General features: G+C 56.1%; 45 protein-coding genes and 1 pseudogene (1 of these 46 running past the window's edge). 23 read left to right on the top strand and 23 right to left on the bottom strand.

Features of this window, described 5'->3' with window-relative positions:
• Window positions 1-302: 302 nt before the first annotated feature.
• From B9A24_RS16020 to B9A24_RS16010, 4 genes are all read left to right on the top strand, one after another.
• Window positions 303-596 carry a hypothetical protein gene (locus B9A24_RS16020; RefSeq protein ID WP_084447023.1) on the top strand — a complete coding sequence of 98 codons (294 nt, stop codon included), beginning with the start codon at window positions 303-305 and terminating at the stop codon, window positions 594-596.
• Between the two features lie 631 nt (window positions 597-1,227).
• Complete coding sequence (locus B9A24_RS22385) at window positions 1,228-1,752, top strand: class I SAM-dependent methyltransferase (protein WP_200813945.1); 525 nt, start codon at window positions 1,228-1,230, stop codon at window positions 1,750-1,752.
• A complete protein-coding gene (locus B9A24_RS22380) occupies window positions 1,710-1,973 on the top strand; it encodes a hypothetical protein (protein ID WP_234997380.1) in 264 nt (87 codons plus the stop codon). The genes B9A24_RS22385 and B9A24_RS22380 overlap by 43 nt, the downstream gene beginning before the upstream one ends.
• 174 nt (window positions 1,974-2,147) lie before the next feature.
• Window positions 2,148-2,864, top strand: coding sequence for a GAF domain-containing protein (locus tag B9A24_RS16010; protein ID WP_084447022.1), 717 nt, complete (start codon window positions 2,148-2,150; stop codon window positions 2,862-2,864).
• Window positions 2,865-2,941: 77 nt separating this feature from the next.
• Here the strand turns inward: B9A24_RS16010 and B9A24_RS16005 are convergent, their stop codons facing one another.
• From B9A24_RS16005 to B9A24_RS15960, 10 genes are all read right to left on the bottom strand, one after another.
• Complete coding sequence (locus B9A24_RS16005; RefSeq protein ID WP_159452077.1) at window positions 2,942-4,378, bottom strand: amidohydrolase family protein; 1,437 nt, start codon at window positions 4,376-4,378, stop codon at window positions 2,942-2,944.
• Window positions 4,379-4,505: 127 nt separating this feature from the next.
• A complete protein-coding gene (locus tag B9A24_RS16000) occupies window positions 4,506-5,672 on the bottom strand; it encodes a sensor histidine kinase (RefSeq protein WP_084447020.1) in 1,167 nt (388 codons plus the stop codon).
• Window positions 5,669-6,484, bottom strand: a complete 816-nt coding sequence (locus B9A24_RS15995; protein ID WP_084447019.1) for an alpha/beta fold hydrolase — start codon at window positions 6,482-6,484, stop codon at window positions 5,669-5,671. Before B9A24_RS15995 ends, B9A24_RS16000 begins: the two co-directional genes overlap by 4 nt.
• Window positions 6,485-6,590: 106 nt before the next feature.
• Window positions 6,591-8,114, bottom strand: coding sequence for an NCS1 family nucleobase:cation symporter-1 (locus B9A24_RS15990; protein WP_084447018.1), 1,524 nt, complete (start codon window positions 8,112-8,114; stop codon window positions 6,591-6,593).
• Between the two features lie 95 nt (window positions 8,115-8,209).
• Window positions 8,210-9,610 carry an NAD-dependent dihydropyrimidine dehydrogenase subunit PreA gene (gene preA / locus B9A24_RS15985; protein ID WP_084447017.1) on the bottom strand — a complete coding sequence of 467 codons (1,401 nt, stop codon included), beginning with the start codon at window positions 9,608-9,610 and terminating at the stop codon, window positions 8,210-8,212.
• A gap of 96 nt (window positions 9,611-9,706) precedes the next feature.
• The gene (locus B9A24_RS15980) at window positions 9,707-11,035 is read right to left on the bottom strand and encodes an FAD-dependent oxidoreductase (RefSeq protein ID WP_084447016.1); all 1,329 of its coding nucleotides are present in this window, start codon (window positions 11,033-11,035) and stop codon (window positions 9,707-9,709) included.
• A 79-nt stretch (window positions 11,036-11,114) separates the two neighbouring features.
• Window positions 11,115-11,972, bottom strand: a complete 858-nt coding sequence (locus tag B9A24_RS15975) for a nitrilase-related carbon-nitrogen hydrolase (protein WP_234997377.1) — start codon at window positions 11,970-11,972, stop codon at window positions 11,115-11,117.
• Between the two features lie 107 nt (window positions 11,973-12,079).
• Window positions 12,080-13,456 carry a dihydropyrimidinase gene (hydA, locus tag B9A24_RS15970; protein ID WP_084447015.1) on the bottom strand — a complete coding sequence of 459 codons (1,377 nt, stop codon included), beginning with the start codon at window positions 13,454-13,456 and terminating at the stop codon, window positions 12,080-12,082.
• A gap of 194 nt (window positions 13,457-13,650) precedes the next feature.
• Window positions 13,651-15,003 carry an aminotransferase class III-fold pyridoxal phosphate-dependent enzyme gene (locus B9A24_RS15965; protein ID WP_084447014.1) on the bottom strand — a complete coding sequence of 451 codons (1,353 nt, stop codon included), beginning with the start codon at window positions 15,001-15,003 and terminating at the stop codon, window positions 13,651-13,653.
• Window positions 15,004-15,174: 171 nt separating this feature from the next.
• Window positions 15,175-16,647 carry a CoA-acylating methylmalonate-semialdehyde dehydrogenase gene (locus B9A24_RS15960; RefSeq protein WP_234997375.1) on the bottom strand — a complete coding sequence of 491 codons (1,473 nt, stop codon included), beginning with the start codon at window positions 16,645-16,647 and terminating at the stop codon, window positions 15,175-15,177.
• A gap of 258 nt (window positions 16,648-16,905) precedes the next feature.
• On the opposite strand from B9A24_RS15960, the gene B9A24_RS15955 reads away from it, so the two are divergent.
• The 7 genes and pseudogenes from B9A24_RS15955 (at window position 16,906) to B9A24_RS15935 (ending at window position 24,249) form a co-directional block, all read left to right on the top strand.
• A complete protein-coding gene (locus B9A24_RS15955) occupies window positions 16,906-18,237 on the top strand; it encodes an NAD(P)/FAD-dependent oxidoreductase (RefSeq protein ID WP_084447013.1) in 1,332 nt (443 codons plus the stop codon).
• 152 nt (window positions 18,238-18,389) lie between these two features.
• Window positions 18,390-19,199 (top strand): annotated as a pseudogene (locus B9A24_RS23265) (beta-L-arabinofuranosidase domain-containing protein); the annotation flags it as partial.
• On the top strand, window positions 19,173-19,667 hold the full coding sequence (locus B9A24_RS23260; protein ID WP_394334642.1) for a glycoside hydrolase family 127 protein: 495 nt from the start codon (window positions 19,173-19,175) through the stop codon (window positions 19,665-19,667). The pseudogene B9A24_RS23265 and the gene B9A24_RS23260, both read left to right, overlap by 27 nt.
• Window positions 19,668-20,339: 672 nt before the next feature.
• On the top strand, window positions 20,340-22,337 hold the full coding sequence (locus tag B9A24_RS15945; protein WP_159452076.1) for an RICIN domain-containing protein: 1,998 nt from the start codon (window positions 20,340-20,342) through the stop codon (window positions 22,335-22,337).
• Window positions 22,338-22,650: 313 nt separating this feature from the next.
• The gene (locus B9A24_RS15940) at window positions 22,651-23,586 is read left to right on the top strand and encodes a ring-cleaving dioxygenase (protein ID WP_084447011.1); all 936 of its coding nucleotides are present in this window, start codon (window positions 22,651-22,653) and stop codon (window positions 23,584-23,586) included.
• Window positions 23,587-23,589: 3 nt separating this feature from the next.
• Complete coding sequence (locus tag B9A24_RS21715; protein WP_143434978.1) at window positions 23,590-23,784, top strand: alpha/beta hydrolase; 195 nt, start codon at window positions 23,590-23,592, stop codon at window positions 23,782-23,784.
• A gap of 12 nt (window positions 23,785-23,796) precedes the next feature.
• A complete protein-coding gene (locus tag B9A24_RS15935; RefSeq protein ID WP_234997372.1) occupies window positions 23,797-24,249 on the top strand; it encodes an alpha/beta hydrolase in 453 nt (150 codons plus the stop codon).
• 484 nt (window positions 24,250-24,733) lie between these two features.
• On the opposite strand, the gene B9A24_RS22760 is transcribed toward B9A24_RS15935, so the two are convergent.
• From B9A24_RS22760 to B9A24_RS15920, 3 genes are all read right to left on the bottom strand, one after another.
• The gene (locus B9A24_RS22760; protein ID WP_234997370.1) at window positions 24,734-25,207 is read right to left on the bottom strand and encodes a hypothetical protein; all 474 of its coding nucleotides are present in this window, start codon (window positions 25,205-25,207) and stop codon (window positions 24,734-24,736) included.
• The gene (locus tag B9A24_RS22755; protein ID WP_234997368.1) at window positions 25,132-25,809 is read right to left on the bottom strand and encodes a DNA polymerase beta superfamily protein; all 678 of its coding nucleotides are present in this window, start codon (window positions 25,807-25,809) and stop codon (window positions 25,132-25,134) included. Before B9A24_RS22755 ends, B9A24_RS22760 begins: the two co-directional genes overlap by 76 nt.
• Before the next feature lie 102 nt (window positions 25,810-25,911).
• Window positions 25,912-26,682, bottom strand: a complete 771-nt coding sequence (locus B9A24_RS15920; protein WP_084447009.1) for a nucleotidyltransferase domain-containing protein — start codon at window positions 26,680-26,682, stop codon at window positions 25,912-25,914.
• Window positions 26,683-26,827: 145 nt separating this feature from the next.
• Between B9A24_RS15920 and B9A24_RS15915 the strand changes: the two genes are divergently transcribed.
• Together B9A24_RS15915 and B9A24_RS15910 are read left to right on the top strand one after the other, a co-directional pair.
• Window positions 26,828-28,537 carry a M28 family metallopeptidase gene (locus tag B9A24_RS15915; protein ID WP_084447008.1) on the top strand — a complete coding sequence of 570 codons (1,710 nt, stop codon included), beginning with the start codon at window positions 26,828-26,830 and terminating at the stop codon, window positions 28,535-28,537.
• A gap of 131 nt (window positions 28,538-28,668) precedes the next feature.
• Window positions 28,669-29,601 carry a WD40/YVTN/BNR-like repeat-containing protein gene (locus B9A24_RS15910; protein WP_084447007.1) on the top strand — a complete coding sequence of 311 codons (933 nt, stop codon included), beginning with the start codon at window positions 28,669-28,671 and terminating at the stop codon, window positions 29,599-29,601.
• Between the two features lie 24 nt (window positions 29,602-29,625).
• On the opposite strand, the gene B9A24_RS15905 is transcribed toward B9A24_RS15910, so the two are convergent.
• A complete protein-coding gene (locus tag B9A24_RS15905) occupies window positions 29,626-32,331 on the bottom strand; it encodes a polynucleotide kinase-phosphatase (RefSeq protein ID WP_084447006.1) in 2,706 nt (901 codons plus the stop codon).
• A 78-nt stretch (window positions 32,332-32,409) separates the two neighbouring features.
• On the opposite strand from B9A24_RS15905, the gene B9A24_RS15900 reads away from it, so the two are divergent.
• The 3 genes from B9A24_RS15900 to B9A24_RS15890 are packed head-to-tail and all read left to right on the top strand — an operon-like array spanning window position 32,410 to window position 34,775.
• Window positions 32,410-33,759, top strand: a complete 1,350-nt coding sequence (locus B9A24_RS15900) for a putative sensor domain DACNV-containing protein (protein ID WP_084447005.1) — start codon at window positions 32,410-32,412, stop codon at window positions 33,757-33,759.
• 58 nt (window positions 33,760-33,817) lie between these two features.
• Window positions 33,818-34,189, top strand: a complete 372-nt coding sequence (locus B9A24_RS15895; RefSeq protein WP_234997366.1) for a hypothetical protein — start codon at window positions 33,818-33,820, stop codon at window positions 34,187-34,189.
• A 10-nt stretch (window positions 34,190-34,199) separates the two neighbouring features.
• On the top strand, window positions 34,200-34,775 hold the full coding sequence (locus tag B9A24_RS15890) for an IS630 family transposase (RefSeq protein ID WP_159452075.1): 576 nt from the start codon (window positions 34,200-34,202) through the stop codon (window positions 34,773-34,775).
• Between the two features lie 175 nt (window positions 34,776-34,950).
• Here B9A24_RS15890 and B9A24_RS23255 read toward each other — a convergent pair whose 3' ends face one another.
• Both B9A24_RS23255 and B9A24_RS22745 read right to left on the bottom strand, forming a co-directional pair.
• Window positions 34,951-36,033, bottom strand: coding sequence for a methyltransferase domain-containing protein (locus tag B9A24_RS23255; protein ID WP_394334641.1), 1,083 nt, complete (start codon window positions 36,031-36,033; stop codon window positions 34,951-34,953).
• Entirely contained in the window at window positions 35,924-36,469 is a 546-nt protein-coding gene (locus tag B9A24_RS22745; RefSeq protein ID WP_394334640.1) for a hypothetical protein, read from the bottom strand. Before B9A24_RS22745 ends, B9A24_RS23255 begins: the two co-directional genes overlap by 110 nt.
• Before the next feature lie 311 nt (window positions 36,470-36,780).
• Between B9A24_RS22745 and B9A24_RS15880 the strand changes: the two genes are divergently transcribed.
• Together B9A24_RS15880 and B9A24_RS15875 are read left to right on the top strand one after the other, a co-directional pair.
• Complete coding sequence (locus tag B9A24_RS15880) at window positions 36,781-38,259, top strand: PhoX family protein (protein WP_084447004.1); 1,479 nt, start codon at window positions 36,781-36,783, stop codon at window positions 38,257-38,259.
• Between the two features lie 98 nt (window positions 38,260-38,357).
• On the top strand, window positions 38,358-40,304 hold the full coding sequence (locus B9A24_RS15875) for a cytochrome-c peroxidase (RefSeq protein ID WP_084447003.1): 1,947 nt from the start codon (window positions 38,358-38,360) through the stop codon (window positions 40,302-40,304).
• 242 nt (window positions 40,305-40,546) lie between these two features.
• Here the strand turns inward: B9A24_RS15875 and B9A24_RS15870 are convergent, their stop codons facing one another.
• Window positions 40,547-41,953, bottom strand: a complete 1,407-nt coding sequence (locus B9A24_RS15870) for a GH1 family beta-glucosidase (protein ID WP_084447002.1) — start codon at window positions 41,951-41,953, stop codon at window positions 40,547-40,549.
• Between the two features lie 371 nt (window positions 41,954-42,324).
• Between B9A24_RS15870 and B9A24_RS15865 the strand changes: the two genes are divergently transcribed.
• Window positions 42,325-42,999: a hypothetical protein gene (locus B9A24_RS15865; protein ID WP_084447001.1), complete on the top strand. Its 675-nt coding sequence runs from the start codon at window positions 42,325-42,327 to the stop codon at window positions 42,997-42,999.
• Between the two features lie 30 nt (window positions 43,000-43,029).
• Here the strand turns inward: B9A24_RS15865 and B9A24_RS15860 are convergent, their stop codons facing one another.
• Window positions 43,030-44,028: a glycosyltransferase family protein gene (locus B9A24_RS15860; protein ID WP_084447000.1), complete on the bottom strand. Its 999-nt coding sequence runs from the start codon at window positions 44,026-44,028 to the stop codon at window positions 43,030-43,032.
• A gap of 241 nt (window positions 44,029-44,269) precedes the next feature.
• The gene (locus tag B9A24_RS15855) at window positions 44,270-45,373 is read right to left on the bottom strand and encodes a UDP-2,3-diacylglucosamine diphosphatase (RefSeq protein WP_234997364.1); all 1,104 of its coding nucleotides are present in this window, start codon (window positions 45,371-45,373) and stop codon (window positions 44,270-44,272) included.
• A gap of 182 nt (window positions 45,374-45,555) precedes the next feature.
• Here B9A24_RS15855 and B9A24_RS15850 point away from each other — a divergent pair, with 182 nt between their 5' ends.
• Window positions 45,556-46,140, top strand: a complete 585-nt coding sequence (locus B9A24_RS15850; RefSeq protein WP_084446999.1) for a hypothetical protein — start codon at window positions 45,556-45,558, stop codon at window positions 46,138-46,140.
• Here B9A24_RS15850 and B9A24_RS15845 read toward each other — a convergent pair.
• Complete coding sequence (locus B9A24_RS15845) at window positions 46,085-46,666, bottom strand: NUDIX domain-containing protein (protein WP_084446998.1); 582 nt, start codon at window positions 46,664-46,666, stop codon at window positions 46,085-46,087. The genes B9A24_RS15850 and B9A24_RS15845 overlap by 56 nt on opposite strands.
• A 217-nt stretch (window positions 46,667-46,883) precedes the next feature.
• On the opposite strand from B9A24_RS15845, the gene B9A24_RS15840 reads away from it, so the two are divergent.
• Window positions 46,884-48,296, top strand: coding sequence for a DEAD/DEAH box helicase (locus tag B9A24_RS15840; RefSeq protein ID WP_084446997.1), 1,413 nt, complete (start codon window positions 46,884-46,886; stop codon window positions 48,294-48,296).
• A 132-nt stretch (window positions 48,297-48,428) separates the two neighbouring features.
• Entirely contained in the window at window positions 48,429-48,932 is a 504-nt protein-coding gene (locus tag B9A24_RS15835; RefSeq protein WP_084446996.1) for a hypothetical protein, read from the top strand.
• A 138-nt stretch (window positions 48,933-49,070) separates the two neighbouring features.
• Here the strand turns inward: B9A24_RS15835 and B9A24_RS15830 are convergent, their stop codons facing one another.
• The 3 genes from B9A24_RS15830 to B9A24_RS15820 all read right to left on the bottom strand — a co-directional run bounded on the left by B9A24_RS15830 (window position 49,071) and on the right by B9A24_RS15820 (window position 52,843).
• Complete coding sequence (locus B9A24_RS15830) at window positions 49,071-49,250, bottom strand: hypothetical protein (RefSeq protein ID WP_084446995.1); 180 nt, start codon at window positions 49,248-49,250, stop codon at window positions 49,071-49,073.
• Between the two features lie 847 nt (window positions 49,251-50,097).
• Window positions 50,098-50,727: a helix-turn-helix domain-containing protein gene (locus tag B9A24_RS15825; RefSeq protein WP_084446994.1), complete on the bottom strand. Its 630-nt coding sequence runs from the start codon at window positions 50,725-50,727 to the stop codon at window positions 50,098-50,100.
• A gap of 358 nt (window positions 50,728-51,085) precedes the next feature.
• Entirely contained in the window at window positions 51,086-52,843 is a 1,758-nt protein-coding gene (locus B9A24_RS15820) for a L,D-transpeptidase family protein (protein WP_084446993.1), read from the bottom strand.
• Between the two features lie 281 nt (window positions 52,844-53,124).
• Between B9A24_RS15820 and B9A24_RS15815 the strand changes: the two genes are divergently transcribed.
• On the top strand, window positions 53,125-54,649 hold the 5' portion of the coding sequence (locus B9A24_RS15815; protein WP_084446992.1) for a M1 family metallopeptidase. Its footprint extends 290 nt past the window's final position; 1,525 of the gene's 1,815 nt are visible here — the first part of the coding sequence; its start codon is at window positions 53,125-53,127; its stop codon lies off the right edge, out of view.

Here is a 54,649-nt window from a genome sequence, read left to right as displayed (position 1 = left end):
GAATTGTTATGAATAATGTCTTGAAAAAGTATTTAATCTCAACCCATGATAAGCCAATCTTTTAAATGATATTTTTCCGTTTTATCGTTTATCAATTATCGATCTTCCACTAATATGTATTGACATGCTATTCTGCATACGCAACTATCCATATCACATACTGCCAGTAGTTGCGAATGAATATATAGCCACTTTTCTAAACTGTCATGTTGCTTCTGCCTACCGCTCATACAGCTTTTGAAATGGCCCTCTCAGGCTCAACGCTCTGGTTCCGCCAGAACAGAGCGCCGTATCTTTGCCGTATGAAGCCGCCACTATTCCATCCGGGCCAACAGGTTGTCTGCACCAATGATGACTTTACCCTGCTACTGGTGCAGAACCCCAATATTCAGACACCCAAGCGCGGCCCTATCTATACCGTGCGCGGCGTGTATGATACGCATCGTGGCTACGGTATTACGTTGGTTGAAATCAACAATGGCGACGTAGCGCCGGGCTTTCCGGAGGCCAACTTCCATGAGTCCCGCTTCGCGCCGGTGCCGCCGTTGGAAGAGATTGAACTTGCGGAGGTACTGGAAGAATACCAGACTGCGTAACTGCCATTATCCGCTTCCTTGCCCAGCTACTGCTCCTGCTCTCTCTGCTGGAAGCCTATTGTACTTTGCCCCCCAGACTGCCTGCTGTTTATACCCAGCACATAATAGTAAGGCAGGAGCTCAGAAACAGGCACATAGCTACCGCTATCTCCCTTTTGGCTTCTACAATTAGCTCCCCAGTACTCGGATCGTATTGGTTTTTCATACACCAAGGTAGTTATATTATTTGGGGAGCGCGAGAGCAAACACATTGCCAAATATTTCATAGAAAAGATATACTTCAGGTCCGGCAATTGGTTTGGTGCTGCTCCTGCTCAGCATAGCAATAGCCATAGTACAAAGTATTCTTTAGCAACTTCTAAGTTCGCTTTATCTAGCAGTAAACACCCTTTTAATACCCTGCGCCAGGGTAGCGATTGTGAGGCATAAGGGTCAGAAAGGGGCGGTGAAATCAGAATCCAAAAACCGCTATATTAGAGTGAGCAGTGCCTAAAGCCATCTGCACTTTCTCACCACCGATGCCTACGCATTATCCAGAAACAGCCTCCTGCATACCCACACCAGCCCGCGCCCCCAACATTGCCTCCTCTCCGCGAATAACACATCCACTTCACTTAACAAGGTTAACGCTATGGATACGCAACTGGAACAAATTCGAGAGCAACAAAAGGCAACGTGGAACAAGTTTTCACCGGGCTGGCGCAAATGGGACGACTTTACGATGGACTGGCTGAAGCCCATGGGCGATGAGATTATTCAGGCCCTGGGCATAAAGCCGACCGACACGGTACTGGACATTGCGGCCGGCACCGGGGAGCCTGGACTGACCATTGCCGCCCTGACCAGCAGCGGCAAGGTGGTTATTACCGATCTGGCGGCAGGTATGCTGGAAGTAGCCCGCGACAAGGCCCGAAAAAAAGGCATTACCAATTATGAAACGGTGGTGTGCGATGTCAGCGAGCTGCCGTTCGCCGATGCCACTTTTGATGCCGTGAGCTGCCGCTTCGGATTTATGTTTTTCCCAGATATGCTCCTGGCCGCTAAAGAAATGGCGCGGGTCCTGAAGCCGGGGGGCAAAATTGCCCCGCCGTATGGGGCGTACCAGATAAAAACGTGTGGGTTACCGCCATCATGGGCACCATCCAGAAAAACATAAGCTTGCCCGCGCCTGCGCCCGGCGCGCCGGGTATGTTCCGCTGCGGCAGTCCGGGTTTTCTGGCTGATCTATTCAAACAAGCTGGCTTTCAGAACGTTTCGGAAAAAGAAGTAACCGGTAAGCTAATCTGCGGCAGCAACGAGAACTACTGGAGCTTTATGAACGAAGTAGCCGCTCCCGTGGTGGCGGCCCTGAGCAAAGCAGATACGGCCACCACATAAAATATTAAACAGCAGTTTTTTGAGCTGGTAGACCAGAAATACCCCGATAAAAAAGCCGCTCTTAACTATGGAGCGGTAGTGGTATGTGGCGAAAAATAGAAGTTTGGACTTTCCCTGAGTCACCTTACCTTCGCTCGCTCGTCCTTCCCCTGCTCAACTAACGCTGGCTGTTTCATGTCTGAAGTTCCTTCTTGGCTACTCCCCGAGGACGAAGCCACCCGGCTGAGCAGTCTGCGCTCCTATGACCTGCTGCCGGCACTCCGCGAAACGGTTTTCGACGAGCTTGTGGCGCTTACCGCTCGCATTTTCAGCCTGCCCATTTCGCTGATTGCCCTTGTGGACGAAGAGCATGTTTTCTATAAAGCCAATTATGGAATGCCGGGCAACGAAAAGCAGCCCCGGCAGGAGGCGCTGTGTTCCACTGCCATTCTCCACGATAAAGCCGTGGTGTATCAGGATCTGGAGCAGGAACGAAATCCGCTTATTACGGTGCAGGCGGCGCAGGCCGCCCGCACCAACCAGCTGCGGTTTTACGCGGGAGCCCCGTTGCGCATGCCCAACCAGCAGCCCATCGGAACGTTGTGTATTATCGACCGGCAACCCAGAGTATTCAGTAAGGATGAGCAGCGCATGCTGGAGAAACTGGCAGCCGTAGTCAGCCATACCGTAGCCGTCAGGCAGGTGTGCCGTACCCAGCCGGACGGGGAAAGGCGCTGGAAGATGGTCCGCCTGCAATTGCAGGAAGAGGTGCAGGCGCTGCGGGCCCTGGTGCGCTACCTGCTCACGCGCTACGGTACCACCGTGCCCGTACCACCGGCCCTGCTGACACAGTTTGAGCGCCGCCTACCCGACTTGCACGAGCTGCTCGATCAGTATCAGTACCAGGAGTAGCAACGCCGCCGCGCTAGCGTTTTCGACCTGGTGAGTTTACTTCAGAATTTGCCCCCCAAGCAGCTTTCCAGGCCTTTCTAGTTCAAGCCTACTTTGCCCTTCATGGTCTCAAATAGCTTAACGGAGTCAAAACCTACGCCTTTCTTGAAGACAATTTCCATGCGGCGCACCTGCTGGATATCCTGTTCCGGGTCGCCGTTAATCAAGACCAGATCGGCTTGTTTGCCGGCCTCGATGGTGCCAATCTCTTTCTCGCGGCCCAGGTAGATAGCGCCGTTCAAGGTGCTTATTTTGATGGCCTGAACCGGCGTAAAGCCGCCCTCCACGAGCAATTCTATCTGGCGCCGGTTGGAGTAGCCGGCAATAGTGCGGCCGGCGCCGGTTGGATCGGTGCCGGATACTAAAAGCCCCCCGGCATCGTAAAACTGCTTTTCCCAAACCATTTCCTTTTTGAACAGCCGCACGCTGGCCGTGTCCTTGTTCTGATTTTGCTGCCAGGTGGCTTGTTCACGCTCCTGTAGCTGAGGAATCAGGGCCTCCAGACCACCGCCCAGCACCACTTCGCGGCCCGTATAAGGTTCGAATACAGGTAAGGTAGACGTAATAGCTACCCGCTTGCTGACCAGGAAGCTAATCAGGTCTTTCATGGCGGGGCTATTGACCGGCAATTTCAGCAGCGACTGGCGTGCGGCGGGATAATCAGCTACGTCGGGAGCTTTGTTGGGCATAAAATCGGAGCTGGCCATGAAGCCGTGCTCAAGGTTATCAATGCCAATTTCGGCCGCCTCGCGGTACGTAATAGAGGCCAGATGGCCCGTAACCTTGAGGTTGCGCTGGTGCGCCTGCTGCACCACGGCTTTCAGGTCAGCCCGGGTGGCGTGCATATACATCTTGAAGGAAGTACAGCCTTTATCGGCCCAGAATTTCGTGCTTGCGGCCGCATCCTCAGGGCCGTTGATGGTGTTTAAAGCGGGAATATCCAGACTCGGCTCCTCCATATAGGGCGCGGTCACGTCCATATCCGGCCCGATGAGCTTGCCCTCCCCAATCATGCGCTTAATGGCCAGATCGGTTTGGGGCTCAATGCTGCCGGCCGTGCGAATAGTGGTAGCGCCGCCGGCCAGATACAGGCGCGGAAAGGAGTACGGCATCTGGGCGATGTTGAAAAAGCCCCCCATTGGCATGGTATAGTACAGGTGCTCGTGCAGCATCACCAGGCCAGGAATTAGCGTCTTGCCCGCGCAGTTTATCACCTTCGCGTCGGCGGGCACTTTCACCTTCTTCACGGGTCCCACCTGCACGATTCGGCCCTGCTTTATGAGCACAGTCTGATGCAGCAGCGCCGGCCGGCCGGTACCGTCGATAACTTTCGCATCGACCAAGGCCACGGACGGGTCCTGCACTTTAATAAACTCCTGCACCTGCGGAGTAAACTGCTGGCCTAAACTGGGAGCATAAGCGCCCATCAAGAGTACAGCGCTCAGCACCAGGTGCCAACGGGTAGAGAAAGTCATAGGAAGAGGAAATGAGTGTGAAATGCGCCAGTGTACAATATAAGCCGCCTTTTGAAGCAGCGATCCTCTGAGTCGGCCGGACCTAAAGTAGCGCATAAAAATGCTGCGCGAACCAGACGCATGGCATCTACTGTGGTAGATAAAGATGAAACGTAGTGCCCTGCCCTACCTCGCTTTCGACCTCAATTTGCCCCCCAGCCTGTGCTACCAGCCGTTTTACCAGATACAGCCCGATGCCCACGCCTTCTACCTCCGGGTGAAAGCGCCGGAAAAGCTGAAATAGCTGGCCGCCGTGGCGCTCAATATCAAATCCGCGCCCATTATCCTGCACGCTCAGCACGGGCACTTCATTCTCGAGCCTTGTACTCACCCGAATACGGGGTTGGCGGCCTGGTTCGGCGTACTTGAGCGCATTGCTAAGTAGATTATAGAGAATGCTTTGCAAGGCAGTACGCGCGATGCGCAAGGTGGGCACAGTAGCAAAATCGAGCGTGAATACGTCCTTTACCTCCCGCGGCTGCAGACTGCGAATTACTTCCTCGGTGAATGGCAGTAAGTCCACGACCTCCAGGGCAGCCTGTTCCAGCTCCCGCGGCCGCTGCACTACCTCCGTCAGGCCTTCAATCGTTTTCAGAATTTGCTGCAGAGCCTGGTCAAACATACCGATCATCTTATCGTCCTCCGGATCGTGGAAGGTAGCAATGGCCTTGAACTCGGTTAGCAGCCCGGCCATATTATGGATGGGCTGTTTCAGGTCGTGCGAGGCGGTATAGACGAAGCTATCCAGGTCGGCATTGATGCGGGTGAGCTGCTCATTCTGGCGCTGCAACAGCTCGCGGTGCTCTTCGGCCTCCTCCTTTGCCCGCAGCAGATCCTGCTCATACTTGCGCCGATCGGTGATATCGAACAGCGTGACGCGAATGAGCAGCGGGTTGCCGTCGGTATCGCGGCGCAGCACCGCATTCATCAGTACGGGCAAGATGGTACCATCTTTACAGCGCAGGGAGTAACTTATTTCTCTCACCTGGCCCTGCAGAATCAACAGCGGCGCGCAGTGCATTTCGTAGTGCAGGCGCCCGCCAATAGTAAATAACTGTTGCAGACATAAACGGGCGACCAACTCCTGACGCGCGTAGCCCAGCCAGGTCAGCAGCGTCTGATTGAGCTTTATCAACGTGCCGTCGGGCAGGCAGGAACAGTAGCCGCAGGGCGCGTGCTCGTAGAGGTCTTCCGGGTTTTCCTCCGTCAGCCGCAGGTCAAGCTCGGGCAGTAGCGTGTCGTCAGCCTCACTCATATGCTGGATACGACAGATTCATGGTTCAGGAACGCCTCAATGGCCTTGATAGTGATTTGTGGAGCGCTCAGATGAGGACAATGGCCCGAGGTATCCAGCACCACCAGCTGGCTGTCGAGTATTTGCTGGTGCAAAAAGCCCCCCACGGCTATCGGGGCCAACACATCGTGCGCGCACTGCAAAATCAGGGTTGGGGTGCGCACCAAGGGCAGATCGGCCCGATTATCGGACAGGAAAGTGACGCGGGCAAAATGCCGGGCAATGGCCGGGTCGGTGTTGCAAAAGCTATTGTTTAGCTCCTCCGTCAGCTCTGGTCGATCAGCATGGCCCATAATCATGGGCGTGACGGCCGCTGACCATCCCAGATAATTGTTATCCATCGTTTCCAGCAGCTCTTCAATGTCAGGAGCCTCAAATCCGCCAGTGTAGCTGACGTCATTAAGGTAGCGCGGCGAGGGCGCTACCAGCACCAGCCGGGCAAATAGGTCTGGTTCCTGAATAGCCGCCAATATCCCTATCATAGCACTCACCGAGTGACCTACAAAAATGGCATCGGACAGATTCAGGGCCCGCATTATCTCCAATATATCCTCAGCGTGCGCCGCCAACCTGCCGTAGCGGGCCGAGTCATAGGCCGTAAGGTCTGACTCGCCGGCGCCTACCAGATCGAGGAGTACCACCCGGTAGCGCGCCTCGAAGGCCGGCGCCACCAGCCGCCACATGCGCTGGTTGCAGCCAAAGCCATGCACGAAGATCATGGCCTGTGAGCCAGCCCCGCTAACCCTAACATTATTGCGCTTCAAGACATCCATAGCTGTGAATCTGTCCGGTTATACGAAACAGACCCCATCTTGATGTCCCAACCCTGGACGCGGCGACCAGTACCCTCACGTAAAGCCAACAGCCACGGTTGCGCTTTTAGATGGAGCTTACCTGAAACTCCCCTCTCGGTTGGCTCCGCTCCTGCCGCCCGGCTTGCTTTTGCCTGCTCATCAGCAGCAGATAGGAGCCAGCAGAAATAAAGAAGCCCACAAACCAGGCGTAGTCGTACACCGCTACCAGCCAGGGCCACACCACGCCCTTAGGCACCAGGCCAGTGACGGTCAGAAAGCCAGGAATATTAGGTAAAATGCCCCCCACAAGCGACACCAGCGCCTTGATATTGAAGCCATTCTGATAAGCGTAGCGGCCCGTATATTTATATAGGTCGGGCAGGTGCAGCTGCTGGCGGCGGATAAAGTAGTAGTCGGCAATCAGGATGCCGCCAATAGGCCCTAGCAGCGCCGAATAACCCACCAGCCAGGTAAAAATATACCCGGATGGGTCCGCAATCAGCTTCCAGGGAAAAATCAGGATGCCGATAATGCCGGTGATATAGCCGCCCGTCTTGAAGCTGATCTGAGTCGGGGAAAGGTTGGCGAAGTCATTGGCAGGGCTGACGATGTTGGCGGCAATATTCGTCGCGAGCGTGGAAAGGGCCACGGCTAGCATGGCCAGGCTCACCAAAAACTTGCTGTCAAAGCGACCCGCCAGCACGACCGGATCCCAGATGGTCTGGCCATAAATAATAAAGGTCGCGGAAGTGACCACCACGCCCACAAAGGCAAACAGCGTCATGGGCAAAGGCAGCCCCAGGGCCTGCCCTACCACCTGCGCACGCTGGCTTTTGGCATAGCGCGTAAAGTCCGGGATGTTGAGCGACAAGGTGGCCCAGAAGCCCACCATGCCCGTCAGGGACGGAAAGAAGAAAGGCCAGAATTCCGCCGTCGAGTTAAACTTGGCGGGCTGGGCCAGAATAGGTCCCAGGCCCTGCCCGGCCTGTATGGCCCACCACAGCAAAGCCAGCGCCGCAACGGGCAGAAAGAACGCCTTGAACACTAGCAGCTTCCTGATGCTATCGACGCCCAGATGCACCACGTACATATTGAGCAGCCAGAACAGAAAGAATAGCAGGGCAGGTCCCGTTTCCAACGACCACGAAGGCGGAAACAGGACGGGAAGTGTAGCCACAGCCGGCACCCAGAGCTTCACCATCTGATACAGCGCGTAGCCTCCTATCCAGGTTTGAATACCAAACCAGCCGCAGGCAATAATGGCCCGCAGCATAGCCGGAATATTTGCCCCCCGCACCCCAAAACTCACCCGCGCAAACACCGGAAATGGAATGCCGTAGGTGGCGCCCGCCCGCCCATTCAAAATCATCGGCACCAGCACGATGCTGTTGCCCAAAAAGATGGTCAGGATGGCCTGCCACCAGTTCATGCCGCCTTCGATGAGCGAGCTGGCCAGCATGTAAGTCGGAATGCACAGGCTCATACTGATCCAGAGCGCGGCATAGTTCCAGGTGTTCCAGGTACGCTCATTCAAAGCAACGGGGGCCAGATCCGGGCTGGTTAAGCCGGGCGCTGGGGGGCTTATTTCGGTTGGCTGAGTCGTTTCCATATGCAAGCGATTCGAAACAAGGATGCCTTCTACTACTGGAAATAGTTGCTCAAACTTCTTCGGGGCAAACCTGAGACGGGCCGTAGTCTCAGCCGCTACGGTTGTCTCACCGTATCGTGGGGCGCGGGAGCTACGTTAGTTATCTGCCGGGCCTTGCCAGGCAGTGTTTTGTGCTTTTCCTTGCCGAGGGCAGCCGTTGGTTCGGGCACCCAGTGGTGCAGGCCGCCGGCTCGCTCATCGTTAAAGGTCGTTGGAATCGTGTCGGCCAGCGTGCGCTCTTTCCAGGTAAGCTGTTCGGTGCCATCGTCGGTACGCTCCATGGTGATGCAGTTTTCGACGGGGCAAACCAGGGAGCACAGGTTGCAGCCCACGCAGTTTTCCTCGATAATTTCGGGTACGCGGGTGCCTTCGCGCAGGGCAATGGCCTGGTGCGCCCCGTCTTCGCAGGCCGTGTAGCAGAGCTGGCAGCCAATGCACTTGTCTTCGTGAATGTTGGCCGTCACCTTGTACTTCAGGTTTAGCTCTTCCCAGTGCTTCACATTGGGCAGGGCCTTGCCCACCATGTCATAAATAGTATGAAAGCCTTTTTCTGCCATGTACTGCTCCAACCCGGCCGTCATCTCGCGGATAATGCCGAAGCCAAAGTGCATGGCGGCCGTGCACACCTGCACCGAACTGGCCCCCAGTAGGATGTGCTCCACGGCGTCGCGCCAGTTCTCAATCCCCCCAATGCCGGAGATGGGCAGCTGCACATAAGGGTCCTGAGCACAGTTTTTCACCATATTCAGGGCAATTGGCTTCACGGCCGGACCGCAATAGCCGCCGTTCGTGCCCTTGCCATCCACGATCGGATAGGGAGCGAACAAGTCTAGATCCACCCCCACGATGCTTTGGATGGTATTGATCAGCGAAATGGCGTCGGCCCCGCCCAGACGAGCAGCTCGCGCGGGCTCCGTGATATCGGAGATATTGGGCGTCAGCTTCACAATCACCGGAATCTGCGCTACCTCCATCACCCATTCCACGATGGTGCGCAGCACGTCCGGCTCCTGGCCGACCGCCGAGCCCATGCCCCGCTCGCACATGCCATGAGGGCAGCCAAAGTTCAGCTCAATGCCATCGGCGCCGGCGTTGGTCACGTCGCGCACAATCTGGTGCCATTCCTCCCGGCTCTGCACCATCAGGGAGGCAATAACGGCGTGGTGCGGAAAGTGCTTTTTCACTTCCTCAATTTCACGCAGATTGTCGGCCAGCGGGCGGTCCGAAATCAGCTCGATGTTGTTGAAACCGATCAGGCGCTTATCACGGTAGTTTACCCCGCCGTAGCGGCTCGATACGTTCACGACCGGCACGCCCAGCGTTTTCCAGACAGCCCCGCCCCAACCCGCATCGAAGGCTTTCATCACCTGATAGCCCGAGTTGGTAGGCGGCGCCGAGGCCAGCCAGAAAGGATTTGGTGACTTAATCCCGGCGAAGTTTATGGAGAGATCCGGCATGGAAAAGTCAAGTGAATGAACGGAGCAAAATGCGTCCGAGTGGGGGCTGAATTATGTATATCCTAAAGCGCTGACAAGTAACGCTGGGGGGCTTTTTTACCGAGCTGACAGGTAGGCGTGAATGCTCCGGGCAGCTACCTTGGCTTCGGCGGCAGCATTTACTACTTCCGCGCCGCCATTGAGGGCATCGCCGGAGGCAAAATACTGTGGGTTAGTCGTTTGATACGTGTGCGTATCAGCCATGATCCGACCTTTACTATCGAGCTGCAAACCAGGAATCAGGCTGAGGAAAGTTGTCTGCTTGGCCTGGCCGGTGGCTTTGATAACCATGTCGCAGTCTTCCACGAACTCGCTGCCGGGCACGGCCTGCACCTGCCCGTCCACGGTAGTCGTGCGGATAAACCGGACGCCCGCCACGCGGCCGTTGCCTATAATTTCGAGCGGGGACACGTTGAATAGGCCTTTTACGCCCACACTCTTGGCCAAATCGTATTCGAAGTCGTAGGCACCCATATCGTCCTTGCCGCGCCGATACGCCAGAATCACGTCCTCGGCACCCAGGCGCGCCGATTCCGAGGCCGCATCCATAGCAGTGTTACCTCCGCCCAGCACAATCACCTTGCGGCCCACCAGAATCTGGTGGTGCTCGCGTCGCAGCTGCTCAATAAACTCGACCGCTCCCACGCAGTTTTCGCACTCCTCGCCCGGCAGCAGCAAAGCGTTGGTTTTGCCCAGACCAATACCCAGAAAAACGGCGTCGTAGGCTTCTTCGAGCGCCAGCAAATCGGGCCGGGAGGTGATGGGCGAATTATACTGCACCCGGTAGCCAAACTGCGTTTGGAGGTAGTCCATCTCAGCCAGCACTTCTTCGTTGGTGATTTTGTAAGGCGCTACGCCATGCACCGTAAGGCCCGAAGGCTGGGATTTGGCCTCAAACACATCTACCTCGTAGCCCAGCGCCCGCAGCTCACAGGCGCAGGAAATACCCGCCGGCCCCGCGCCGATGATGGCCACTTTGCGGCCGTTGGGCTGCCCCGGCTCAAAGAGGTGCTTGTGGCTTTCGATTACCTGGCGGGTAGCAAAACTTTGCAGACGACCAATCTCTATCGGCTTCACATCCTGTAGGTTGTACACGCACGCTCCCTCGCACAGCACCTCCGTGGGGCACACCTTGCCGCAGGCATTACCGAAGTAGTTCGCCTCGTAAATAGTTAGGGCCGCGCCGGTCACGTTGCCGGTGTTAATCTGCCGGATAAACTGCGGAATATCAATGCCGGTAGGGCAAGCTTTAATGCAGGGCGCATCGAAGCAAAACAGGCAGCGCGAGCTTTCGTACAGCGCCTCCGTAGTATTCATCCGGGGCTTAAGCTGCGCGAAGTTGGCGTGAAACTCCTGTTCGGAAGCTGGGGGAAAGAACTCGGCCATGGGACTGGCGATAGGTTATGGGGTGATAAAAGGCGGTGGTACTACGACTTTGGAGTCGTAGTACCACTAACATAGGCGCCTACAGCTCGACCAGCTTCTCGTAGGTCTCGGGGCGACGGTCGCGGAAGAACTGCCAGGTGGCTCGTACCTCTTCGATCATATCAAGGTCAAACTCGGCAACCAGCAGCTCGTCTTTATCCTCTGAGGCCTGGGCAAAAATTTGCCCCCTGGGGTCGACGAAGTAAGACGAGCCGTAGAACCTGCCCAGGTTCCAGGGCTTCTCCTCCCCTACGCGGTTGATGCAGCCCATGAAATAGCCATTGGCGGCGGCGTGCGCGGGCTGCTCCAGCTTCCAGAGGTACTGCGAGAGGCCCGCAACTGTGGCCGATGGGTTGTATACTATTTCAGCCCCATTCAGGCCCAGCACCCTGGCGCCGTCGGGGAAGTGCCGGTCATAGCAGATGTACACGCCCACTTTGGCGTATTTGGTTTGAAAAACGGGGTAGCCCAGGTTGCCCGGCTTGAAAAAATACTTCTCCCAGAAGCCGGAGGTGTGCGGAATGTGGTTCTTGCGGTACTTGCCCAGGTAGGTGCCATCGGCATCAATGACGGCCGCCGTGTTGTAGAGAAAGCCCGCCGCTTCCTTTTCGTACACCGGCACGATGATGACCATGTTGTACTTCCTGGCGTACTCGGCCATGCGCTCGGTGGTGGGGCCAGGCACGGCTTCCGCCGACGCGTACCAGGCATTGTCCTGGCCGGGGCAGAAATAGGGCGTGTTAAATATTTCCTGCAAACACAGGATTTGCACGCCCTGTCGGCCGGCCTCATCGATAAGGGGCAAGTGCTTCTGCACCATGGCTTCCTTTATTTCCGCGATGGAACCTTCGCCCTCGGTCATGGGCAAACTCATCTGGATAAGACCGGATTTAATCATTCGTGGCATGAGCTGAGGGGTTCAGTTTTGAAAGTTAGAAGAGAGTGAGGCCAGTCGGCAGTTAAGCAATGTACCCAATACGGCTTTACTATCTTAGTATAAGTTAGTTAGAAAATCGTTGGGCCGCGCCTGATAAACTGGCCGTAGCCTTTTTCCACCTGTGCCTGGCCTTCCCGGATAGCCACTTGGCCACGCAGTACCACTGTTTCAATCTTGCCCGTCAGCTCCCAGCCCTCGTAGGCCGAGTAATCGACGTTCATGTGGTGGGTGGCGGCGGAAATGGTGTGCTGGCGCTGCGGGTCGATGATGACCAGATCAGCGTCGGCACCGATGCTGATGGTGCCTTTGCGAGGGAACATGCCAAAGATTTTGGCCGCATTGGTGGCTGTCACGGCCACGAACCGTTGCAGGCTGATGCGGCCCTTGCTCACGCCTTCCGAGAAGAGCAGTTCCATGCGGTGCTCAATGGCGGGGTGGCCGTTCGGGATTTTGGAAAAGTCATGCTTTCCCAGTTGTTTCTGCTCCCACAGAAAAGGGCAATGGTCGGTGCCAACCACTTGCACTAAGCCCTGATTAATGCCCGCCCACAGCGTTTCCTGGTCCTTTTTCTGGCGCAGCGGCGGCGACATCACGTATTTTGCCCCCTCGAAGTCCTGCTCATAGAGCGAGGCATCGAGCAGCAGGTACTGAATACAGGTTTCGACGAAAACCCGCTGGTTGCGCCGCGTGGCCTCGCGCACTTGGTTCAGAGCGCCTTCGCACGTCAGATGGACGATGTAGGCATTGACGCCCGTGTAGTTGGCAATATCGGTGAAGCGGCCGGAGGCTTCGGCTTCCGTCACTTCCGGCTGCGAGAGGTAGTGATACAGCGGCGACAGCTTGCCCTGGGCGCGGTGCTGGGCCACGAGCGTATCAATCATGTCGCCGTTGGTGGCGTGCACGGTTACTAGGGCACCGTGCTTTTTCACTTCCTGCATCAGGCCCACCAGCTGGGCGTCGTCGATCATGAGCGCGCCTTTGTAGGCCATAAATGCCTTGAAAGACGTGATGCCTTCGGCCACCATTTCCGCAATTTCGGCTCGGGTTTGCTCATTAAAATCCGTCACGGCCATGTGGAAAGAGTAGTCGCCGACGGCAGTGCCGGTGGCCCGCCCCTGCCACTCCGTGAGGGCTTCGCGCAGGGAATGACCCTGCTTCTGGAGCACAAAGTCGATGACGGTGGTGGTGCCGCCGTGTAGCGCGGCGCGGGTACCAGTTTCGTGGGTGTCGCTGCTGAAGGTGCCCATAAAAGGCATATCGAGATGCACGTGCGGATCGATGCCGCCGGGCAGCACCAATTTGCTCCCCGCGTCAATTACCTGATCCGCTGACTCCGTTAGATTCCGGCCAATAGCGACGATGATTTCGCCGTCAATCAGCACATCACAGACACTATCGGAATCAGCCGTCACGACACGGCCGTTTTTAATGAGCAGAGACGCCATTCAGAGAGGGAAAGTGTAGAGGATAGGGACTAAAAATTTAGCATTTTTTCTTTACAAATTCAAATAGCTGACGCGCATTGAATTTTTCTTACTCCAAATTATATTCAAAACGGGTCCCGGTCTCCAGCTACAGCCGGAGCTCAACAGCACCATAAAATCGGCTCTAAAGCAAGAAAAGCCCCCCAGGCGGGTTATCAGCCGTGCGTATGCTGGTCAGCAATGCTGACGGCCTGGGAAATAATGGCCAGTCCTTCTTCCACCTCCTCTTTAGTAATATTCAGCGGCGGCGCGATGAAAATGTAGTTCCAGCGCACGAAGGTGTACATGCCCAGCTCCCGGATTTTGGCCGCCACCTGATTCATTACTTCCATTTGGTTGGGGGCAGCGTTCCAGGGAGCCATGGGCTCTCTGGTTTCGCGGTTCTTTACCAGCTCAATGCAGCCCAGCAGACCTGTATTGCGCCAGTCGCCGATGCTGGGGTGCTGGCCCATCAGGTCGCAGATGCGGGCGTCCATGTATTTGCCCATTTCGGCGGCATTCTCAATCATGTTTTCCTCTTCGTAAATGTCGAGCACCGCTACGGCGGCCGCGCACGAAACGGGGTGGGCCGAGTAGGTCAGACCAAGAGGCAAAGGTTTGTCGTCGAAGGAGGCAGCTATTTTTTCATCCACCATCACGGCCCCCAGTGGCAGGTAGCCGGCCGTGATACCCTTGGCTATTGCCATCATGTCCACTTTTACGCCGTGGTGGTCGGAACCGAACCATTTGCCGGTGCGGCCAAACCCGCTCATTACCTCGTCGGCGATGAGCAGAATACCATATTTGTCGCAGATGGCGCGCACCCGCTGCCAGTAGGTTGGGGGGTATTTTATGCAGCCCGAGGTGCCTGATTCACCTTCCATAAGAATGGCAGCCACGTTGCCGGGTCCCTCGTACTGAATAACCCGCTCCATGTGGGCCGCGGCCCGCTCGGCGCATTCTTCGGGCGTGGTGCTGTACCAGGGGCAGCGGTAGAAATACGGGTTTTCGACGTGTACTACCCCCGGCATCGCCTGGCTATCTACGGCCAGCTTGCGCGGGTCGCCGCCGGCACTGATGGCCCCGTACGACGCGCCATGGAATGAGAGGTATAGGGTCACGATTTTGTGGCGGCCGGTGTACACGCGGGCCAGCTTGATGGCATTCTCAATTGACTCCGCTCCACCCAGCGTAAAAAAGGCTTTGGTCAGGTTGGGGGGCGTTATTTCGGCCAGCTTCCTGCCCAGGTCGCCGCGGGCCTTGGTAATCATGCCGGGATACACGTAGCTCAGCTCCTGCATCTGGGCCGCCACCGCCTCGGTCACCTTCTGGTTGCCGTGGCCGATGTTCACGTTCATCAGCTGGGAGGAAAAGTCAATATAGCGCTTGCCGTCCCGGTCGTACACGTACACGCCTTCGGCCCGCTCGGCATTAATCGGATTCAGCCCCGCCTGCTTCGACCAGGAGAAAAGCGTGTAATCAAGGTTGTCCTGCAGAATCTGTTGCTTGTCGTGGGTGAGCGTTTCCATGGTGAGGTGGGTTTATTTGTTTTTTCGGTCATGCTGAGGCGGAGCCGAAGCATATCGCGTACTGATGTTATGGAGTTGTTAGCGCCCTGAAAAAGCGGTCATGCTCTATAACGTCAGCACGCGATATGCTTCGGCTCCGCCTCAGCATGACCACCTTTTACGATTAGGCCTCTAACTCATCCAGTTCACGCGCGACTCGGGGTTCCACTTGGTGGTCACCTTCTTGAGCTGAGTCCAGAACTCGATAGAGCTTTTGCCAGTGATGTCGCAGGCGCCGAACTTGGACTCATTCCAGCCGCCGAAGGAAAAAGGCTCCCGCGGCACGGGCACCCCGATGTTCACGCCTATCATACCGGCCGACGCATTTTCCATCACGTAGCGAGCCAGTCCGCCGCTCTGGGTAAACACCGACGCCGCGTTGCCATAGTTGGACGAATTTTCAATGGCTAACGCCTCATCTATATCTTGGGCCCGAATAATGGCCAGCACGGGCCCGAAGACCTCTTCATGCGCAATGGCCATATCGGTAGTCACATGGTCGATAACGGTAGGGCCTACGTAATAGCCATCTTCCTGCCCGGCAACGACGGCGTTGCGGCCATCCAATAGAATATGAGCGCCGGCTTGCTCCGCTTCCGTTATGTAGCGTTCAATCCGTTCCTTAGCCTGCCGGCTAATAACAGAACCCAGATTTTTACCCGGCACAATCTTGCGGGCTTCTTCTACTAATCGAGAAATAATCGGTTCCACGGCGCCCACGGCTACCATAGCCGAGCCCGCCATACAGCGCTGCCCGGCGCAACCTGACATAGAAGCCGCTACGTTGGAGGCGGTCATATCTACGTGGGCATCGGGCAGGACGAGCAAATGGTTTTTGGCTCCGCCTAGCGCCACGCAGCGCTTCAGGTTGGAGGTAGCGCGCTGGTAAACCACCTTCGCAATCCTGGTAGAGCCCACGAACGACACCGCCTTAATGCCAGGATGGTCGCAAATGGCCTCCACAATTTCCTTGTCGCCGTGCACGATGTTGAGCACGCCATCGGGCAGGCCAGCTTCTTTCAGCAGCTCGGCGATGCGGCCAGCGCTGATGGGCACCTGCTCGGAGGGCTTCAGGATCATGCAGTTGCCCAAAGCAATAGCGTTGGGAATGGTCCAGTGCGGGACCATATTGGGGAAGTTGAAGGGCGCGATGGAGGCCACCACACCCAGAGGCTTGCGCTCGGCGCGGCATTCTACACCCTGGCTGACTTCCAGTAATTCACCAGCTACTAATTGAGGCAAAGAGCAAGCAAATTCGGTCAGCTCAATGGCCTTTTCTACTTCGGCTCGTGCCTCATCCGTCGTCTTGCCGTTTTCCTCGCGCACCAAATTCGTTAGCTCGGGCAGATGCTTTTCCAGCAGGGTTTTGTAGCGATAAAAAACCTGCACCCGCTCTTTTATCGGCATTGCGGACCAGGCAGGAAAGGCAGCCTGAGCAGCTTCCACCGCCTGGTTTAGCGCAGCCCGCCCACTCAGGGGCACGGTCGAAATTACTGCCCCGCTGAGCGGGCTGAATACTTCCAGGCTGCGCGGATGGGCATCTGCTACAAACTGGCCGGCGATGTAGTTGCGCACCGCGGGATACTTCAGAACTTCGACTTCCATAAGACAAGGGGTTTAATCTCTTGCAAGTAAATAGTTTAAAGCACAAAAGCAACTCTGCCAGAATAGAGACCAGGAAAGCCGAATGAACACGGATCAAGGCGTAAGGCTGGGCTGGGGGGCTTTTTCAACCACATGAATCTTTAGTGAATGAGCAATATCACCCCCATCTTCGTCCATCTCGCGTATTTCAGCCAGCTAACCTTGAAATGAAGCTCAGCCCTACCCTGGCGACTTCTTACTTCCGGCCCCCTCATACATATGGAAACCCTGACTAAAATAGAGGATATTAATCAGCCGCGGGTGGTAATTGTGGGCGGCGGCTTTGGCGGTCTGGAGCTGGCGCGGGCGCTCCGCCACGCGCCGGTGCAGGTGGTGCTTATCGACAAGCAGAACTACCACGCTTTTCAACCTCTGCTTTATCAGGTAGCTACGGCCAGCCTGGCGGCCGACTCCATCGTGTCGCCCTTCCGCAAAATTCTGGATGGCCAGGACAACTTCTATTTTCGCCTCGCTGAAGCCCTATGTGTTGATACTGAACAACAGTTGCTCGAAACGTCCATTGGCCGCATGCGCTACGATTATCTGGTGCTGGCCACCGGGGCTACGTCCAACTTCTTCGGCGATGAGCAGATGCAGCGGCACGCCATTACGCTGAAAACGGTGGCCGATGCCATTGAGCTGCGCAACACCGTGCTTTCCAACTTCGAGCAGGCCCTGCAGCTGGGCGATATGGAGAAAATCAACAGCCTGCTGGACTTCGTGATTGTGGGTGGCGGCCCCACCGGCGTAGAGATTGCCGGTGCTCTGAGTGAGCTGCGCGCCCACGTATTTCCGCGCGACTACCGGGAATTGGATTTCAAGGAAATGGATATTCACCTGGTGCAGAGCGGCCCGGTGCTGCTCAAAGGGATGTCGGCGGAAGCTTCCCGCAAGTCGCTGGAATACCTGAAGCAGTTTGGGGTACAGGTGTGGCTGGACCGCCGCGTGAAATCGTACGACGGCTATACCGTGACGCTCAATACCGGTGAGCAGCTGATTACCCGCACGCTTATCTGGGCGGCGGGCGTCACGGGTAGCCCTATACAAGGGTTGGGTGCTGATTGTCTGCTGCCCGGCAACCGGTACGCCGTCAATGAGTTCAATCAGGTAGCGGGCTACGACAACATTTTTGCTCTCGGCGACATTGCGGCTATGCGCAGTGAGCTTTATCCCGAAGGCCACCCGATGGTAGCGCAGCCGGCGCTGCAGCAGGGGCGCCTGCTTGGCGAGAATTTGATGCGCCGGCTTAAGAATGAAGCCATGCAGCCTTTCCGCTACGATGATAAAGGCAGCATGGCCACCATCGGCCGCAACCATGCCGTGGCCGACATTAAGCTTTTTGGCCGCGATTTGCGGCTGGGGGGCTTTTTAGCCTGGCTGGCCTGGAGCTTCGTGCACGTAATCTCGCTGGTTAGCTTCCGCAACCGCCTGATCGTGCTGCTCAACTGGGGCTATACCTACTTCAGCTACGATAAAGGCTTGCGCTACATTATCGGCGACCGCAAAGTGCTGCCGCCGGTGGAAGACATTCAGGACAAGGCCATTACGTGACGGGTACCGATGGCCGCCCTTACGCGCCAATGCCTTGCCTCGTCTGCTGCAAGACGACAGCCCCAACCTTCTGTCCGCTGTCAACTTTATCCTGAAATTTTAAGGGTAAGCTAGCAACTTAGTGCGCTGCTCCATTCGCTGGGGGGCAAAAAATGTGGGAGCAGGTAAAAGCCAGCAAAATCGATGCGGGCAGCTTTTCGCTCAACGATAAATGGGTACCCTGGTACAACATCCACAAAACCTACGCGGGCCTGCGCGATGCTTACCTGTTCGCGGGCAACGCCAAGGCTAAAGACATGCTGGTGTAGCTAGCCAACTGGGACGTTGATTTGACCGCTTCGCTCACCGACGCCCAGATGCAGGATATGCTGCGCAGCGAGCACGGCGGCATGAATGAAGTGCTGGCCGATGTAGCGGAAATTACCGGCGACACAACGTACCTGACGCTGGCCTGGCGTTTTTCGCACCGCTCGATACTGGAGCCGCTGCTGGGGGGCAAAGATGAGTTGAACGGTCTCCACGACAACACCCAGATTCCCAAGTTTATCGGCTACGAGCGCGTGGCCGAGCTTTCCGGCGATACGGCGTGGAGCAACGCGGCCGCTTTCTTCTGGAAAACGGTGGTGGAGCATCGTATCGTCTCGATTGGCGGCAACAGCGTGAGCGAACACTCCCACCCCGTCTAGGACTTCACGGCCATGCTGGAAGGCAAGGAAGGCCCCGAAACCTGCAATACCTACAACATGCTGAAGCTAACCAAGCAGTTGTACCTGACCAGCGCCGCCACTCCTTATATATACTACTACGAACGGGCCCTCTACAACCACATTCTCTCCTCTCAGCACCCGGAAAAGGGTGGTTTCGTGTACTTCACCCCCATGCGGCCCCGGCATTACCGCGTGTATTCCCAACCACAGGAAAGCTTCTGGTGCTGTGTGGGCTCGGGCCTGGAAAACCACGGCAAATACGGTGAGCTGATTTATGCTCATAATAAGGAGGACTTATTTGTTAATCTCTTCATTCCCTCCCGCCTCACCTGGCCCGAGTCAGGCCTGACCCTGACGCAGGAAACTCACTTTCCTTACGCTGAGACGACTAGCATGAAGCTTCAGCTAAAAAAAGCCTGCCGTTTTTCCTTGCACATCCGGCAACCCAACTGGCTCAAGCCGAACGCACGTCAGGTACTCGTTAATGGTCGCGCCGTAGAATACAATACGTCAGCCCCCGGCTACTTGACCATTAAACGCAAGTGGAAGTCGGGTGACGTGGTGAGCATGGCCTTACCTATGGAAACCAAGGCTGAGTTTTTACCGGACAAATCCCCTCGCCTTAACCATAAGATTCAGGCTGCAAAAGGCGTAAAACAAGAAAAGCCAATGGAGAGATATATACCTGCCATAAGCACAGGCAAAGGCCTTTTAATTCAATAAATTATATATAATATATAATTTGTAAACACCAATTTAAGTAATTAAAATATAACTTTTACAATATATCTACGATCAAGCTTACCAAAGTTCATATATTACAACCCTATATTATATTAAAAGGTGAAATCTGAGATTATTATCGTTGTGAAATAATTTAGTGAGTTATACCCTCCACCGTTAGCAACCATTTCAATTAGCCAAGGCTCGATAAAAAACCTTAGCATTATTGTGGTTGACGGGCTGTTCTTTCAGCTACACCACTAGGGCATAAGTTATCTTTCTACCTGATTCGTTGTCCAATTTTCTCACGCCGTATTTCAATATAAATCATTACCTATACTTAGAACCTTATAATGGCACCTAGCGAAAAATTCAGGCTATTCACGCCTTTTTATTTGTAATAAAGAGGTAGGATCTACTTTACATAATATAGTAAAAAAGCCCCCCAGAATGCTCTGGGGGGCTTTTTTACTATATTGATTATGGCTTTATCTACTTGACTGAACAATAGGCTTTATGGCGTTTCCACTATGTGCAACTTTTTGTCCTCTTGCTTCGGGTTCGGGTTTATCCAGTAATATTGCCACTTCTAAACCAGTAGACTCCCATCTAAACTGGTCTGTTTCGTTCACTCTGGATTGTTCACTTTTATTCTTTCAAACTCCTCAACGAATGCACATCCGACACCTTACCCCCGCTTCAGCACGCCAAGCAACATCTCATTGGACACTGTTTTCCTGGCTGCTTCTGCTCTTCACCGGCGGTGCTTACACCGGCTTCGCCCAGAGCTATCAAGGTCCTTTGGTTATCTCCAGAGGCGGTACTTACTCCGGCAACTGGGAGAGCAACGACTCGAATACCCCCGCTGTTAGCGTTGAAACTTCCGAGCCAGTAGTAATTGAAAATGCGAATATTCGTAGCCGGGGCATTTTGATCCGTGCCCATCATCCTGGCATCAATCTAACGGTGCGCAACTCGAATGGTTACGGTATGACGCCAAGCCAGGACAACGTACGGTACGGCCGCTTTCTGGATGCGAATAATTTCAAGAACATTCGCCTAGAGCACAACTACCTCGATCATACGTCGGGTATTTATCTGGCTTTCTACCAAGGCAACCAGTCGACTAACGAGACGGTAAAAATTCTTTACAATAGAGTAAGCAACATCGACGGCCGTTTCCGCAACGGCAGTGGATTTGAGCGGGTGCAGTTCGTGCAGTTCAACAGCGTACGCGGTGTACGGGGAGTAGAAGTTGCCTGGAATCAGGTGGTTAACGAGCCCTATAAGAGCCGGGTAGAAGAGAATATCAATTTCTACTTGTCCAATGGCACATCGGATAGCCCCATGCTTATCCACAATAACTACATCCAGGGTGCCTATCCTAGCAGCCCCGGTACCGAAACCGACTACGGCGGGGGCGGCATCAACATGGGCGACGGCCACAGCAGCGATATAAACGAAGCGCCCGGCTTCACGAAAGCTTTCGACAATCACGTTGTCAGCACCGGTACTCAAGGCATTTGCGTAGGCGCGGGCCATGACATGGAGTTTTATAACAACCGGATCATTAACTCGGGCTACCTAGAAGACGGCACGTACATACGCTGCAATAACGTAGGTGTCTACATTATGAAATCGGAGGAAGGCATCTTCTACAATAACAAAGCTTACAATAATGTAATAGGGTACGTTAACCGGAATAATGGCCGGCAGCGTAACGACCAGTACCTGCCCAATGCAAACGAGCCCCATAACTACTCGCTGAATACGGAATTGCCGTTTCTAATTACCCGCGATACTGAAAAAGCAGAGTACGTAATCTGGGAAACTAAGCTCCGTAATAACGGTGTGGTTGTAGGTCCAACGTCAGGTTCTTCTGCTCCTGCTCCATCACCTGTTCCCGCTCCTACCCCATCGCCAACTCCTGGTAATAGTGATATCGTATCGGGCGGCACGTATAAGCTGACACATAAAGGCACTGACAAAGTGCTGGACGTAGCTAACAGCAGCTCGGCTGCTGGCGCTAATGTGATTCAGTGGAATGATAACGGTAGTGACAACCAGCGCTTCATTTTCACTCTTAACAGCGATGGCACCTACAAGATCACGCACAAAGGCACGAACAAAGTACTGGATGTGGAAGGCGGCAGCGCTACCGCTGGTGCTAACGTGATTCAGTGGGACGATAACGGTGGTGACAACCAGCGTTGGATTGTCCAGCGTCAGGGTGATGGCACCTACAAGCTAACGCACAAAGGTACCAACCAGGTATTAGACGTATTTGGTCGCAGCAGCGCCGCCGGAGCTGAGGTATTACAGTGGGATGATAACGGTGGCAACAACCAGCGTTGGGTTCTCACCCGGATCGGCACTGGCGTTAGCGCCAACAGTGTTAGCTCCAGCGCAACACTGAGCGGCACGAGTTCAAGTGCTTCCTCGAAGGCTTCTACTGGCGTAACGATCTATCCTAACCCAGCAACTGACTACGTGATGCTGCCAACTGGCACTGACTATGTGCAGATTATCAGCATGACTGGCAAAACGGTTCTGGAGAAGCGTGGTACACTAGGCCAGCGCTTAGACATTCAGAGCTTAGCAAGTGGTTTGTATCTGGTGCGCGTAGGCGAGAAGGGCAAAATCAGCTCGCAGCGCTTAGAGGTTAAGTAGTATCTATCTTCTCTGCTTACCCTACCATTCTAATTCCTTCTACAAAAACCCCTCCTAGCGAGGGGTTTTTGGTTTTTAAATAACTTCAGTAATTCCTGTCAGACACTTAATTTCTACCTCTACTTTTACTCTGGAAAACAACTCTGGTTCACTGTCACTTTTATTCAATCCGTAGGCTGCAGACTCCCATAGGCAGGCCCTACGATGGATTTTACGTATGCTCATGATCAGATGTTTCAGGACTTTGACTTTAACACTGGATTTTTTCCTGCTTATTGATTTAGCCCCCGTTCATCCTTAACTATAGCCTTGTATGTCTGACCACATCCTCGGTCTGCACCATATCACCGCTATTTCCAGCGACGCCCAGCGCAACTACGACTTCTACACCAAAGTATTAGGTCGGCGCTTTTTGAAGAAAACGGTCAACTTCGATGACCCCAGTACCTACCACTTTTACTTTGGTGATGAAGTTGGTTCGGCAGGCACCATTCTCACGTTTTTTCCCTGGCAGAACATGACGCCCGGCCGGCGCGGAACCGGACAGGCGACGGAAATTGGGTACTCGGTCCCCGAGGGTAGCTTCGACTTCTGGCTCAAGCGCTTCGAGCAGTACAATCTCACCTTCAACAAGCCCAACGAAAAATTCGGCGAGCCCTACCTAACCTTTCTCGACCCTGATGGTCTGAAACTGGAGCTTACCGTGGCTAAAAACCCCGACCCGCGCACGCCCTGGACCACCCCGGAAGTGAGCGCCGATGTAGCGACCAAGGGTTTTCATAACGTAACCCTGACCCTGGCCAGCATCAAAGGCACGGCCGAAATTCTGACCGACGTATTTGGCTACAAGCTGGTAGAGCAGCACGTAAACCGCTACCGCTTCGCTACCGATGCCGTGCCCGGCGCGGCCATCATTGATCTGGTAGAAGCGCCCGGCGAGGCCCGTGGACATGTGGCCGGCGGCTCGGTACACCACATTGCCTTTCGCGTACCCGACGATGCCACGGAAATGCGCTTTCGCGAGAAGATTGCGGCCCGCGGCCTGAACATCACAGAGCAGATTGATCGGCAGTACTTCCACTCGCTGTACTTCCGTGAGCCGGGGGGCATTTTGTTTGAGATTGCCACCGACAATCCTGGTTTTATGATCGACGAGCCGTTGGCTGAGCTTGGCACCCACCTGCTGCTGCCACCCCAGTACGAAGGCCGTCGGGCGCAGATCGAAGCTCAATTACCTGTTATTCGTTGATCTATGGACTATCAGCCTCTTCATTATATCTACCGCCCCGCCGAGCAGGCAACCAGCCGTACCTTGCTGCTGCTCCACGGCACGGGCGGCGATGAGCGCGACCTGCTGCCTATCGCTAGCCAACTTGGCACGGGCTTCAATGTACTGAGCGTGCGCGGCAACGTGCTGGAGAATGGCATGCCCCGCTTTTTCCGCTGACTTGGCATGGGTGTGTTCGATGAAGATGACGTCCGTTTCCGCACCCATGAGCTGGTGCACTTCCTGCGCGAAATTGCCCCCCAGAAACGTTTTGATTTACAAAGTCTGGTAGCGCTGGGTTATTCTAATGGGGCCAACCTCATCGGGAGTATGCTCCTTCTCTGCCCTGAGCTACTTGCTGGTGCCGCCCTGCTCCGCCCCATGCAGCCGCTGAGTGAGGTGCCTGCGGCCCCGATGATGAATACAGAAGACCAAAATACCCCCCAGAATCCGGTGCCGGTGTTTTTTGCGCCCGGTCAGCGCGACCCAACCGTAGACGCCGCCACCGACCGTTACGCAAGTCTGCTTACTAGTCGGGGCTTCAAGCTTACGCGCTACGATGCTCCTGCTAGCCATACCCTCACGCCCCTGGACGTAGCACAGGCAGCTAGCTGGTACCAGTCGCATTTTACTCATGTTGGGTAAATATTTTTAATTTTTTATATACAATTGATTTATAATGTTTTACACAGTAAATCATAAAGTATTGAAATAAGGAGTCTCCTGGAGTTAATCTGGAGGCTTTCTTATTTTAGCCCCTACAACGAGTAAGCCTATACTATTACCTATGCTCTACTTAATTGCTGGCAAAGCGACCGAAATGAATGGAAAAGCATAGCAACCCGGCACGGCTGAAAATACTGGTTAAGGAGAAACGTGCGGATATGCACCAACTCCTCCCCTACCCTACTGTTAATCAACAATACACGATAGGCCAGCATTTTTGGGCGTACTGGCCCTGTCAACAGGTGGTAGCGATAGGTATCCTCTTGAATTATCTCCTAAGCGTGGTGAAGGGGTAACGCTGCATACTTTCAGATGATGCGCCCGCTTCAGTTTCTGCCGCAACTACGTGATGACCCGATGAATAGGTAGCGCTGGCCCCTGCAGTAAGCTCTTCAGCCCAACCTTAGACGCGTGTCGAGGCATAAAAACCCTGCCGCACCCGAATCAGCAGTTTCTCGGCTGCCTGTTTGTCGGGTGCCTCCGGTAAACTCAAAGCGGCAAAAGCGGCTTCTACCCGCGTCACCAGCGCCTCGGCTTCCTCTACCAACGCCTCGTATTCAAACTCGCCCCGCCGGATTTGCAGCAGAAACTCCTGGTTGGGCCAGCGCATGTGCAGCTGGCCTGTAAGGGCAATCTCTTCAGCCATTTGCAGCAGGCGGAATACGTGCAGCATATTTTTGGCGTCGTAGTTTTTGCCGTGCCGCACGGTATTCTGGTAGCGCTCGGCGTTGCGCTTCTGCACCCAGTCGTGGTACTCGCGAAACACGCGGCAGTAGGTGCTGTAGCCGTTGCGATTGAAGCTCAGATACGCCACCGGCACCTCCCCTTTCGGCACGGCCGACAGCAGCACATCCTGGGAGGTTTCCGGGTCGCGCACCAGGCCCCGGTAGCCGTAGGGGGCTTTTTTATCCTCAATAAACAATGCGTACAAGTCGGTAAGATGGGGCCGTTGGCTAGGCCACACTGGGCGGCCGTATAGCCCTGCCCGGCCAGCCACTGCTGCACCGGTCGCGCCCCGGCTCCCACCGTCACGTAGCAAAAATCCAGCACCGACTTACGGGTTGGCGGCTCAGGATGGTTGATTTTCTTGTTCAAACCCTGTGCTTTCCGAATCTGGGCCACGGCGTACTCGGCGAAGCTCGGGCGGCAAAGCTTCGACAGAAAATTTTCGGCCCGAAAAGCCACGAACAACGGATGCCGGGAGATGCCGCAGTCGGGCGGCGTGCCCAGTAGCTCCAGCACCGTCGGGTTGTTTTTGAGCAACAATTCCACGAAGCGGCGCAACTCGTAGAACACCTCGTCATTCGTTTCATTAGCGACCTGAGGCACGTAGTCGAGCCCATAAAACCCGCTTTCGGGCAGAATGAATACACCCTTCAGGTCCGTATTCGAGTGGGGCAGATTGGTACCGTACGCGCGGCTCCCGCTGATGGCTTCAAAAAGAATCAGGCCACGCTGGCGCAGGTCAGAAATGGTCATAGAAATTGCTTGTAACTCGAAGCGGTGCTTCGCCTTGCGTTGCGGTCATCAGTCAATAAATGCTCTCAGCTGCTTGTTCAACGAGCGAAGCACCGCTTCGCGTTACTGCTCAAACGCCGCTCTAATCAACCGCCGAAACAACGCTTCCAGCCCCGAAACCGCGCCAGCCGCTGGTACGGGCAATGTAGCGCGGGCAGCTTGCCCGTCCGCGTATTCCTCATGCAGAAAAGCTACTAACTCGCCCGGCGACGGCACCATTGTTTTTTCATCGGCGGTGGCTTTGCGGGTCAATAGCTCATCCACCACTCCACTCAGCGCAGTCGGCAGCATTTCCCGCAACAACCGAAACTCCATGGGGGGCAATTTTGCGGGCCGCTCCCGAATCCAGCGGGCTGCCAGCGCCGAGCGCAGGGCATAGAACAGGCGCTTCAGCCGCACCTCTTCCCCAGTCAAATCATCCTCTACCTCGCGCCGCACCAGGCCCAGGTAATGGTGCAAACCGGCCCGTGGATTAAAGCATTCACCCATAAAAGGCTGCACGGCCGCCCGAAAATCCAACGCCTCCCGGTACACCACCGGCAACTGCAACCACTCAAACAAAGCCGCATTCGAGCCCCGCAGCAGCTTCAGCGCCTTGCGCAACTCCCACCCGGCCAGGTCCAGCTCCTCATCCACCGGAAAGTTGAGCGTGTCGGGGCCTTCGTCTAGCGTCAGATACCAGTCGGCCGGGTGAACGTAAATGAAGCGCACGTCATAGTCGCTATCGGGCGAGGGAAAGCCCCAGGCCCGGCTGCCCGATTCGCAGGCGTAAAGGACACGGATACTGTGGGTCGCTTCGAGTTGGGTAAGGGCGGTTTGAATACGAGCGTGCATAGGCCTGCAAGATGAAGGATCTGAGCGTAGAATTTGTAAGCGAATATCTGCTACTATTGATACACAGAATTCCTTTTCGTCAGCCCCCTTCTCAACTTCCTCAAACCCTGCTATTTGAACTTTGAGGTTTAACAGCCATACCCGTATGTTACCAATCACTCGCTTCTCTGCTGTTGCCGGACTGCTTGGCCAGGCGCTGACCAGCTGCCAGTCGCAGCCCGCTTCCAACACCACGGAGGCTAGCCAGCCAGCCGCTACCGCTACCGCCGAAACCGCAGCCGCTTCCACCGATACTATCAGCACAGCCAGTATCAGCAAGTATCTGCAAGCTGTGTCGTCGGATGAGATGATGGGCCGCAAGCCGTTTACCGTGGGCGAGGAGCGCAGCACTAAATATTTGGCCGACCAGTTCCAGAAGCTCGGCCTCAAGCCCGGACCCGATGGCAGCTACTATCAGCCGGTGCCGCTGGTCGAAATAACGGGTACGCCAGCTGCTACCATGCAAATCAAGGGCAACGGCCAGAACCTGAGCCTTCAGTATAAAACCGACTTTGTGGCCTTCACCCAGCGCGAGCAGCCTCAGGTAGCCGTTACTAACTCGCCGCTGGTATTTGCCGGCTACGGCGTAGTGGCCCCCGAGTATGGCTGGGACGACTACGCCGGCCTCGACGTGAAAGGCAAAACGGTAGTGGTGCTCGTAAACGACCCCGGCAACGCGGGCACCGACACCACGCTGTTCAAGGGCAAAGCCATGACTTACTACGGCCGCTGGACCTACAAATACGAGGAAGCCGCCCGCCACGGCGCCACCGGCGTGCTCATCGTGCACGATACCAAGCCGGCCGCTTACCCGTGGTCGGTGGTGCTGAGTGGGGCCGTCAGCCCCAAGCTACGCGCCCAGACCGCCGACAAAGGCGCCAGCAAGTGCGCCATCGAAGGCTGGCTAACGCTCGACGCGGCTAAGCGCCTCTTCCAGGCCGCCGGCCAGAACTACGACCAGCTTTACGCCGCCGCCAACCAGAAAGGATTCCGCGCCCGCCCGCTCGATGGCCTTACCGTCACGGCCAGCATCCAGAACAAGCTCCGGCGCCAGACCAGTCGCAACGTGCTGGCGGTGATACCTGGCACCACTCGCCCCAATGAATACATCATCTACTCGGCCCACTGGGACCACTTTGGCGTGGGCAAAGCCATTGCCGGCGACTCCATCTACAACGGCGCCGTGGACGACGGCACCGGTCTGGCTGCTCTGCTGAGCATTGCCGAAGCCTTCCAAAAAGCCCCCCAGAAGCCCGCCCGCAGCATTGTGTTCCTAGCCGTAACGGGCGAAGAGCAGGGTCTGCTGGGCTCGGCCTACTACGCTCAGCATCCGGTGTTTCCGCTCAACAAAACCGTGGCTGATCTGAATATGGACATGCTCTGGCCCTACGGCAAGATGAAGGACCTCACCGTCATCGGCTATGGCCAATCGGAGCTGGAGGAGTACGCCCGCGCCGCCGCGAAGGAGCAGGGCCGCTACCTCCTCCCCGACCAGACGCCCGAAACCGGCATGTTCTACCGCTCCGACCACTTCAGCTTCGCCCACGTCGGCGTGCCCTCCCTCTACGCCAGCGGGGGCTTCGAGAGCCGCACCGGCGGCAAGGAAGCCATTGCCCGGCAGCGCCAGAACTATACTACCAACATGTACCACAAGCCCGCCGACCAGTTCGACCCCAACTGGGATTTGAGCGGCATTGCCCAGGACGCCCAACTCTACTTCCGCGTGGGGCAGCGCCTGGCTGGTGAAATTACGTTTCCGCAGTGGAAAGCTGGATCAGAGTTTAAGGGCGCACGGGAGAAGAGTATAGGTAGGTAATGAAGAGCTATACTCTTCATTACCTACCTAGTAAAATATCATTAACATTGTATGATCCTGTAAAAAATCATTAATTCATGGCAAAGTTTACAACAATAAAAGTACGCTGTGTATACATTATTTCTTTTTTCATGTTTGCTATTAACTCCTGCAATAGAAAACAAAACGATAACCATGATTTAATCTTTAAGAAGTATGATTTTAAAGAACGATCAGTCAAGAACAAATATGTTCTTAATGACGAATACGACCCTAGTGTTTATGACTTACTACCTGTATCTGGTGATACATTAGTAGTCGCTAAGTGGAAAGGTGGTTTATCAGTAACTACAGATGCAGGGTTGCATTGGAACACAATGCACACCAAAGCAAAACAATACGGTTATGTATATTTTAAACATATAATGATTGATGATAATGGAGTACTTTGGGGATTAGACAGTTGGCAAGGCATACACGAACCTGATTATTCACGAATATCTTACTCCTTTGATCTAGGCAAAACTTGGTCAATGCCAAGAAAATTTGATACTAACAAGTTTTTTCCTCTCAAATTTTATTCTCAACCTAATCATCCTCTTCAGGTAGTCGCCACTGATGGAAAGGTATATGAGGCAAAGGACGATTTAGCTACTAACTGGCGTTTCATAAAATACATTCCTGAATTAAATTACACTGTCAATAACACGATACACGATGGCTCATACTTCGACGACAATAATTTTAAACTTATAGAAGTCAATAATACACGAGGCGAATTATATGAAAATAACAATGATTCTTGGAAACTAGTATTTAATTCTAATTTCATTACAGAGGCTAGCGGTATATGTCATTGTGATGAATATATTTACTTAGTTGGAACAAACAGGTATTATGGCGACAGTGCATATTACCTGTTTAAAATTCAAGAAGGGGAAGTTATTGAAAAAATAAAAACACCTCAGTATAGTGCCTTCAGAGAAGCTATGGATATAAAATGCGATGACAAAAAAAGACTTTGGTTATATAGTTTCAGAGGTATCTGGTTGAAGCAAGGAAAAAAGTTGTATAAGAAATATTAATTATACAGCAGCATAGAAGAAGTCCTACAACCTAGGATCCACGGCCTCGCTTTCCAGAGCCAACACACCAAACACACACTGGTGCACCTCCCGTAGCGGGGCGCCGGCTACGAAGCGCTCCAGGCCTTCCACGCCGAGGGCAAACTCACGCAGGGCCAGGTTGCGCTTGGCTTTTACGGCCCGCTCCTTCAGGCGCTCCAGGTTGCCGGGCAGCAGGTAGTCGGGGCCGTAGATAATGCGCAGATACTCGCGGCCCCGGCACTTGAGGGCGGGCTGGAGAAGGCCTTTTTTGGTGGCGGGAATGAAATCGTAGGGCTTTACGACCATGCCTTCGCCCCCGGCGGCGGTGAGGTCAGTCCACCACTGGATGGCGGCTTCCACGGCGGCGGGATCCTGGAGCGAGACTACGTGATAGGCGGTAGCGCGGAGCAGGCCGGGGTCGGGCAGGCAGAGGGCGCGCAGGGTTTCCATGTGCCAGGCGTGGTCTTTGTCGAAGTAGGTGCGGCCCTCGGTGGCCAGCAGGTGGAAGGGTGCCAGGCGCAAATCGTCGAGGCTTTCCACCGGCCAGCAGTAGCGGCGGTAGGCCTCGGCGTAGTGCGTGGCGGCGGTGCGGCGGGCCGTGGTACGGGCCAGCAGGGCTTCCACGCCGTCGAGGCCGCGGGTGGCGGCTTGCGCTAGCGTGGCTTCGGCCAGGGGCAGGGCAGCGTCGGCGGCAGCGGCTACGGCGGCGTACTGGTTCTTGATCAGCTCCTGCGCCTTGGCCGACCACGGTAGCAGCTCGGCATCGAGGCAGACCCAGTCGGTGTGAAATTTCTCCCAAAAATTGCCCCCCAGCAGGGCGTCTTGCAGGCGAGTGAGGAAGGCGGCTTCCAGGGCGGGGGCGGTGAAGAAGTTTCGGCCGGTGCGGGTGTAGCACTTGCCCGGCCCCTCGCCTACCACCCCGAAGCGGCGGCGCGCGGCCTCCTCGTCGCGGGCCAATACCACCACTACGCGGCTACCCATGTGTTTTTCCTCGCACACCACGCGCTCCACGCCCTGTCGGCGGAAGTAGTCGAAGGCCTCGGCGGGGTGTTCCAGCAGGTCGGGCAGCGGCGAGGTTTCGGTGGGCGACATGGTGGGGGGCAAATACAACAGCCACTTGGGGTTGAGGGCAAACCGGCTCATCACCTCTAGGGCGGCCACAGCGTTTTCCTCCCGAATAGTAACCGAAGGCAGCAGGCGCGGCCGGATGATTTGCTTGCCGGTCACGTCGCGGATGTCGAGCAGGTCGTCGTGCTGCTGTTGGGCGGAAAGGTCGGTTTGGGCAGCTTCTAGAAGCTCAAGGGCGCGATAGTTCAGCGGGCGCACCGGCTCGCAGTACACGCGGGCGGCGGGCACAGAAATCAGTTCCCGCTCGGGGTATCGCAGGGCCGTGAGTTGGCCACCGAACACGCAGCCCGTATCAATGTCGATGGTATTATTCAGCCACTCCGCCTCGGGCACGGGCGTATGGCCATACACCACCATCGCCCGCCCCCGATACTCCGAGGCCCAGTTGTAGCGCACGGGCAAACCAAATTCGTCAATCTCGCCGGTCGTTTCGCCAAACAAGGCAAAGGCCCGCACGGCGCCCGAGCCGCGGCCCTGCATTTCCTCGCGCATGCCCGCGTGGGCCACCACCAGACGGCCACCATCCAGCACATAATGGCTCACGAGCCCATCCAGAAACTGCCGCACTTGGCTCTTGAACGTGTCCGACTCGGTGGCCAGCTGCTCCAGGGTTTCGGCAAAACCATGCTGCACATTCACATTTTTGCCCCCCAGATGGCGCAGCAGCTTAATATCGTGGTTGCCGGGAACGCACAGCGCCAGCCCATCCTGCACCATCCGCATGACCAGGCGCAGCACTTGTGGGGAGGCTGGGCCACGGTCTACCAGGTCGCCTAGGAAAATGACCTTACGTGGGACCCCACCCCCAGCCCCTCCCCGGTGGGGAGGGGTGCGTTCTACTGTAAAGCTATCGTCTGGTTCCCTCTCCCTGCCGGGGATGGGACTGGGGGGTGGGGTCCGCGTCACGCGCACGCCCAAGTCGCGCACGTCCACGATTGGCTCCTCTTCCACCACAAAGTCCAGCTTACCGAGCAGCTGCACCAGCTCATCATAGCAGCCGTGCACATCACCGATAATGTCGAAGGGGCCGGTTTCGTGCTTGCGGTTGCTGTAGAGCGGGTCGCGCACGATGGCCTGCACTGCGTCGATTTCCTCGGCACCGCGCAGGTGAAAAATGTGGCGGAAGCCTTCCTGTTTGAGGGTTTTGAGGCTGCGGCGCAGCTGCTGACGCTGCTGGGGCACTACGTGCCGGGGCAGGTGGCGGCGCTCGGGGCGGGTTTGGTTGCGGTCCTCGGCTAGGCGGTCGGGCACGTCGAGGATGATGACCGTGGGCAGCACGTGGTAGTCGCGGGCCAGCTGCACCAGCACCTTGCGGGCTTCGGGCTGCACGTTGGTGGCATCGACTACCGTAAGTAGGCCGCGCTTGAGGCGCACGCCCACCAGGTACTGCAATAGAGCAAACGCATCGGGCGTGGCCGACTGGTCGTTTTCATCGTCGGCCACCAGCGCCCGGCAGTAGTCCGAAGACACGATTTCCGTGGCCCGAAAAAGGCGACGGGCAAACGTACTCTTCCCCGCCCCCGACGTACCCATGAGCAGGACCAGCGAGAGTTCAGGAAGTTTTAGGGTAGTCAGAGCCATAAGAGCAAAGCGGACGTATATTTAGGAATAGCTTACTTGGGAACGTTAACGGGTTTCTAGCTTATTCGGCACGATACGATGGCACATACGAACTCCACTTATCACGACTTAGCTAGGCTGGTATACAAAAAGCTAACGAAGACTAACTATCCGCAGCCCAGCGAGAGCATAATAACTCATCTGTTCGAGAACCTGTTTTTTACGAGCCTCAAAACGGAAGAAGGCCAGCTGATTAAGGTTACAGTCACCTTCATCGATCCGGCTGACCCCGACCCTACCCCGCCCGAGCGCATTGTGGCCGACCGCTGGAATTATATCCACTTCCGCAAACGCATTCCCTTCACGGTAAAAAACATCGTGAAGCTGTCGAAAGCGGCCGACCCATGGAGCTCGTCGCTGGCCGTGTACTACGACTCCAATAATGAGCTTTTTATCTGGGGCATGATCGACCAGGCGGTTCATTACCAGGATTTTCTCAACTACGAAACCGATTCCGGCTCCGAACAACCCGGCCTTTTCCAGACCACCATATCCGACATCGGGAGCATTCATGTAATGCTCGATTATGAGTTGATTGCCACCTTAAAGCAAAATACGCTAATCAGCAATTATGTCGATGTTTTCAGAAAGGGCACCGTAAATAAAATATTAAAATCATTTTCCGAGCCTTATAAAAAGGCAATCCGAGATTATATTAAAAAACATCACAAAGACGAGGATTCCAAAGATTGGGACGAGTATATAGAAACATCCATTATTCAATCTTTATCGCGCATTCTTCTTAAAACCCAGAACTATCATCACGGGGGAGCTTTTTTGATAACACCGTATCAAAAAGCAGGTTTAAACGTAAAACACGAGCTATCCTACGACCGATTATTCAGGGCAATTGTAAATTATATTCAGCTCAATATTTCGCATTACAAGTACTCGAATGCTATAGCTGATGAATTCTCGAAAGACGAGAAAAATCTGGTGCCTGTATCGTTGTATATAAGTGAAAACGTATCGGAAGCGCAGAAAAAGGAAACAAGTGATGAAATAAAAGGTGCTATTCGATTTATTTCTTCTTTATCCTGCATCGATGGTTTAGTAGTGCTCACTACCGATTTAAAAGTTAAAGGCTTCGGCACCGTTATTCGGTCTAAGCCTTTGCCGGACTATGTGTATGTTTCCAAAAGCGCTACCGTACGCGAAACTAAAATCTCAGCCGTGAGCCCCAATCAATTCGGCACCCGGCACTGCTCTATGTTTTCGTACTGCTGGAATAATAATGGCAGCTTAGGATTTGTCATTTCCCAGGATGGAGATATTCGAGCAATTACCAGAGTAGAAGAAAAACTAATTATGTGGGAAAATATTAAGGTTCAACAATTTATTAAAAGTGAAAGAATTAGCAAACCCCTGAAAATCGATACACAAAAGTGACTTATAGCACATTCCAGAACGGTGTAGCTGTTGGCGGGCGGAATGCGTAAGCAACTGTATGCAAGCGTATTCTTTGGATTTGCGCCAGCGCATTGCGCAGGCGTGCGCCGAACCGGGGGCTCGGCAGGCGCATGTGGCGGCCCGCTTTTGCGTGAGCGTGGCGTTTGTTGGCAAGCTGTTGCGGCGGCAGCGGCAGACCAGCTCCGTGGCCGCGTTGCCCGGCCGGGGCGGACCGCCGCGCTGTCTGGACGCGGCGGCGCAGGCGTGGCTGGTGGCACACGTCGGGCGGCAACCGGACGCGACGTTGGCCGAACTGCGCACGGTGCTCCTAGCTGAAACGGGCCAGCGCGTGAGCGTGGGCACGGTCTGGCGCGTAGTCAACGAGCACGGGCTGCGCCGGAAAAAAAAGCCTGCACGCCAGCGAGCGTGACACGCCCCGGGTGCAGCAACTGCGGCGCCAGCACGTGGAAGCCATTGCCGGGCGCGGCGATGTGCACCGGTTTTACTTTTTGGACGAGACGGGCCTGCGCCTGGATTACTGTCGGCGCTACGCCCGGGCCCCGGGCGGCCGTCGCGTGGGCGGGGCTGTGCCGCTGACGCGTGGGCGGAGCCTGACGCTGATTGGGGCGTTGGGCGTGCGCGGGCTCACGGCCGTACAGGTGCTGGCTGGGGCGCTGAACCAGCGCCGCTTCGCCTTCTACGTAGGCCGCGTGCTGGGACCGCAGTTGCGCCGCGGTGACGTGCTGGTGCTCGATAATCTAGCCGTGCACAAGCTCGGCGGGCTGCGGGAAGGACTGGCCGCTCGCGGCGTCGAGGTGCTGTTTTTACCACCCTACTCGCCCGATTTCACGCCCGTCGAGCAGGCGTGGAGCAAGCTCAAGACTAACTTACGCCAAGCGCAGGCCCGTACGGGCCAGGCGCTGGAAGCGGCCATTCAAACCGCTGTCGAGTGGATTACCGGCGACGATGCCAAAGCGTGGTTTAACCACTGCGGCTATCACGTACACCGTTCGTGAATCCGCTATATATAGGTTAATATTTTTGGCAACATTCAAATAGACTTTGATAGCGGAAATGCTGCCAGCTATGTTCCTCCGAAGCCTCTTGATCTCACGGTGCTCTTGGCGATAATATTTTCAGAGCTAGTGCGATAAGTAGCGCTGGGCCATCTCGCGTTGCTGTAAGCATTAATCACCGCTCAAACACCGCCAGCTGCGAGGGCGTGCCTACTTCTTCCGCCTCTGGCCCCAGCGCCTCCACACGCACGCGGTAGCCGTGGCGCTCAGCAACTCCTGCCGCCCAAGCCGCGAACTGCGCCCGCGTCCACTCGAAGCGGTGGTCCTGGTGGCGGAACTCCCCGGCGGATAGCGTTTCGTAGCGCTGGTTGTAGTCGGCGTTGGGCGTAGTGACAAGCACAGCGCCGGGACGGGCGCGGCCGAATACCACCTGCTCAAACGCTGCTAGCCGGCTTTCGTCGAGGTGCTCGATGACTTCGACCACGGCCGCCGCGTCGTAGCCGCTGAGGCGCGGGTCGTGGTAGAGCCGAGAGCCTTGCACGAGCGTGATTCGCTCGCGTTGCTTGGGGGGCATTTCTACTATATGCAGGCGCTCGTGGGCGCGTTGCAGCTCGCGGTGCGACACGTCCATACCCAGAATGTTCTCGACGTGCGGCATTTTAAGCAGGCGGCGCACTAGCTTGCCTTCCCCGCAGCCCAGGTCGAGCACGCGCTTGGCCCCGAGGCGGCGGATTTCTTCGGCTACGCGGTCGAGGCGGAGGTCGTGGAGGCTTTGCTTCTCAGCTTGTTCAACGATTATCTCACCCCCTAGCCCCCTATCCCAAGGAGAGGGAGAACTAGCTTTTATATTTGTTTCTAGATTAGGAAGTGAGTTATCAGTGTCAAAACTAGATTTAGAAATACTAGCATCTAGTTCCCCCTCTTGTTGGGAGAGAGGGCTAGGGGGTGAGGCCTCCCCCGCCAGTAGGCGCTCCAACGTCGGCTCTACATACTCGCGCAGATTGCGCAGGTAGCGGCGCGTGATGAATTCCCGGTCGGGGTGCTGGGGCAGCCAGTCGCCGCCGCGGTGCAGGAGCTTGTTGGCCTCGGCCTGTCCGATGTAGTAGTGCTTGTCGTTGTCGAGGACTGAAATGAGCACGTACAGGTGGCTAAGCAAGTCGCGCAGACGCCGGGCCGGGTGGCGCAGGCGGAGCGTGAAGTAGCGGCTGTCGCCCCAGGCCGGCACGGTGGGGTCGAGCGGGTGGGCTTCGGTATCGATTTCGTAGCCCAGGGGGGCAAAAAGGCGGTGGAGCTGGCTGGCTGGCGTTGGCCGCGGGCAGGGCAGCGATGGTGGCTTCGAGGGGCAAGAGCGTGTCGGGAAGGTCGGGCCGGTCTTTGCAGGTGCCATTCATGGCCGTGTTGAAGGCTTTCACCAGCGCTGTGCTCAGGAAGGACGATGCCGCGTAGGGTCGGTCGTTTACGTATTGCTCCAAGGCAAAGCCTTCGCCGGCCGGACCACGATGGTTACGGACCAGCGCTACGGGGTCGATGTCGAGCAATAAAGCCGCGGTACAACGCTCCGGAGTGGCCTCGGGGTAGAAGATGTGGGCCTGCCCGTAGGCAATGTCCACCGATTGCAGGCGCCCCGGATTCTTGTGCAGCAGGTAGCCTAAGTCGGTGGCGGGCTGGTGAGTGGTGGTGATGGTGAGCAGCATAAGGAGAAGCTGAACCGGCAAAAATACCCCCCAAGATACACGTAGCACGGGCTTCAGCCCGTCGCCCGAGGAAGTTGCGCTATCAGGTGCCAATAGACAGGGGCGACGGGCTGAAGCCCGTGCCACGTCGCAGCCGGCCGTGGTAGCCCGCCTCCCCCCAGCCTACCCCAACTGCCTGTTTTGCGCGCTTCGTAATTTCTTAACGCTGCCGTCACACCTTGATAACGGGCTCTTTACGAGGTGGTAATATGGCCCCGCTACTTTTGGGCATCGCAACCGCACAACCCTCTCTCCTACCTAACTATTTGTTTATGAACAATCTTACTCTCCCGGCGGCCCTGTCGGCCCTGGCCCTGAGTGCCGCGTTAGCCAGCTGCGACCCCGACAAAGGCAACCAGCCAACCATTCCCATCAAGACCGCGAAGCTGGCCAACCATTCGGTCACGCCCTCGCTCGTTAAGACCTTGGCCGGCTTCGACAACCTCAAGATTTACTCCCTCATCAGCTCCGACGATGTGCTGCCCGCCTCGCCCGACTTTATGTTTGGCGGCTCGGCCGACGGCGCGGGCCTGCTGCGCAACCCCGATGGCAACGGCTACACCATGCTCGTGAACCACGAGGATAACCTGTCTATCTCGCGGGTGCAGCTCGATAACACTTTTAAGCCCGTGAGCGGGGAGTACGTACTGAACTCCAACGGGGGCCGGTGGCGCCTGTGCTCGGCCACGCTGGTGACGCCCCAGGAGCACGGCTTCGGGCCCGTGTTTCTGAGCGCCGGCGAAAGCGCGGTGGATGCGCAAACGCATCTTATTCAGCCATTCGCGCCTAACAACACGCAGGGCATGGCCAAAGGAATTCGGGGTCTGGGCTACTGGAGCGCCGAAAACGCCGTACCCCTACCCAAAACCGCGTACCCTGGCAAAACCGTCATTCTGACTGGCGAAGATGCTTCCGATGCCACTGGGGGGCAATTGGCGCTGTACCTGAGCAATATTCTGGGCGACCTCGACGGCGGCCAGCAGTATATGCTCCGCCGCACCGACCTCAACCAAAAAGAAACGGATATCAAGACGGGCCAGAAGCACGCGGTGGAATTTGCCCTGATTCCTGACCACAAGAACCTGACCGGCAATCAGATGCAGGCGCAGGTTGATCCGCTGAAAGCCATCAAGTTTGGCCGCGTGGAAGACATCGACTACCGCAAGGGCGGCAACGGCAACGGCAACGGCCGCGAAATCTACTTCAACGTGACCGGCCAGGACGCTTCCGGGGCCAACGCCGATAAGTCGCGCACGGTGTGGGGGCGCGTGTACCGCCTGGTGCTGGATGAGAAAAACCCGCTGAAGGGCACCCTGGAGCTGATTCTGGACGGCGACGACCGCAACGGCATTGCCGGCGAATTTCAAAACCCCGACAACATCTGCGTCACGGAGAACTACGTGTACGTGCAGGAAGACTCTAATGGCTACGGCCCCGAAACCCACGACGCCTACATCTATCAATACGCCATTCAGGGTGGCGGGCTGAGGAAAGTGCTGGAGCTGGACCACCGCCGCACCGAGGCCGACGCGGCCAAGTATAACGCCGGCAGCAGCCTCTCGCGCAAGGGCAGCTGGGAGTACGGCGCCATGCTCGACGTATCCGACGAGCTAGGCATCCCGAACACATTTACGGTGTGTATTCAGCCCCACAGCTGGACCGGCCAGAAGTACCGCGACGGTGGTGCCAAGCCCAACAACGGCAATAGCCAGGCCAGCCAGATAGTAGTCATCAGCGGCCTACCTCGCTAACTAAAAACAGCAGTCAGGAAGCCTCGCCCAACTAGGGCGAGGCTTCCTCATTTGTATAATTAACTTCTTTACTCATTTGTTTATTCACTGGTAATCAGATGCTACAGATTTTATTCTGGCTGGCTTCCGCCGTATTCACGGCGGCGCTGCTCGGCCCTATGGCCTGCCAACGCCCCGAGGCTAGCGCTGTTCGGCAGGGAGCGACGAGGCCCACCGAGCAGGTACTGGCTACGTATTGCCAGAACCTGGTTTTGCTCGATTCGGCGCTGGTGCGGCTGGGAAAAAGCGTGGAGACGAATGCTCCAATAGCGGCCCAGCGGCGGGCGTTCCGGCAGGCCCGGCAGCGCTATAAGCAAGTGGAGTTTCTGGCCGAATACTACCAGGCTTCGTTGGCGAAGCTGTTGAATGGGCCGGCCATTATTGAAGTGGCCGACTACGACCAGGAGCAGCGTAAGATCATGCCGGAGGGCTTACAGGTAATCGAAACCTACTTCTACCCCGAAGCCTACGCCCCCGATCAACATGCCGCATTGCTCAACCAGCTAGCTCTGACCCGCAGCTCCCTGCGCGGCTTGCGCAACTCGGCCGCTATTCTAGTGCTCACCGACCGGCATGTGTTTGACGCTCTGCGCCTGGGCGTGTTCCGGGTCGTGACGCTGGGCCTGCCGGGCTTCGATACGCCCGCCTCGCCAGAAGCAGCGGTGCTGGAGGCCGTGGCCAGTTTACAGGCCCTACGCGCCACTTTGGCAGCCTACGCCCCCGCCCTGCGTACCCGCGACGCGGCCCTGGCCGGGCGTCTTGACCAGACGTTGACTACTAGTCTGGCTTATTTGAAAAGCGCCCCGACCACTGATTTCGACCAGCTCATTTTTCTGACCAAATACGCCAATCCTTTGTCCCAGCAGCTTCGGCAGGCGCAGTTGGCCTTGGGTATTCCGGAATTTACGGAGGCGCGGGCGTTGCGGGCCAGCGTCGCTACGCTGTTCGATTCGGCAGCTTTCAACCCCGATTATTTTGCCCCCCAAAGCGATGCGCGCACCACGCCGGCGCAGGTAGCCCTAGGCCAGCAGCTGTTTTTTGATCCGGCCCTGTCGGGTAATGGTAGCCGAAGCTGTGCTTCCTGCCACCAGCCCGCCCGCGGCTTTGCCGAAAACCGGACCCGCAGCGTGGCTTTTGCCGGCAAGGGCACCGTGAGCCGCAATGCGCCTACCCTGCTAAACGCGGCCCTGCAGCGCACCCAGTACCACGACGGCCGCCTGACCTACCTCGAAGACCAGGCCGCCGACGTGCTGACCAATCCCACCGAAATGCACGGCTCCCTGGTCCGCGCCGCCGCCCTGCTGCGCCAGAGTCCGGCGTATCAAGTGGCATTTGCCCAAGCTTTTGAAACCACGGACGCTACCAAGGCGACTATTACCGAAAACCAGGTGCAGCGCGCCCTGGCTAGCTACGTCCGCTCTCTCGTGCGCCTCAACTCGCCCTTCGACCGCTACGTGCGGGGCGAAACAGCAGTGCTGGATGCGGCGGCCCGGCGCGGCTTCAACGTATATATGGGTAAGGGCAAATGCGGCACCTGTCATTTTATGCCTCTCTTCAACGGCAACGTGGCGCCGACTTTCGAGCGTACCGAAACCGAGATTCTGGGCGTACCCGCCCAAGCCAGCCTTCACCCCAAAACCATTGATCCAGACCCAGGCAAGTTTCGCTTGCAAGGCATTGAGTGGCAGCGTCATGCTTTTAAAACACCCACCCTGCGTAACATCGCCCTCACGGCGCCCTACATGCACAATGGCGCCTACCAGACCTTAGAAGAGGTGATTGAGTTCTACGACCGGGGTGGCGGCGCAGGCCTGGGCCTCGACGTGCCCAACCAAACCCTTCCGCCCGAAAAGCTCAACCTTACCAAAGCCGAAAAAAGCGACCTGCTGGCCTTTATGCACGCCCTCACCGATACCACGCACACCCAAAAAGCCCCCCAGCGCTTACTGGCGTTTCCGGCGGGTATGGCCCGGCTGAACAAGCGGGTTGTGGGGGGCAACTATTAGGTTTAGAGTCATCTACAGAATAAAATCAGTAGAACAGCCCGTCATGCCGAGCAACGCGAAGCATCTCGCGTGCTGACGTGAGGTTAGTAATCTAACGGCGCGAGCGAGATGCTTCGCGTTGCTCAGCATGACCGCCTTTGTGGTTGGGTTACTACACTACCACAACATCAGCACGCGAGATGCTTCGCTGCCGCTCGGCATGACGGTTTAGAAGCGTGGCGTATCAAGGCCCAGCCCGCTACTCACGCCATTTTGCCCCCCAGCAGCCCCGCGTACCAATGGCCGGAGTCTTTCACGGTGCGCTGCTGGGTGTCGTAGTCCACGCGGACCAGGCCGAAGCGTTGCTTGTAGCCCTCTGCCCACTCGAAGTTATCGGTGAACGACCAGGCGAAATAGCCATCCACCGGCACACCTTCGCGCCTGGCGCGCAGCACCTGGGCGATGCAGGCCCGCAGGAAGGCTTGCCGGTCCGCGTCGGGCACGCGGCCGGCTATGAGCTCGTCAGGGAAAGCGGCGCCGTTTTCGGTTACGAGCAGGCGGGGGGCATTTTTGTAGCTACTGAACTGCTTGAGCATGTGGTAGATGCTCTCGGGGTACACCTCCCAGCCCATGGTAGTGTGGGGCACGCCGCGCTCGGCGGCACCCACTAGCTTGGCCCACACCAGCGGCACGTAGGGCGAGTGGCGCACCACCTCGCGCGTATAGTTCTGGATGCCCCAGAAGTCGAAGGCGAAAGGCAGGCGCTGCTCGTCGCCGGGTTTTAGGTAGCGGTTGAGCCAGCCCAGCACAGGGGCATCAGCCACAGGGTAGCCCAGACCCAGGGCCGGCTCCACGAAGAGGCGGTTGAGAATGGCATTGGCGCGGGCGGTGGCGCGCTGGTCGCGGGCTAGTTGAGGGCGCCAGGGCGTGAGGTGAGAGCAGGAAAACGTGGTGCCGATTTGGGCCGTAGCCGGCAGCGTGGCGCGCAGGGCCCGGCCGCCCTCGGCCTGGGCCAGCGCGGCGTGGTGGGTGCTCGCTAAAAAGCCCCCCAGGCCCCGCCGGCCGGGCGCGTGAATGCCGATCATGTGGCCCGCGCCGGTAAAGACCATGGGCTCATTGAGCACCATCCAATTCCGCACCCGGTCGCCGAGGCAGGCGGCTACGTGCTGGGCGTAGTCGGCGAACCAGCCTACGATGCCGCGGTTGGTCCAGCCACCGCGCTGCTGGAGGGCGGCGGGCAAATCCCAGTGGTAGAGCGTGGGCCAGGGCGTGATGCCGCGCTCGAGGCAGCCATCCACCAGCCGGTCGTAGAAATCTAACCCTTTGGGATTCACTTCCCCGGTACCGTTCGGCAACACCCGCGACCAGGCCACCGAGAAGCGGAAGTTGGGAATGTTGAGCTGCCGCATCAACTCCAGGTCGGCGGGCCAGCGGTGGTAGAAATCGGTGGCTACCTGGCCGTGGGAGCTGCCCCGGATTTTCCCAGGCCGTCGCACGAACTCATCCCAGATGCTGGGGCCTTTGCCATCGGCGTCCCAGGCGCCCTCGGTCTGGTAGGCGGCCGCCGCTACGCCCCACTGAAAATCGGGGCCAAAATCGGCGCGGGAATAGGCCGGGGGGGCAGTTGAGGGGAAGAAAGCGGCGGGTAAGGCAGCAGCGAAATCAGGCATTCAAACAACAGCTAAGGTAAGCAGGCACCGACGCGTGGACCAAGGAAAGTGACGTATCTGGTCTGCTTATTTTTGACTAAGCATACGCGTAAGCAGAGCAAGGAGATAAACGCGTGACTTTCGCTGAAAGGCAACTTTCGGCGTGAATACAGAGTTTTCTGTACGTCATACATTAATTTATTTGGCGCAGCGTGAGTTATTGAATCGACCTGCTACGAAGCCTTTGCCGCCACGGAAACGGCTGTTTTGTGGCGGCAAAGGCAGCGCACTCCCTTATCTACTACGCTTTGAAATCGCAGATTTTAGTTGAGCATTACCAGTGGATATGAAAAGTAAAATTGGCCGTTTATTCGCCATTTAACTTCCCAGCTATGAATATGAATGCCCTTTTAGGAATCATAGGGCTTAGTCTGCTCGCTTTTGTGGCTGCCTTTGCTATTGGCCGCCTCAACCGGCCAATGCCCGATTCTGTCGCAAAACCTTCGACCCAGCAAGTGAGCGTTAGCCGCAATGAACCTCGGCCGGCCGCCACTGGTCTGCCAATGACTACTACGGACTCGGTAGCCACTACTAGGCCGGCGCAGGGCTCAGCTACCAACACTCCTTCTCTGGAGTCAGCAGCTGACTCAGCCTCAACCCTTGATGTCGCGGCAGACAAGCCGACTGCTCCCGCTCCGCCTACTGCCGTCCGGATAGTACGCGCCCCGGCCCCGCCCTCTGCTGCTGAAATAGCTGCTGCGAAGCAGCGGGCAGCGGAAACCCGGCTTGAAATAGCCGCACGCCGCGCCCATGCCGACCAGCTCCCCGATGATTTCAAGAAATATTATGCCCAGGAGTTGCCCGAGGATGCTATTTCCAAAGAGCTGGACGTGCGAGCTAGCGTCGCGGGGGCGCAAGCCGATGTTATCACGCTTACTTCGCCGGCTTTCAATGCAGCCAACAAAGATTTTGTGATCCAGCAGGTGCGCAGCGAGTTAACCGAATTAGGCTTTAAGCAAGTGTACATCACAGACGGAAAAGGATTCATGACCAAAGTCCGCTTCTGACCCTGGCGCTCCCAATAGCTTCCCCAGCGCCTATTGCAGGTGCTCCCGCAGTAGCTTATCCAGCACAGCAGCCGTTTCGTCGGGATAGTTTACGGGGATAGGTTCGCCAAACCGCAGCCATTGGTCGAGGCCATCTAGGTGCTTATCCTTGAGACCTTTCACTACGGGCACGCCCAGCTTGGCTAGGGCAGCGGCGTTGCAAGCCTGCTCATATTGATTTTTCATCGGCACCACGGCCAGCTTTTTACCCAAAAACAGCGCCTCGGCGGGCGTTTCGAAGCCCGCACCGCAAAGTACCCCGGCGCTGCGCGCCAGGCTGTCGGTGAAGGCCGCGCCGCTTACCGGGCGCACGCGCACATTGCCGTGCTCGGCCTCCTTTTGGCTATGCTTGCTGAATACTTCCCAGCGCGTGGTGCGGCTCAGGTAGCGCAGGCGCGCCACCAGGGTTTCCTCATCGTAAGCGGGCAGATACACGGTGTAGTGCTCCTCGTTGGTAGGCGTCAGCTCGCGCACCTGATTTCGGATAACGGGCGTGTGGGTGCCGGGGTCGTAGCGGTCGAAGTGGAAGCCGTAGTGGGCTGTGGCTGGGGCGTAATGTTTAAGTACGGTGCGGCCCACCACGTCTGAGCGCTTGGGCCGGGGGACATTTTTAGTGAGCACCGCGCTCTGGTGGCTTAGCGCAATGCACGGCACGTTGCGGAGCCGGCAGGCCCACGCCGACACCGGCTCAAAGTCGTTGATAACCAAGTCGTACTGCTCTACCGGCAGCTGGCGCATCTCGCGCACGAAGGCAGGCGCGTTTACTTGCCCAAATGTTTTAGAGAAGCTGATTCCACCCTTTTTGCCAAATACGAACCCCATGCCATGAAATTGGTATTGCACCGGAAACGGCAGAGCCAGATCGGCGGGCGGACCGCTCACGAGCACATCGAGGTGGGAAGCGCGCTCCTGGAGCAATGGAATAATATCGCGGGCCCGGCTCAGGTGGCCGTTGCCGGTGCCTTGAATGGCGTAAAGAATACGGGGCAAGGGTAGATTTTTTGAGGGTTGAAAAGAAGAGAGCAACTGCTGAGCTAGCAGCCCCCTGCTATTTCGGCATTTATTTGGGTTATGTAAAAAGCAGGCTGATTAACAGGGACAAGTATGAGGCTTTCAGGGTGGTAGTACGACTCCAAAGTCGTACTACCACTATCGTTGCTGATGTTGGCAAACGCCTGAGGTCGTTTAACGATAGTGGTCCTACGACAGAAAAAGTCGCAGGACCACTCTCTTACTTCCCAGTCATAATTTCCTCAAACAGTGCCGCTTCCAGAGCACCAGCAACCTCATCGGTATCAGAATCCGTTTCCGCTTCGGCGGGCTGCTGCATGAGCGGGTCGTCGGCGTAGCGGTAGAGTTGCCAGCCCGTGTCGGCGCAGTATTCCAGGGCGGTCAGGTTTTCGACCCAATCCCCGGAATTCAGGTAAGTCACTTCGCCTTTGGCCGTGTGTATAGGTTTGATTTCGGGGCAATGTATGTGCCCGCAGGCCACGTAGCGGTAGCCCTCGTCGGCGGCAATGCCGGCGGCGGTTTGCTCAAAGTTGCTTACCAGGCTCACGGCTCCTTTCACTCTGTCTTTCACAGCCTTTGACAACGCTACACGGGGCCTTCCCATTTTCTGCAACATGAAATTGACCAGTCGATTAAGTAGAATCAAGGCATCGTAGCCTTGGGCACCCAGCTTGGCCAGCCACTTGGAGTGCTGCATGGTCACGTCGAACACATCGCCGTGGAAAAGCCAGGCTTTGCCATCGCCCGGCAGGTCAAGCACCAGCTTATTGGCAATGCTGAGGGCCCCCAAGCGGGTGCCGGTAAATTTGCGCAGGAGCTCATCGTGGTTGCCGGTGAGGTAATGAATAGGCGTGCCTTTGGCCGCCAGGCCGGCCAGGTGGCGCACCACGCGCATGTGCGAAGCGGGCCAATAGCTTTTGCTGAACTGCCAGATATCTACAATATCGCCGTTGAGTACCAGCACTTTAGGCCGAATACTTTTGAGGTAGCGCAGCAGCTCTTCGGCGTGGCAACCGTAGGTGCCCAGGTGCACGTCGGAGATGACGGCCACGGCGACGCGGCGGCCCTTGGCGGCTTTCTTTTTCTTTCCCATTAGGCGGCTAGTGCGGTGGTGTTGGGCCGGGGGCGCCGCAGGCGGCAAGTGGCGGCCATTGGGGGGCAAAAACGTGGCCTTCGCTGCCGTGTGCCCACCGAATCTAAACGGGAAATGCCCCCCAGCGAGGGCGCGCAGCCCAAAAGCTACGAGAAGTGCCAACTGGCAGAGTGCGTACGCCAGCCACCGAACCAAACGGCACAGCAGCGGCAGGATAACAGGAGCGTGCATAAGCCAAAGCAGGTTTACCCACCGCAAAGATCGGAGCAGCCTATGACGCCAGGGTTACGCAGGTATTATGGGTTTGTCACGCTTTTTGCTGTGGCCCGACTATACCGCCAAGCTGAGCTTTAGGCGCCGCTCCTCTTAACTTATACACGCGCTACAGCGCATCTCCATTTCCTATTTATCCCATGAAAAAACTTTTACTCCTCTGCTGCCTACTATTATCTTTTGCTGCTACGGCCCAAAAAAGCCAAAAGAGCAAGGATAAAGAAAAGGAGAAGGAAGAGCGCAAGCAGCGCTACATGATTCCCCAAAAGGATAAGGATTGCGCCTATATCTCCAACGTGACCAAAAATACCGGCGAAGATTCCGAGGCTAACGGCACCGCCACACGCCTGGCTTACCGCCCCTACGAGGAGCTGCTTACCGAAATTAACGCCCTACGGAAGATGAACAACTGGGCCGACACAACGTATCAACGCCGTTTCAACAGCCTGCCCGCCGGCGGCAACCTGGTGGTAATCATGTATCGGCGCGGTGCGCAGAACGCCGACCCCAGCTTGCTCAGCATCACGGCCAAGAATAAAGCAGGAGAGGAAGTATATAATAAAACACCAGCAGCTGGCACCGGCCGCTTCTGGAACCGCGACCTGTACAAAAGTGAGCGCATTATTCCATTTGTTAAAACGGAAACGCCCCAGCCGCTCACTGTCATCATCACCGACTCCAAGCTCCAGCAGAACTTCGAGTACGTGGTAGATCCGCAGGGCTAGTTCCCTCTTCAAGCTTCCGCAGCTGCGCCCATTGCACGGCTATCAGCGTTTTGGCATCCTGGATGGGCTCTTGCAGCAATTCCTGCCAAGTAAACTCTTCTGCCTTCAACTTTTCGCCCTCGCCGGCCTCACCGCCGCCGGGGGCGATTTTTTCACTTACCTCGGCGTAATAAATGGTAATGCGCTCCGCATTGGCCCCCGGCGAAGGGTACATCTGGATTATTTGCTCTAAATGATCAACTTTGTACCCTAATTCTTCTTTTATCTCACGACGCAGGGCTTCTTCGGGGGTTTCCCCTTCCTTATCGAGCATACCAGCCGGAATCTCCAGTACGTCGGCCTCCGCGCCCACTCGGAACTGACGGACTAGTAAATAACGTTGGCGAGTGGTATCCAGTACCAGGGCCGCTACGGCCTCACCGGGCTCGAATCGGATGCGCTGGTACTCCTCGGAGCCATCCTGCACCGTGAGTTGACTAAGTTTGTAAAAGCCTTCGTAAAGGATTTTCCGGTCCTTTATGTTCATAGGTCGTGAGCTTGGCGTGTAAACGTTGGATTTTATCGGAAATAACTGAGCCAGGCGCGGCGCCTGGCTCTGGTTATACGCTCATCCGCCGCAATCCGCTACCGCTCCCGGCTCCGCTGGGGGGCTTTTTTCTCTTTTTCGACCGGTTTTTCAAGCCGCGTTTTTGTCGGCTGCCGCCTACCGTATTAGTTAGGGGTGGCTCCTTTTATCTTTTTCAATGTCATTCGACGAACTCAATCTGATTGATCCTATCCTCCGTGCCCTGCACGAGGAAGGGTACACCATCCCCACCCCTATTCAGCAGCAGGCTATTCCGCAGGTGCTGGAAGGCCACGATTTGTTGGGCGTAGCCCAAACGGGCACCGGCAAAACCGCCGCCTTTACTGTTCCAATTCTTCAAATTCTAACCCAGACGGCCAAAGTAGCGCATGTATCGCACTCGCGCATTCGCTGTCTGGTGCTTACGCCTACCCGCGAGCTGGCCATCCAGATTGGGGAAAGCTTCGGCGCCTACGGCCGCCATTTGCCGCTGCGCCACACCGTTATTTTCGGCGGCGTGGGCCAATTACCCCAAACCAACGCGCTGCGTCGTGGCGTGGAAGTCCTCATTGCTACTCCCGGTCGTCTGCTCGACTTGATGAACCAGGGCTTCGTAGACTTGCGCCATGTGGAAGTTTTCGTGCTCGACGAGGCCGACCGCATGTTGGATATGGGCTTTATCAACGATATCAAGCGCGTGCTGCCCAAGCTGCCGACCGCTCGCCAGACCCTGTTTTTCTCGGCAACCATGCCGGGCCCTATTCAGGAGCTTGCCAGCACTATTCTGAAGCCTAACCCAGTGAAAGTGGCCGTTACGCCCGTGTCCAGCACGGCCGATACGGTTTCGCAAGCCGTGTACATGGTCGATAAGCACGACAAAGCGGACTTGCTGGAGCATTTGCTCGCCGACAAGAATATCCGTCGCGTGCTCGTGTTTACGCGCACCAAGCACGGGGCCGATAAAGTGGTCAAGACGCTGGTGAAAGCCGACATTGCCGCCGAAGCTATTCACGGCAACAAGTCGCAGAACCACCGCCAGCGCGCGCTGTCTAACTTCAAGGCCGGCAGTATCCGCGTACTGGTCGCCACCGATATTGCCGCCCGCGGCATCGACGTGGACGAGCTGACCCACGTCATCAACTACGAAATTCCGAACGAGCCCGAAACCTACGTGCACCGCATTGGTCGCACGGGCCGGGCCGGAGCCAACGGTATTGCCCTTTCCTTCTGCGAAGATGAAGAGCGCGCTTACCTCCAGGATATCCAGAAGCTGATTCGTCGGCAGATCGACGTGGCTACGCACCCGTACCGGTCTACGGCAATTGCGCCGGTGCTGCTGAACGGTCGCGAATCAATTCAGCGTCCGAAAGGCCCCGCTGGTCGTCCCGCCCGCCCTAGCCGTGATGGTGGCGGTGGCGCACGTCCGCCGCGTGCTGGCGCTGAGTCAGCCAGCCGCGGTGGTCAGGGGCGCCCAGCCGCTGGCCCTCGCTCTTCTTCGCCTCGGCCCGCCGGTGGCGAGCGTACGAGCAGCGGTAGCAGCGCTGGGGGGCAAAATCGTCGTCGCTACGGCAGCGGCGGTAGTGGTCACTAGTCCTGTGAAAGGATAACCCAAAGGCGGGGCCGACGATAAGTCGGTCCCGCTTTTTTGTGAAACAAAACGGTGTTCTTTCACCTTATAACCTTGGAAGTCATCTAGTACTTGTCCCAACCCGATCTACCTTGTATGGCTAAGAGCACTCTTCCCGTTATTCAGGTCCTGCGCGATACGGCTCAGCGCCTTGCCACCCAGGCTCCTTATCAATGGGGCCACATGGGTAGCTGCAATTGCGGCCACCTCGCCCAAACCGTCACTCGTCTTACCAAAGCCGAGATTCATGCCCGCGCCATGCAGCGCTACGGCGACTGGGAGCGGCAGCTCATCGACTACTGCCCCACCAGCGGCTTGCCCATTGATCAAACCATCGATGAAATGCTGGCCCTGGGCTTTTCCCGCCAGGACCTGACTCACCTCGAACGCCTCGCCGACCCCACTATTCGGGCGGCCATTCCCTTTGAGCGCCGCAACTCCCTGCGCCACAATCAGCGTGACGACGTAGTGCTGTACCTACGCACCTGGGCCGACTTGCTGGAGAATTCTCTTCTAGCCGGTATTGTTCTCCCCGATTTTGCCCCCCAGCCCGTTCCGGCCCCGGCCCCAGAGCAGCAAGTAGCGGCTTTGGTTAGCTAACAGCAGGCTTGTCTTTCAAAGGCACATTGAACAGCAACGCAGAAGCCCCACCCGACTTGAGTCGGGTGGGGCTTCTGCGTTATGTCCTGAAGTCTGTCTACCAAGCTAAGACAGCCAAGGCTGGCTACCTTGAAGAGACTACTGTTGAATGGAAGGTTCGCTGCTCTGCGCTTTGCGGTACATCTCCGTGCGATGGGCGCGCTTGTAGGCGGCATCAGCATTAGGATCTTCCTCAGCGCTTGGTGGCACTGAGCAGGAGGTCGTCATAAAGAGCGAGGTGCAGGAAGCAAACAGCAGAAGCAGACGGAATTTTTTCATGCTCCAAAGGTAAGCACCCCCTATCAAAACTCCCAACTGCCGGGCTTGGCATTGACCTGAGTTAATCAGTAGCTATCATCAAAAAGCTTCGCCTGTGCTTTACTAGTTACCTGGGTTAGGTCTTTATCCACTACCAAAGCTTTGACTCACCCCGGCAACTAGATAACATTTGGCAACTGCCTCCTATCCATCTTTACTCAATCCACTTAAAAGGAAGAGTTTTTTGAGAAGCTCTTTTTAGATCCTCAACAAACTTCAGTTTTGACCAGATGCCGTCTCGCCTGCTAACACTGTTAGCGGATCTTATCAGCAGCCTTCCTTTGATTTTTCTCATACAAACACTCTGTCAACATTGTTAGCATTTAAGTTAATCTGCCGTAATACGAAGCATGTATTGACGACGGGTCCTTTTTTGTAACCAACCGTTAAAACAGCAAATAGGCTTAGCGCAGAAATAAGTCACTAGCTTAGCTAGAACTAAGCAATAGTAAACAACTGATTTATAGCATTTTATATAATTTATATATACAAAACTATATGCATCAAGAAAGAGTAGTAATAACTATAATTTTATTCATCTAGCTGGCTATCCTGTCATAGATATTACTGGCTTTATCTTAGCGTAAAACAGGTTAATTTTCAATAAGCCGAGTAGGCCATCAGCAATTGTACAGTACTCAGTACAAAAGCTGTTTATGAGAATAATAAGCCCCTAAATGATCCACGCGACCAAGCGTTACACAGGGGCAACTAAGCTGTGTGTTAGGCACGGATAAGGCGCTATCAGGTATTATCTTGAGCCGTGTTGTGCGCGGCTATACACATCATTTAAATGAGCAAAGACGCCTTACCCCATCATTTCTGGCTGGTATGCAGAAAAGGTGCCATCGTGATAAAAAATAACGATGCGACGAATGGTTTTGCCTGGTTCCCCAAAAGCAGATAGCATATCGGAGGCAGCCGATGGACTCTGTGCGGGCATCGTTGCGCCCTGGGAGGCAGTATTAGAAACCGCAGCCGACGCCGCTGCATTTGGCAGTGCAGGCTCTAGGGACAGCGGCGCGGTGCGCGGAGCCTCTACCGGCATGGCGGCAGACGTTGCGGGAGTCACTACACGAGGCGGCTCAGCGGCGGGCAATGGCAGTGTAGGAGCAGCTGGGGACGCAGCTAAAGGATCAGAGTCGAGTGTTGCAGGACGTTTAGCGCGTTTAGGCTCCGCAACCGGCATCAAGCCCGGCGCAACTGCCGCCGTTAGTGTAGCCGCTGCGGTAGCTAGCATTGGCCCCTGTCCGCTGAGCAGCCAGGGCAGCGACAAATCTGGAAAGGCCGCAATTATCTTTTGTACCACTTCCAGACTGGGTTTATTGCGCCCACTGAGTACATGGCTGATAATGGGTCGCGCCAAGCCCAAAACATCGGCAAATTGAGTAGGGCTCAATTGCCGGGTCTGGAGAATCTGCCGAATGCGCTCAACCATACTACGTGCGGTACAAATGATTTACAAATGTACGAGTATAAGTGAATCATAGCCATATCAACACTTTAGTTACATTTATAAACTGCTTTACTGCTACTAGTTACTAATGTTAACATCAGTAACTACTGTCGATATGGTTTACAAATGTCAATTACAAATCAAGCTGTCTTAGACGCAACTGTTGCAGTCAACTGCTATCTCAACAGACTTCTCTAAACCAGATACGGAGACAAAGTAAGCAAGACTGCCTAGATTTCCTGGGCAGCAAAAGCCCCCATGACCTAGTGTCGCGGGGGCTTTTGCTGCCCAGGAAATCTAGGCAGTCTCCGTAAAGAGAGACAGGCCGAACAAGGAACCTTTAGTTGAAGTACTGCTTGGCCAGCACCTTATCGTGGCCGTATATGTCGTCGCGGAAATGGACGGTGCCGTCATCACCTACCCAGGCAGTGAAGTAGACCAGGTACACGGGCAGCTTCTCAGCCAGCGTCACATACTTTTCTTTGCGGGCCTGAATGGTGTCCAGGATGGTTTCCCGGTTCCAGCCGGGCTTGTTGCGGAGCAGGTATTCGGCCAGCTTGATGGGCTCCTCCACCCGTACGCAGCCGTGACTAAAGCCGCGCTTATTTTGGCTGAATAGCTCGTCGTTGGGGGTGTCGTGGAGGTAGATATCGTCGGAGTTAGGGAAGATAAACTTGACCTCACCCAAGTCGTTTTTGGGGCCCGGACGACGACGCAGCGTATACTTAAATGTCTTCTCGTCCACGTTAGTCCAGTCGATGGAGCCGGGGTCGACGGGCACCGCTTTGGCTCCATATCCTTTCACCACTTCCATATCCAGATGGTCCAGGTAGCTTGGATCATTGGCTAGTTTGGGAGCCAGTTCTTTTTGGATGATGCTCATGGGCACGTTCCAGTAAGGCGACAAAACCACGTACTCCACCTTATCACTGAACACCGGCGTGGCATTTAAAGTCTTGCCTACGATCACCCGCATATTGAACACTTCCTTGTTGTCCTCCACAACGTGGAGCTTGTAATCGGGAATATTAACCAGCAAATAATCCGGTTCCAATCGTTTTGGAATCCAGCGCCAACGCTCCATATTCAGCATAATCTGATCGATGCGATCCGCCAACGGCACGTTGAGTAGCCGCAGGGTTTCGCCCCCAACTACACCGTCGGCCCTGAGTCCATTTTGCGTTTGAAAGGCCTTAACAGCATGTATCAATTCGCCTTCGTAGACAGCGGCTGGAGCCGTAGCAGTGGTTGATGCGGTGGCGGTGCCGGTGTTATTTACGGGCTGCACCGGGGTAGCAGCGGGCTCGGATTTACTCCCCAGCAGCCGCTGCCGCAACTGCGCAACGGCCGGCGATGAGCTTCCTGGTTTCAGATTTGTCCCGGCCGGAATAGTAGGCCAGCTACCGTTGCGCTGTAACGCCCGATAGTCGGCCAGCGCTTTTTTCAGGGCGTTGTATTCTGGGTGCAGCGGCTCAAATTCGTAATAAGGGTACGTGCTTTCCCGCTCCTGAAGAATAGTCATCAGGGCCTTATGCAGCTTAATCTTGTTACGCTTTACCCGCCAATCTATATTCTTGACTTCCTGGGGGCTTACTGTTCCCCGATAAAAGTCGGAGGCCCAGTTGAAATACGTGCTCGATAAAGCCACGTCAATCTCCTTTTCCAGGGCATTGCGCTTGCTCGAATCAGATTGCGCGGCCTCCAGATTGGCAAAAAGCTTGTCAAAATCCTTGATTTTGTAGTTTTTGGGATCTAATCCTTCATCGGCAGCTTTGTCGAGCACACCGAGCATTGTTTTGACCTGAGGAACTAACTCGTGGTTGCGGAACCAGCCCAAGCGGTAGTCTCGCTCTTTGTAAAACTTTTTACCCCACTCAATGTGCTCCTTGAAAGCGGGCTCAGCACTCATTTGTCGGATCACGTACGTGCTGTCAAGCCTGGGCTGAGGGCCACCAACTCTAGTGAGGGCACCGAGGAGAGCGTCCTTAATCTGAGCCTTCTGATCCTGGCTGCACGATGAGGACACGGCAAGCACTGTAAGGCCCAGCAGCCAAACTATGAAGGTGGTGAGAAAAGAAAAGCGAAAGAGAGATTTCATATGTAAATAAAGAAGCGACAAGAAACGCAGGTATTACCAAGCAACCTCCCCAACAAAACCTACCCTAAGATAGGTCCCTGTCGGCGGCTTGGGCGTTCTACTGTATTCAGTCCCGCGAAGTTTCCGCGGGGGGCTAAATACGCCTCAGTTGGCAATATACACGTTTTGTTTCCACACTTGTATACCACATTGCCGCCCGGCAGCACCAGTTTTGGCTACCTTTACTTTCCCCGCCTTCCTTTTTGAGGAAAAGATTAAACCGCACTTTTTGGATTCTACCAATGCCCACCTCCCCTGTTTCTGCCTCTTTCTCTACAGCCGATCCTCACAGCTATGCCCGCCCCGCCGAAGTCCGGGTCCACCACTTAACCCTTGAGCTGAGCGTAGACTTTACCGCGCGAAAACTCATAGGGCAGGCCACCTGGCAGTTTACTAACCTTAGCGGCACCTCCGAAATATATCTTGATGCCCGCGACCTTCAGATAGAGTCCGTATTGCTCGATGGCCCCGATGGTACAGCTGCCACCTACGAGTTGGCAGCTCCCGACCCTGTGCTGGGTCAGGCCCTGCGCATAGCTATCACGCCGGCGACTACGGCCATCACCATTCGCTACCAGACCTCACCCGAAGCAGCCGCTTTGCAATGGCTGGCACCTGCCCAGACCGCTGGCCGGGAGCAGCCACTTCTGTTTACTCAATCACAGGCAATTCTGGCGCGCACCTGGCTCCCCTGCCAGGACTCGCCCGGCGTGCGCTTCACCTACGACGCCTGGGTTCGGGTGCCGACCCATCTGCTGGCGCTGATGAGCGCGGAGAATCCGCAGGTGAAAGAGCCGCAGGGCGAGTACCACTTTCGCATGACGCAGCCCATTCCCGCTTACCTTATGGCTCTGGCCGTGGGCGATCTGAGCTACGCTCCCATCAGTGCTCGCACGGGCATATACGCCGAACCGATTACCTTGTCAGCGGCAGCCTCGGAGTTCAGAGACCTTGAAAAAATGGTAGCCACGGCGGAGGCTCTGTATGGGCCGTACCGCTGGGAACAATACGATCTATTGGTTTTGCCCCCCAGCTTTCCATTTGGTGGAATGGAGAACCCAAGATTAACATTTGTAACACCTACCGTTATTACCGGTGATCGTAGCCTGACCAGTTTAATAGCGCATGAGCTTGCGCATTCCTGGTCGGGCAACCTAGTTACAAATGCAACGTGGAACGATTTCTGGCTCAATGAAGGCTTCACCGTTTACTTTGAGCGGCGGATTATGGAGAAGCTCTATGGTCCGGCCTATGCCGATATGCTCCAGATGCTGGGCCATAATGCGCTGCTCCATACTATTGAGGAAATTGGCCCCCAGAGTCCCGACACCCACCTCTACCTCAACCTGGCCGGCCGCGACCCTGACGAAGGACTCAATGATATTGCCTACGAAAAAGGCAACTACCTCCTCCTTACTCTTGAGAGCCTGATAGGCCGCCCCCGCCTCGACGCCTTTATAAAGGAATACTTCGCGCAGCACAGTTTTCAGAGTATGGACACTGCTTCCTTTGTGGCTTACCTGCGCCGCGAGCTATTGGACCAGGAACCGGACCTGGAAGAAAAGCTACAGCTGGACGCCTGGATCAACGGCCCCGGCATTCCGAGCGTGGCCCCGGCGGTAACCTCCGAGCGCTTCGCGGCCGTTGATGCTGCGCGCCGTCAGTGGGAACGCGGCACCCCGGCCGCTGACCTAGTAGTATCGGAGTGGAGCACGCATGAGTGGGTATATTTTATACAAGGCCTGCCCACCGATTTATCCAGGGGGC

Source organism: Hymenobacter roseosalivarius DSM 11622 (assembly GCF_900176135.1).
GTDB classification, from domain to species: Bacteria; Bacteroidota; Bacteroidia; order Cytophagales; family Hymenobacteraceae; genus Hymenobacter; species Hymenobacter roseosalivarius.
Note: the sequence above shows the minus strand (reverse complement) of the source record. Positions and strands in the feature narration are given on the sequence as shown.

Bases quoted from the DNA above. Each gene is read 5' to 3' on its own strand.
- B9A24_RS16020 (WP_084447023.1), top strand. From the start codon at position 303: ATGAAGCCGCCACTATTCCATCCGGGCCAACAGGTTGTCTGCACCAAT.
- B9A24_RS22385 (WP_200813945.1), top strand. From the start codon at position 1,228: ATGGATACGCAACTGGAACAAATTCGAGAGCAACAAAAGGCAACGTGG.
- B9A24_RS16010 (WP_084447022.1), top strand. From the start codon at position 2,148: ATGTCTGAAGTTCCTTCTTGGCTACTCCCCGAGGACGAAGCCACCCGG.
- B9A24_RS16005 (WP_159452077.1), bottom strand. From the start codon at position 4,378: ATGACTTTCTCTACCCGTTGGCACCTGGTGCTGAGCGCTGTACTCTTG.
- B9A24_RS16000 (WP_084447020.1), bottom strand. From the start codon at position 5,672: ATGAGTGAGGCTGACGACACGCTACTGCCCGAGCTTGACCTGCGGCTG.
- B9A24_RS15995 (WP_084447019.1), bottom strand. From the start codon at position 6,484: ATGGATGTCTTGAAGCGCAATAATGTTAGGGTTAGCGGGGCTGGCTCA.
- B9A24_RS15990 (WP_084447018.1), bottom strand. From the start codon at position 8,114: ATGGAAACGACTCAGCCAACCGAAATAAGCCCCCCAGCGCCCGGCTTA.
- preA (WP_084447017.1), bottom strand. From the start codon at position 9,610: ATGCCGGATCTCTCCATAAACTTCGCCGGGATTAAGTCACCAAATCCT.
- B9A24_RS15980 (WP_084447016.1), bottom strand. From the start codon at position 11,035: ATGGCCGAGTTCTTTCCCCCAGCTTCCGAACAGGAGTTTCACGCCAAC.
- B9A24_RS15975 (WP_234997377.1), bottom strand. From the start codon at position 11,972: ATGATTAAATCCGGTCTTATCCAGATGAGTTTGCCCATGACCGAGGGC.
- hydA (WP_084447015.1), bottom strand. From the start codon at position 13,456: ATGGCGTCTCTGCTCATTAAAAACGGCCGTGTCGTGACGGCTGATTCC.
- B9A24_RS15965 (WP_084447014.1), bottom strand. From the start codon at position 15,003: ATGGAAACGCTCACCCACGACAAGCAACAGATTCTGCAGGACAACCTT.
- B9A24_RS15960 (WP_234997375.1), bottom strand. From the start codon at position 16,647: ATGGAAGTCGAAGTTCTGAAGTATCCCGCGGTGCGCAACTACATCGCC.
- B9A24_RS15955 (WP_084447013.1), top strand. From the start codon at position 16,906: ATGGAAACCCTGACTAAAATAGAGGATATTAATCAGCCGCGGGTGGTA.
- B9A24_RS15945 (WP_159452076.1), top strand. From the start codon at position 20,340: ATGCACATCCGACACCTTACCCCCGCTTCAGCACGCCAAGCAACATCT.
- B9A24_RS15940 (WP_084447011.1), top strand. From the start codon at position 22,651: ATGTCTGACCACATCCTCGGTCTGCACCATATCACCGCTATTTCCAGC.
- B9A24_RS21715 (WP_143434978.1), top strand. From the start codon at position 23,590: ATGGACTATCAGCCTCTTCATTATATCTACCGCCCCGCCGAGCAGGCA.
- B9A24_RS22755 (WP_234997368.1), bottom strand. From the start codon at position 25,809: ATGACCATTTCTGACCTGCGCCAGCGTGGCCTGATTCTTTTTGAAGCC.
- B9A24_RS15920 (WP_084447009.1), bottom strand. From the start codon at position 26,682: ATGCACGCTCGTATTCAAACCGCCCTTACCCAACTCGAAGCGACCCAC.
- B9A24_RS15915 (WP_084447008.1), top strand. From the start codon at position 26,828: ATGTTACCAATCACTCGCTTCTCTGCTGTTGCCGGACTGCTTGGCCAG.
- B9A24_RS15910 (WP_084447007.1), top strand. From the start codon at position 28,669: ATGTTTGCTATTAACTCCTGCAATAGAAAACAAAACGATAACCATGAT.
- B9A24_RS15905 (WP_084447006.1), bottom strand. From the start codon at position 32,331: ATGGCTCTGACTACCCTAAAACTTCCTGAACTCTCGCTGGTCCTGCTC.
- B9A24_RS15900 (WP_084447005.1), top strand. From the start codon at position 32,410: ATGGCACATACGAACTCCACTTATCACGACTTAGCTAGGCTGGTATAC.
- B9A24_RS15895 (WP_234997366.1), top strand. From the start codon at position 33,818: ATGCAAGCGTATTCTTTGGATTTGCGCCAGCGCATTGCGCAGGCGTGC.
- B9A24_RS22745 (WP_394334640.1), bottom strand. From the start codon at position 36,469: ATGCTGCTCACCATCACCACCACTCACCAGCCCGCCACCGACTTAGGC.
- B9A24_RS15880 (WP_084447004.1), top strand. From the start codon at position 36,781: ATGAACAATCTTACTCTCCCGGCGGCCCTGTCGGCCCTGGCCCTGAGT.
- B9A24_RS15875 (WP_084447003.1), top strand. From the start codon at position 38,358: ATGCTACAGATTTTATTCTGGCTGGCTTCCGCCGTATTCACGGCGGCG.
- B9A24_RS15870 (WP_084447002.1), bottom strand. From the start codon at position 41,953: ATGCCTGATTTCGCTGCTGCCTTACCCGCCGCTTTCTTCCCCTCAACT.
- B9A24_RS15865 (WP_084447001.1), top strand. From the start codon at position 42,325: ATGAATATGAATGCCCTTTTAGGAATCATAGGGCTTAGTCTGCTCGCT.
- B9A24_RS15855 (WP_234997364.1), bottom strand. From the start codon at position 45,373: ATGCACGCTCCTGTTATCCTGCCGCTGCTGTGCCGTTTGGTTCGGTGG.
- B9A24_RS15850 (WP_084446999.1), top strand. From the start codon at position 45,556: ATGAAAAAACTTTTACTCCTCTGCTGCCTACTATTATCTTTTGCTGCT.
- B9A24_RS15845 (WP_084446998.1), bottom strand. From the start codon at position 46,666: ATGAACATAAAGGACCGGAAAATCCTTTACGAAGGCTTTTACAAACTT.
- B9A24_RS15840 (WP_084446997.1), top strand. From the start codon at position 46,884: ATGTCATTCGACGAACTCAATCTGATTGATCCTATCCTCCGTGCCCTG.
- B9A24_RS15835 (WP_084446996.1), top strand. From the start codon at position 48,429: ATGGCTAAGAGCACTCTTCCCGTTATTCAGGTCCTGCGCGATACGGCT.
- B9A24_RS15830 (WP_084446995.1), bottom strand. From the start codon at position 49,250: ATGAAAAAATTCCGTCTGCTTCTGCTGTTTGCTTCCTGCACCTCGCTC.
- B9A24_RS15825 (WP_084446994.1), bottom strand. From the start codon at position 50,727: ATGGTTGAGCGCATTCGGCAGATTCTCCAGACCCGGCAATTGAGCCCT.
- B9A24_RS15820 (WP_084446993.1), bottom strand. From the start codon at position 52,843: ATGAAATCTCTCTTTCGCTTTTCTTTTCTCACCACCTTCATAGTTTGG.